Here is a 55,464-nt window from a genome sequence, read left to right on the forward strand (position 1 = left end):
GCGCGGCGACGTGTTGAGCTAACCCATACTAATTACCCGTGAGGCTTAACCATACAACACCCAAGAAGTGTTCGAAGACTTGTAGCAGATACCGAGAACGAAGAATTAAATCAGCTTTTTCAGATTGAAGATTTTTGCCTGGCGGCAATAGCGCAGTGGAACCACCTGACCCCATGCCGAACTCAGAAGTGAAACGCTGTAGCGCCGATGGTAGTGTGGCATTCGCCATGCGAGAGTAGGACACTGCCAGGCACCCAATTGAAGAAGCCCGCTCATCTGAGCGGGCTTTTTTATTGCCTGAAATTCAGCTTGATTCATGTTTGACTGCTGTTCTTCGATGCATGAGCAGTGCCTGTCTCACACCTTATTCCCCACTCGGCTCTCCTCTGCCGAAACCCGGCGTCAGAGCTGCAATTAGGGTTGTATCTGCTTCATAACTCGGTAGAGTAAAGGGCATCTTGGGTTGGCCCGTACTCTCTCATGCTCGTTTCTCTGGTACGGATGCAACTTGGCCTGCTTTTATCAACCTTACGTCAGTGGTATCGATATGGAACAAGTAAACAAGTCCACCTTCAGCGATGTACTGGAATATGTGCGTATGTCCCGTCGTCAGAACAAGCTCAAGCGTGAAATTGCAGACAATGAGAAGAAGATCCGTGACAACCAGAAGCGGGTGCTGCTGCTCGACAACCTGAGCGATTACATCAAGCCTGGCATGAGCATCGATGAGGTTCAGGCCATCATCGCCAACATGCGCGCCGACTATGAAGAGCGCGTTGATGATCACATCATCAAAAACGCCGAGCTCTCCAAGGAGCGTAAAGACCTGAGCTCCAAGCTCAAGGCGATGAGCTCCAGCAAGTAAGCTCGCTCATTATTCTCCCAAAACACCGGCCCATGGCCGGTGTTTTGCTTTCTGCCATCAGCTCGGATCTCTCGCCGCTCTGCAACAATCGGCTCCCCTTTTCATGATCGCCCTGTTACCATCACTACAAAGCGGTCAATAGATTTCAAGCCATTGACTTGAAACGACTAAGCTTGAGTGAAACACAATAAATTGCGCAACCATGGTGGGGCTGATATGGGCGCATCAGAACAGACGGATTTGAACAAAGTGGCATATCAGGATTCATCTGTCCCAAGCGCGGACGGGAAGTACAAGCGCAAGCGTCGTCCCTGGTGGCGCTGGCTGTTCTGCTTTCTCTTTTTGCTGTGCCTGGCCGCCGTGATTGCTCTGGTGGGCTATGAGATGCAGACGTCGCGCCTGCAGTCGCAGGAGATCTCCCGCTATGCCGCCAAGCTGACCTATCAGGTCGAGCCCGGTCTCAGCAAGCAGATTGCCTTCCCCGAGGATGGCCCCTTCGACAAGCGGCTGGGTTATGTGCTGCTGCCCATGATGCAGGAGCGTCTGCTGCAGCGTGGCTATCAGGTCAGCGAGCAGGTGCATTTCTCCGATGCCTTGTATGACTACGCCAGCCGCGGCTTCTTCGTCCCCTATACCGAGAAGGTTCAGGCCGGTCTGACCCTGCATGATTGCCGGGCGGAACCCTTCTATCAGTTCAAGTATCCGACCCACTATTATCCGGACTTTGCCTCCATCCCGCCGCTGGTGATCCAGTCGCTGCTGTTCATCGAGAACCGCGATCTGCTCAGCAATGAGCATCCGCTGGCCAACCCGGCCGTGGACTGGCCCCGTTTTGCCAAGGCGGCCATGTCCCAGGTGGGCAAGGCGCTGGATATGCAGGATCAGTCGGCCGGCGGCAGTACCCTGGCGACCCAGGTCGAGAAGTACCGCCACTCGCCGGATGGCCTGACGCTCTCCCCCACCGAGAAGATCCGCCAAATGGCGTCCGCCAGCGTGCGGGCTTACCGGCTTGGGCCGGAGACCCTGGAGGCACGCAAGCTGGTTGCCTGGGCCTACCTCAACTCGGTGCCACTCTCGGCGGCCCCCGGTTATGGCGAGGTGCACGGTCTGGGTGATGGCCTCTGGGTCTGGTTCGGTGCCAATGTTGACGAGGTGAACCGGCTGCTGGATCCCGCTCGCAACCAGGATGCCTCGCTGGCGGAGCAGGGGCTGGCGCTGCGTCAGGTAGTCTCGTTGATGATTGCCCATCGCCGCCCCTCCTATTACCTGGCTCAGGGACGAGAGGCTCTGGCCACTCTGACCGACAGCTATCTGCGCCTGTTCGTGCAGGAAGGGATGATCACGCCGCCGCTGATGGAGGCTGCGCTGAAGGCCAAGATCACCTTCCGTGATTTCCTGCAGTCCCCCGCGGTGACCAAGGTCAACAACAACAAGGGGTTGCAGGTTGCCCGTACCCGTCTCAGCCGTCAGCTCGGGGTGCAGCTCTACGATCTGGATCGGCTCGATCTGACGGCTGACACTAGCCTCAACATGCCGCTGCAAAACGAGGTTTCCCATTACCTGCAACAGTTGGCTGATCCGACGTTTGCCGCTCAGGTCGGCCTGTTTGGTGAGCGCCTGCTCTCGCCGGAGAAGACGGGGGATGTGAAGTACAGCTTCACCCTGTTCGAGAAATCGCCGCAGGGCTTCAAGGTGCGGGTGCAGACCGACAACACGGATCAGCCGTTCGACATCAACGAGGGCAGCAAGCTGGAGTTGGGCTCTACCGCCAAGCTGCGGGTGCTGACCACCTATCTGGAGATCGTCTCCGAGCTGCACGACAGTTATGCCGGCATGTCGGCCGAGAGCCTGCGCAAGATTGAGGTGTCGGATCAGGACAACATCAGCCGCTGGGCCGTATCTTACCTGATGACTGCCAAGGACAAGAGCCTGCCCCCGATGCTGGAGGCTGCGCTGGATCGCAAGTATTCCGCCAGCCCGAACGAAGGGTTCTTCACCGGTGGCGGCATGCACACCTTCAACAACTTCCGGCGCGAAGACAACGGCCGCATTCCGGCCATTCGCGACGCGCTGCGCGAGTCCATCAACCTGCCGTTCGTACGCTTGATGCGCGATATCGTTCGCTACAGCCTCTACCGGGAGGGCAACCGCGCCCAGCTGCTCAAGGATGACAAGGATCCGCGCCGCACCGAATATCTGGCCAAGTTTGCGGACAAGGAGGGGCAGACCTATCTGCTGCGCTTCTGGCGCAAATACCGTGGCAAGACTCCGGAGGAGCAACTCGACACTTTCCTGGATGGCCTCAAACCCAGCGCCGTGCGCCTTGCCGCCGTGCACCGCTACCTGATGCCGGATGCCTCGCAGGAGACCTTCGCGGCCTTCCTGGCCAAACGTCTGCCGCGGGAGAAGCTGAGTGAGCGGCGCATCGAGCAGCTCTACACCAGCTATGGTCCCGGCAAGTATTCGCTGCCGGATCAGGGCTATATTGCCCGGGTACACCCGCTGGAGCTGTGGCTGCTCTCCTATCTCAAGGAGTTTGACAAGGCCACCTTCGCCGATGCCGTCGAGGCGAGCCGGGACGAACGGCAGGAGGTCTACAGCTGGCTGTTCAAGACCCGGCACCGCAGCGCCCGCGACAGCCGGATCCGCACCATGCTGGAGGTCGAGGCCTTCCTCGATATCCATCAGCGCTGGGCCAGACTGGGCTATCCGTTCGATCACCTGGTGCCGTCGCTGGCGACCGCGCTGGGCAGTTCGGGCGATCGCCCTGCCGCGTTGGCCGAGCTGATGGGGATCATCCAGAATGGCGGCATCCGCGCGCCGACCCTGCGCATCGAGCACCTCTCGTTTGCCAAGGGTACGCCATTCGAGACCGAATTCACGCCAGCGCAGACCGAGGGAACCCGGGTATTGCCGGTCGAAGTGGCCACCGCCCTGCGCAACGCGTTGTCGAAGGTGGTGGAAGGGGGAACCGCCAGGCGCATCGCCGGTGCCTTCGCCCTGCCGGACGGCACAGTGCTGCAGATGGGGGGCAAGACGGGGACCGGTGACAACCGGATCGAGACGGTGGGCCGCTACGGCAACGTGACCAGTTCGCTGGCCCGCAACCGGACCGCCACCTTCGTCTTCTACATCGGGGATGATCACTTCGGCACCCTGACGGCCTATGTGCCCGGCAGCCAGTCTGACAAGTTCCGCTTCACCTCGGCCCTGCCGGTACAGGTGCTCAAGGGGATGGCGCCGCTGCTGATGCCCTATCTGCAACCGGAAACCCACACCCAGTGCGTAGCGGGTAACTGACCCTTCACGCCATGAAAAACGGGGCCGTATAGGCCCCGTTTCATTTTGTGTTGACCGCCGCCTGTCGGCGAACGTGAGTCATCACTTACAGCAGATCTTCGATCTCGCCGCGCAGATACTGGTACATCTCGCGATAGGCCACCGGCGGCTTGTTCAGCTCCCGCTCCTTGTTGGCGGTGCGGATCAGCTGGCGCAGCTTCTGGCGGTCCAGCTCGTGGAACTGGGACATCAGCTCGTTGAGGGCGCTGTCGCCTTCGTTGATCAGCCGCTCGCGCCACTGTTCCAGCCGGTGCAGGCGGGCGTTGACGGTGGAGTGGCGATTCTTGATGATGGAGAGCGCCTCGACGATGGGCTCCACATCGCGGCTGCGCATCAACCGGCCGATGAACTGCAGGTGGCGGCGGAAAGACTCGTCCTTCTTCGGCTTGAGCTTGCGGCCCAGTTCGACCGCTTCGGCCAGCTCTTCATCCAGCGGGATCTTCTCCAGTTCGCTGTGGCTGAGGGAGACGATCTCTTCCCCCATCTTCTGCAGCGCCTCGGCATCACGCTTGAGCTGGCTCTTGCTGGGGCCCCAGTCTTCCCACTCGTTGTCGTCTTGATATTGACTCATCGGTCTCTTGATTCCTGTCATTCACGTTTGGCGGATATGTTACCAGCTTCTCCCGCTGGGCGCAGGGGTCTGATATGCTTAGCCCCTTTCCTTCCTTCATACAGATGTGAGTTATGGATCAGCAAGACCAAATCCGCCAGGATCAAGCCCATCTCGAGGCCGTGGTTGCCGAGGCCCTGGATATCGCCAAGGGACTGGGCGCCTCGCTGGCCGAAGTCTCCATCAGCAAACAGACCGGGTTGTCGGTCAACACCCGCGGTTGTGAACTGGAAAGCATCGAATTCAACAAGGATGGCGCGCTCGGCATCGCCGTCTATCGCGATGGCTGCAAGGGATCCTCGTCCACCACGGATCTGAGCCCGTCAGCCATTCGCGCCGCCGTGGAAGCGGCCATGGAGATTGCTCGCCATACCTCCCCTGATGAGTGCGCCGGTCTGGCAGATGCAGATCTGCTGGCCTGGAACGCCCCGGATCTGCAGCTGTGCCACCCGGTCGCGCTGGATCCCCAATATGGCATCGAGCTGGCCACCGAGTGCGAGCGGTTGGCGCTGGGGCGCGATGCCCGTATCAAACACTCCGACGGCGCTGGTTTCTCCAGTCACCTCGGCATCAAGGTCTATGGCAACAGTCATGGCTTCGTCAAAGGCTATGCCGCCTCGCGCAATTCCCTGAGCTGCGTGTTGATCGGCGAGCAGGACGGCGACATGCAGCGTGATTACGGTTACTCCTCCAGCCGTACCCTGGCGGGCCTCTGGAGCCCGCAGCGCATTGCAGATGAGGCGGTGGAGCGCACCGTCTCCCGCCTCGGTGCCCGCAAGATCGCCACCCGCCATGCACCCGTGCTGTTCCATCCCGATACGGCGGCCGGTCTGTGGGGTCATCTGGTGATGGCCATCAGCGGTGGCAATCTCTATCGCAAGTCGAGCTTTCTGCTGGACAAGCTGGGCAAGCAGATCCTGCCCGAGTGGCTCACCATCCAGGAATTCCCCCACCTGCTGGGAGGGCTCGCCAGCACCCCGTTTGATGGGGAAGGGGTGCTTACCCGCGACATGGACATAGTGCGCAATGGCGAGCTGATGAGCTGGCTGCTCACCTCCTACTCCGCCCGCAAGCTGGGGCTGACCAGCACAGGCCACGCCGGCGGCATCCACAACTGGCAGGTCTCCAGCACCGGTCAGGATTTCAATGGCATGCTCAAGGAGATGGGCACCGGCCTGCTGGTGACCGAGTTGATGGGGCAGGGGGTAAACATCGTCAATGGTGACTACTCCCGCGGCGCCGCCGGTTTCTGGGTCGAGAATGGCGAGATAGCCTATCCGGTCGAGGAGATCACCATCGCCGGCAACCTGGCAGAGATGTTCAGCCACATAGTGGCGGTGGGTAGCGACGAGGATGAGCGCTCCAGCCTCAAGACAGGCTCGGTGCTGGTCGAGAACATGAAGCTGGCGGGACACTGACCCCACCATCCCGCCGATCCGCGCTCATGAAAAAGGCCCCTCGCTATGCGAGGGGCCTTTTTGTATCGGCTTTGCTCAGGGGCAGCAATCAGCCCTTGATGCGCTCGATGCGGCCGCCGAGGCCTTGCAGCTTCTGCTCGATGTCTTCGTAGCCACGGTCGATGTGGTAGATGCGATCGACTATGGTAGAGCCTTCGGCCACGAAGCCGGCCAGCACCAGACTGGCGGAGGCGCGCAGGTCGGTTGCCATCACCTGGGCACCCTTGAGTTGCTCGGTGTCGCGGCAGATGGCCACGTTGCCCTGCAGTTCGATGTCGGCGCCCATCCGTACCAGCTCGGGCACGTGCATGAAGCGGTTCTCGAAGATGGTCTCGGTGACCATGCCGGTGCCCTTGGCCACCGCGTTCAGCACGGTGAACTGGGCCTGCATGTCGGTCGGGAAGGCCGGGTAGGGAGCAGTCTTGATGGTGACCGGCTTGAGGGTACGACCGGTCATGTCGAGGGTAATCCAGTCTTCACCCTTCTCAATCAGGGCACCGGCCTCTTCCAGCTTGACCAGAACCGCTTCCAGCAGGGACGGGTCGGTGTTGCGGCAGGTGATCTTGCCGCCGGTGACCGCGGCGCCCACCAGGAAGGTACCGGTTTCGATACGATCCGGTTGCACGCTGTAGTTGCCGCCGTGCAGACGCTCGACACCGTCGATGATCAGGGTGTCGGTGCCCGCGCCCTGGATCTTGGCGCCCAGCGCGTTGAGGAAGTGGGCCAGATCGACCACTTCCGGCTCGCGCGCAGCGTTTTCGATCACTGTGCGGCCGTCAGCCAGGGTGGCGGCCATCATCAGGTTTTCGGTACCGGTGACGGAGACCATGTCCATCAGGATGTGGGCACCCTTCAGGCGACCGTCGACGCGGGCCTTGATGTAACCCTCCTCGATGACGATCTTGGCGCCCATCAGCTCCAGACCGTGCACGTGCAGGTTGACCGGACGGGCACCGATGGCGCAGCCGCCGGGCAGGGAGACGTCAGCCGCGCCAAAACGGGCGGCCAGCGGGCCCAGCGCCAGGATGGAGGCGCGCATGGTTTTCACCAGCTCGTAGGGGGCGACGTGGTTGTTCACGGCGCCGGTCAGCACGGTCACGTTGCCGTTCACCTTGGTGGTGGCGCCCAGCATCTCCAGCAGCTTGATGGTGGTCCCTACGTCTTTCAGACGCGGCACGTTGGAGAGGTGGATCTCCTCGTCACACAGCAGGGTGGCGAACAGGATCGGCAGAGCGGCGTTCTTGGCGCCAGAGATGGTCACTTCGCCGTTGAGAGTACAACGACCATCGATCTTGAATTTGTCCATTTACGTTTGATACCAAATCAGGAGGGCAGTAGAAATTTACGTTCGCGTTTCCACTCGGCATCGGTAAAGGCCTTGATGGAGAGTGCGTGAATGGCGTTGCTGGCGATCTTGTCCATCAGCGGGGCATAGATGGCCTGCTGCTTCTTGACCCGGCTCATGCCGTCAAACATGTCACCGACGGCGATCACTTGGTAGTGACTGCCATCCCCTTTGACATGGACTTCGGACAATGGCAGAGCCTCGAGGAGTATCGCTTCAATTTCAGAGACTTGCATTATGCGTCCTCAGTTGTGAGCGGGGTTGATTGAAACAATCCGGCCACTCCGTAGAGGTTGGCCAGGGTATAGAAATCAGCGGAGGCGCCCACCAGTTGCGGTGTGGCGCCTCGTGCCAGAGCGGCTTTGGCCCATTTGACCAGCAGGGCCAGCCCGGCGGAATCCAGCGTGGTCACATCGCCGAGCTCGAGCAGATCTTCCTGCCACCAGTCGGCCCGCCGTTGCCACAGCTCAATCACCTGAGCCGCTTGCAGCTCGCCGCTCAGTCTCATGACTTGAGCACCAACGGCTTGGCATTGTGGGCGCGCAGCTGGGCGATCACCGCATCGATGCCGTTCTGGCGAATGAGGCCACCCAGCTCATTCTGTTTGGCAGAGAGCAGGCTGATCCCCTCGGCGACCATGTCGAAGGCTTTCCATTCTCCGGTCTTGTTGTTCTTGCGCAGCTTGAACTCGAGGAAGATGTCCGGCTTGCCGGCCTCTTTCACGCTGACGTTGACGGCGGTGATGTTGCTGTCACCGGCGGCCTTGCCCGGCTCGACCTTGACGGTCTGCTTGTCGAAATGGGCCAGGGCGTCGGCGTAGGAGCTCACCATGTACTCGGTGAACACCTCAACGAAGGCGTCACGCTGGGCCGGGGTGGTCTGCTTGATCTGGTTGCCGAGCACCTTGTAGGCGGCGAAGCGGTTGTCCACGTAGGGCAGCAGCTCTTCGCGGATGATCACCCGCAGGTGATCCGGGTTGCTCTTCACCTGAGCCTGATCGGATTTCAGGCGAGCGAAGGTCTGCTTGGCAGCCTGATCCACCAGGGCGTAGGGGTCGGTGGCGTCGGTGGCTTGCGCGGTCAGGGAAAACAGCATGCTGGTCATCAGGCCCAGCAACAGGGCGATCTTCTTGAACATGGTTACTCCTTACTTGCTGTCTGACTTGGTGTCGGAAGACTGGCTGTAGAGGAATTTGCCAATCAGGTCTTCCAGCACAATGGCGGATTTGGTGTCTTCAATCATGTCGCCATCCTTGAGCATGCTGGTGCCCATCTCCTCATCGGTAAAACCGGGTACCAGGCCGATGTACTGCTCACCCAGCAGGCCTGAGGTCAGGATGGAGAGGGTGCTGGTCTCGGAGAACTCGCCGGCGCTCTTCTGCATCTGCAGGGAGACGACCGGAACCTGGCTCTTGGCGTCCAGGCTGATGTCGCTGACCCGACCGACCACCACGCCGCCCACCTTGACCGGAGAGCGTACTTTCAGGCCGCCGATATTATCGAAATGGGCGCGCAGGGTATAGGTTTCTCCTTCCGGTTTGAAACTCAAACCGGCCACTTGCAGTGCCAATGCCAGAATGGCACCGATGCCGGCCAGCATGAAGGTGCCAACCAGGAATTCTACTTTGCTGAACTTCATCTTTACCTTATCCAAACATGACTGCGGTGAGTATAAAATCCAGGCCGAGCACGGCCAGGGAGGAGTGGACCACGGTACGGGTCGTGGCCTGACTGATCCCGGCCGAGGTCGGCTTGGCATCATAACCGTTAAAGAGCGCAATCCAGGTGACCACCAGGGCGAAGATCAGGCTCTTGATGGCGCCCTGCATGATGTCATCCTGCCAGTCGACGGAGGCCTGCATGGCGGACCAGAAGCCCCCCTCATCGACCCCCAGCCAGTCCACCCCGACCAGCTTGCCGCCAAAGATGCCGATCAGGCTGAACATGAAGGCCAGCAGCGGCATGCTGATGACCCCGGCCCAGAAGCGCGGTGCCACCACCCGACGCAGCGGATCCACCGCCATCATCTCGAGGCTCGAAAGCTGCTCGGTGGCCTTCATCAGACCGATCTCGGCGGTGAGGGCGGAGCCCGCACGACCGGCAAACAGCAGGGCGGTCACCACCGGGCCCAGCTCCCGCAGCAGGGAGAGGGAGACCAGCGGGCCCAGGCTCTGCTCGGCGCCAAAGTCCTTCAGGACGTTGTAGCCCTGCAGCGAGAGCACCATGCCAATGAACAGGCCCGACACCAGAATGATGGCGACTGACTGCACCCCGACCACATAGAGCTGCTGTACCAACAGCGGAAAGTGCTTGCGCGGCGCGGGTTTGCCCGCCAACGCGTGAAACAACATGATGGTGGCGCGGCCGATGGCGCTGATGAACCGCACCCCGCTTCGCCCCAGTTTGCTTACCTGGCTTGTCAACATCAGAGATCCTGTAGCAGCTCGCCTGCCGGAAAATGAAACGGAACAGGACCGTCGGGCAGTCCCTTCAGGAACTGCTCGACCTCGGGATTGTGCTCCTCGCGCAGCTGGGCCGGCGTGCCGTGCGCCACAACCTTGCGGTTGGCGATGATATAGGCGTAGTCGGCGATGCTCAGCACCTCCTTCACGTCGTGGGTGACGATGACGGAGGTGATACCGAGGGCATCGTTCATATCCTTGATGAGCTTCACCAGCACCGCCATGGTGATGGGATCCTGGCCGACGAACGGCTCGTCATACATGATGAGGTCCGGATCCAGCGCGATGGAGCGGGCCAGCGCTGCGCGTCTGGCCATACCGCCGGAGAGCTCGGAGGGCATCAGCTTTGCCGCGCCGCGCAGGCCCACCGCCTGCAGCTTCATCATGACGATGGTGTGGATCAGCTCTTCTGGCAGGCCGGAGTGCTCGCGCAGCGGGAAGGCCACGTTGTCGTACACCGTCATGCCTGTAAACAGGGCGCCGCTCTGGAACAGCATGCTCATCCGCTTGCGCACTTCGTACAGGCGCGAGCGGGAGAGGGTGGGGATATCTTCCCCGTCAAACAGGATATGACCGGACTCGGGCTTGAGCTGGCCGCCGATCAACCGCAGCAAGGTGGTCTTGCCGATGCCGCTGGGGCCCATGACCGCAGTGACCTTGCCACGGGGAATGGTCAGGTTTATCCCGTCGTATAACAGCCGATCTCCGTGACTGAAGGTCAGGTCGGAGATGGTGATCAGGTCATCGTTCAAACAATTGTCCATCCGGTGTAAATGAAGAGCGAATTTTATGGGCTAGTCTAGGTCTAAGCAACAGCAAGGAACAACTATTGAACAGTCTGCCCATCCAGACGCGCGACAGTTTTTTGTAACCAATTGTCTCTCTTTTACGCCCAAGAAGTATCCGATTCGCTTATCTCGACAGACTTTTTTATAATCCCGCAGCAAATTTCAGCCCGGAGCTGTGCCTTTATGTCTGTAAAGTCTGAAAAAGTGTCTGAACTGTTCGATTTTCGTCGCAGCGCCCGTACCGTGCTGGACATCGAGAAACAAGCGATTGATGGACTCTACCAGTACCTGAACGATGCCTTCGATCAGGCGTGCGAGATGATACTGCGTTGCAGTGGCAAGATAGTGGTCACCGGCATGGGCAAGTCAGGTCATGTCGGAAGCAAGATAGCTGCGACCCTGGCCAGCACCGGCACGCCCGCCTTCTTCCTCCATCCGGGTGAAGCCAGCCACGGCGATCTGGGGATGATCTCCGGCGGTGATCTCATTATCGCCATCTCCAACTCCGGTGAGAGCGACGAGATCCTGGCCCTGCTGCCAGTACTCAAGCGCCGCGGCATTCCGCTCATCTGCATGACCGGCAACCCGGCCTCCACCATGGCAAAAGAAGCCAACGTGCACCTGTGCATCAAGGTGGAGAAGGAAGCCTGCCCGCTGGGGCTGGCGCCGACCTCCAGTACCACAGCGACCCTGGTGATGGGCGATGCGCTGGCGGTGGCCCTGCTGGAAGCCCGCGGTTTTACCGCCGACGATTTTGCACTCTCTCACCCGGGCGGGTCGCTCGGCAAGCGCTTGCTGCTGCGAGTCGGCGATCTGATGCACAGCGGCGAGCTGTTGCCCCAGGTGGGGATAGATGCCACCATCAGCCAGGCACTGCTGGAAGTGAGCCGCAAGGGACTCGGCATGACGGCGGTGGTTGATGGCAACGGCGTGCTGGCCGGCCTGTTCACCGATGGCGACCTGCGCCGCATTCTGGATCTGCAGGTGGATATCCATCACACCCCGATCAGCCGCGTCATGACGGTGAACTGTGTTACCGTGGGACCAGAGATGATGGCGGCCGAGGCCGTCAAGCTGATGGAAACCAGAAAGATCAACGGATTACTGGTCGTGGATGGCGACAAGCGCCCGCTGGGGGCCTTCAACATGCACGACCTGCTGAAAGCCGGAGTAATTTGATGCAAAACGTACCGACCCTCTATGGTCCGGTGACGCGCAGCCAGTTTGATCAGGCGGCGCAGATCCGCCTGCTGGTGTGCGATGTGGACGGGGTGCTCTCCAACGGCCTCATCTACATGGGAAATGACGGCGAAGAGCTGAAAACCTTCTGCACTCGCGACGGCGCCGGTATGCGGGCGCTGCTCAATGCCGGCATCGAGATTGCCATCATCACCGGGCGCAACTCCCGCATCGTCAGCGATCGGATGAAGAGCCTGGGGGTGCAGCACCTGGTGCAGGGGGCGGATCAGAAGCTGCCCCACTTCGAGGCGCTGCTGGCCAAGCTGGGGCTGGATGCATCGCAAGCAGCCTATATGGGAGATGACACCATCGATCTGCCGGTGATGCAGGCCTGCGGCCTCGGCATTGCCGTGGCCGACGCCCATCCGCTGGTGCTGGCGCGCGCCGACATGGTGACCCGGCTGGCCGGTGGGGTGGGGGCGGTGCGCGAGGTGTGCGATCTCATCCTGCAGGCTCAGGGGCTGGGTGATTATCAGCCTGAGGCCTCGGTATGAGCAGACAGACCCTGTTGTTTGCCCTGCTGTTTCTAGTGGCGCTGGCGGCCTGGCAGCTCGGCGATATCGAGCTGGCGCCGGAGCCGACTACCAAGGTGGAAAATTATCAGCCGGACTTCACCGCCAAGAATCTGGTGACGACCCGCTTCAATGCCGAGGGGATGCGCACCGAGCGACTGGAGTCCCGCTATGCGGAGTATTACCAGATCCTGGAACAGGCCACCTTCGACAAGCCGGTGGTCTACATGTTCGACAAGCAGGGCGAAGCCGAGTGGAAGGTCAACGCCGAGACCGGGGTGCTCAACACCGATGACAACGTGATCCTGCGGGACAAGGTGCATCTGGACGGTCTGCTGCCGACCTCCTTCATCTCCACGCTGGATACCCCCTATCTGGAGCTGGATCTGGTGACCCAGAACGTGAGAAGCAATCAGCAGGTCAGCATAGTGGGTAAGGACTTCCAGACCGAGGGCGTTGGCCTGAAGGGTCATCTGGAACGCAAATATTTCGAATTACTGGATCAGGGCCATGCCATCTATTTCAATGAAAAACGCTAATCTGGCCCTCGCGGCCCTGCTGCTGTGCGGCACCGTGAGCGCCAAAGAGTCCGACTTTGCCGAGAAGGTCTATGTGGACGCGGTCAAGCAGGTGGCCGAGCTGCAGGACAACCGCATCACCTTCGAACAGGATGTGACCATCACTCAAGGTTCCATCAAGATCAAGGCCGACAAGGTGGTGGTGATCCGCTCCGGCGAGAAGGGGGCCGAGGTGATGACGGCCTATGGCAAGCCAGCCACCTTCTTCCAGATCCTGGACAACGGCAAGCCGGTCAATGCCCACGGCAACAGCATCCGCTATGAGCTCAAGAACCGGCTGGTGACCATCACCGGCGATGGCCAGCTCAAGCAGGAAGACAGCCAGGTCAATGGCGATCTCATTCGCTACGACATCGTCAAACAGAAGATGGTTGCCGAGAGCAAGACCCCGAACCAGCGGGTCAAGACGGTGTTCCTGCCGGATCAGGTCGAGAGTTTCGACAAGCCGGCCGATCAGAAGAAGCAGGGAAAATAAACCATGGCAGTGTTGAAAGCAGCCGGCCTGCAAAAGAGCTACAAGCGCCGCATGGTGGTCAGCGACGTGAGCCTGGAAGTGGGCACCGGTCAGATCGTCGGCCTGCTCGGTCCGAACGGCGCCGGCAAGACCACCTCCTTCTACATGATCGTGGGGCTGGTGCAGAGCGATGCCGGTCTCATCACCATCGATGATCAGGACATCAGCCTGCAACCCATGCATATCCGTGCCCGCAACGGTATCGGCTATCTGCCGCAGGAGGCCTCCATCTTCCGGCGCCTGTCGGTGTTCGACAACCTGATGGGGGTCATGCAGACCCGCAAGGGATTGAGCCGTGAGGAGCGGGAGGACAAGGTTCAGCAACTGCTGGAAGAGTTCAACATCACCCATATCCGCGACAGCCTGGGGCAGAGCCTGTCGGGCGGTGAGCGGCGCCGGGTCGAGATCGCCCGTGCGCTGGCGGCGGAGCCGCGTTTTATCCTGCTGGATGAACCTTTTGCCGGGGTAGACCCCATTTCTGTGATAGACATCAAGAAGATCATCCAGCACCTCAAAGATAGAGGCCTGGGCGTCTTGATCACCGACCATAACGTCAGAGAGACTCTGGACGTATGTGAGAAGGCCTATATCGTCAGCCACGGCAAGATGATTGCCGAAGGGGCGCCGGCGGAAATACTCGCCGATGAGCAGGTCAAGCGCGTCTATTTGGGCGATCAATTCAGTCTATAGTAAGGGGGCATCTCTTCATTTCCTGTGACGACTGCCTCGCTGACCATAAGGATATCCCGACGTAGATGAAGCCGACATTACAGTTGCGTCTCGGTCAGTCCCTGACCATGACGCCGCAATTACAACAAGCGATTCGTCTGCTCCAGCTCTCCACTCTGGAACTCCAGCAGGAAATTCAGCAAGCGCTCGACAACAACCCCTTGCTGGAGCAAGAGGAAAACGACGTTCAGGAGACCAGCCCGGTCGACCAGGTGGACGTCAGCCAGCTCGATTCCAGCGATGCCATGGCCCAGGACCAAATGCCGGACGAACTGCCGGTGGATACCACCTGGGAAGAGGTCTATTCGGCCGGCACGGCCCAGAGCGCAGGCCCCATCCATGACGGGGAAGACAGCATCTATCAGGGTGAGACTACCGAGAACCTGCAGGACTACCTGTTGTGGCAGATGCGCTTGACCCCGTTCAGCGACGTGGATGCCGCCATCGCCCTCGCCATCATAGATGCTATCGACGAATCCGGTTATCTGACGGTGTCGCTTGAGGATATTCAGGCGGCGGTGAGCAGCGAGGATGTCGAGGTGGAACTCGATGAAGTGGAGGCCGTGCTCAAGCGGGTGCAGCATTTCGATCCGGTCGGCATCGCCGCCCGCTCGGTGCAGGAGTGCCTGCTGATCCAGCTGGGCCAGTACTCCCCTGACTTGCCCTGGCTCAACGAAGCCAGGGAGGTGATCCTCGAGCACATGGATCTGCTCGGCAACCGCGATTACCGCACCCTGGCCCGCAAGACCAAGCTGAAGGAGAACGACCTCAAGGAGGTGCTGGATCTCATTCAGCAGCTGGAGCCGCGGCCCGGTAATGGCGTCATCCAGATCGAATCCCAGTACGTGATCCCGGATGTTTCCGTGGTCAAGAAGGGCAACAAGTGGGTGGTCGAGCTCAACCCGGACTCGGCCCCGCGCATCCGGGTCAATGAGACCTATGCCGCCATGGCCAGACAGGCCCGCACCAGTCAGGATACCCAGTTCATCCGCTCCCACCTGCAGGAAGCCAAGTGGTTCATCAAGAGTCTGGAGAGCCGCAACGACACCCTGCTCAAGGTGGCCAGCTGCATCGTCGAGCAGCAGCAGGGCTTCTTCGAATACGGTGAAGAGGCCATGAAACCCATGGTGCTCAACGACATCGCCGAAGCGGTGGAGATGCACGAGTCGACCATCTCGCGGGTGACCACCCAGAAGTACATGCACACGCCGCGCGGCATCTTCGAACTGAAGTTTTTTTTCTCCAGCCATGTGAACACCGAGGGAGGAGGAGAGTGCTCATCGACCGCAATTCGCGCGCTCATCAAGAAGCTGGTCACGGCGGAGAATCCCGCCAAGCCGCTAAGTGATAGCAAGATCGCGGATTTGCTGGCCGAACAGGGTATTATGGTGGCGAGACGCACGATCGCAAAGTACCGTGAATCCTTGTTGATCCCGCCATCCAATCAGCGCAAACGCCTGGTTTAGGCAAAACAAAAGGAAGACGTTATGCAAATCAACCTGACCGGACACCATGTCGAGATCACCGAAGCTCTGCGTGATTATGTGAACAACAAATTTGCCAAACTCGAGCGTCACTTTGACCACATCAACAATGTTCATGTGGTGTTGAGCGTAGAAAAACTGAACCAGATCGCCGAAGCCAAGCTGCATGTCAGCGGGGGTGAGGTGTTCGCCAACTCGCAACATGCTGACATGTATGCGGCGATTGATACCCTGCTGGACAAGCTGGATCGGCAGATCATCAAGCACAAAGATAAGTTAAACCAAAAATAACCATGCAACTTGAACACATACTGAGTCGGGACTGCACCAAAAGTGCGGTCCCTTGTACCAGCAAGAAACGCGCCCTGGAGATCATCAGCGAGTTAGCCGCTGAGCGCCTGGGGACCTCTCGTCAGGTGCTCTTCGAGTGCCTGCTGGCGCGAGAAAAGATGGGCAGTACCGGGATCGGTGCCGGTATCGCCATTCCCCACGGCCGGATCGGCGACGAGTTTCCGCCGACCGCGATCCTGATGACCTTTGCAGAGCCTATCCCCTTCGATTCCATCGACAATCAACCGGTTGACCTGCTGTTTGCCCTGCTGGTGCCGGAAAGCGAGTGCAAGCAGCACCTCAAGACCCTTTCCCTGATGGCATCCAAACTGGGTGACAAGGCGGTATGCCGCCAGTTGCGCCAGGCAACCAGCGATGAAGAACTCTATCAGATCATGACATCGGCCTGAGATGCAGGCCCTTGCAATGACGCCAAGCGGTGAGGGAACAAGATGCAATTAATAGTGGTGAGTGGGCGCTCCGGCTCGGGCAAGACAGTTGCCCTGCGTGTGCTGGAGGATCTCGGTTATTACTGCGTGGATAACCTGCCGGTCAACCTGCTGCCCCAGTTGATCGTGTCGGTCGAGAGCCAGTATGACAAGCTGGCGGTCAGCATCGACGTGCGCAACCTGCCGGCGAGTTCAGACAAGCTGGAAACCCTGCTGGCTCAGGTACGCAACGAGGGTCGAGTGGAGTTCACTAGCTTCTTCTTCGATGCGGAAAACTCCACCCTGCTCAAGCGCTACGGCGAGAGCCGCCGGCTGCACCCCTTGTCGCGCAACAAGCTGTCGCTCGACGAGGCGATCCGGGAAGAGACCCACCTGCTGGCGCCGCTCTCCTCGACGGCCGACCTGCGCATCGACACCACCAACCTCAGCATTCACGACCTGAGCGAGCTCATCAAGACCCGGGTGCTCGGTAAGAAGGAGAACGAGCTGGTGCTGGTGTTCGAGTCGTTCGGCTTCAAGTACGGTATCCCCAAGGATGCCGACTTCGTGTTCGACGCCCGCTTCCTGCCCAATCCGCACTGGATCCCGGAGCTCAAGCCTTTCACCGGCAAGGATGAGCCGGTGGCCCGCTACCTCTCCAGCCAGCCCGACGTGATGCAGTTCATCCTGCAGATCGAGAACATGCTGGCGACCTGGCTGCCCCACCTGGAGCGCAACAATCGCAGCTATGTGACGGTCGGCATCGGCTGTACCGGTGGCCAGCACAGATCGGTATTCATTGCCGAGCAGCTGGCCGGCGCCTTCCGCCTGCTGGGCAAGAACGTCCAGATCCGCCACCGCACCCTCGACAAGAGTGCGCCGCAATTTTGATGGACCAATAGGAAGATCAGATGACCGTCTCAGCCTCGGTGGAAGTGAAAAACAAACTGGGCATGCATGCCAGACCGGCCATGATGCTGTTCGAGCTGGTGCAGGGGTTCGATGCCCACGTGTTGCTGCGCAACGAAGAGGGGGTCGAGGCCGACGCGGACAGCGTGATCGGCCTGCTGATGCTGGACTCCGCCCAAGGCAAGCAGGTGGAGGTTCAGGTGGAGGGGCCCGAGGAAGTGGAGGCACTGGCCGCCGTGGTGGCGCTGTTCACCTCGGGCTTCAACGAGGAGTAGCAGACTCCTGGATGCTCAAGGTGCGCAGCGTGCCAGCGTCTTGAAGGCGGCAAAGTCCCGATAAGCCAGCAGATTCCTGCTGGCTTTTTCGTTCATCAACGCCAGGAACAGGTCGTAGAGCCCCATCGCCTCCTCATAGTCGGCCTTGGCGATGGCCAGCACGAAGATGAGGGTCGCGCTCTCGCCGTTGCCCCAGTCAATCCCCTGCGGGGCCAGCACGGTATAGACCAGGGTGCGGCGCGCCAGCAGACCGAGGGAGTGGGGCAGGGCGATGCCGTCTCCCAGCAGGGTGGAGACGATCCGCTCCCGCTCCTGCAAGGAGCCCCGAAAGCCGCTCTCCACCAGATCCTCCGCCTCCAGCTGGCTGCAGATGCGATCAAACAGCGCCCCCTGGCTGAGCGGTTCGCTGACCACCATGAAGTGGTCGGCATCGAAGTACTTGTCGAGCAGGTAGGGGCGGGTGCGATCGATCAGCACCAGCTTGCCGAGCTGCTCCAGCTGGTACTGGGTCGGGAAGGGGGCGACCTGCACCACGGGCACGTTCTTGTCGCTCACTTTGACGGTACTGATGACGAAATCCTGCTCGACTCGCACCAGCCCTTCGTAATCCCGCACCGATTCCAGCGTGGTCAACTGCAGCTGGGGATATTCCCGCTTGATGCGGGCCTCCAGTACCCGGAAGGTGGCGTTGCCCGCATCGCACAACAGCAGCGCCTGGGGACGGCGGGTGTAACCGATGTCGTAGTGACGCTCCAGTCCGACCCCGATATGGATCACCAGATAGCCTATCTCGTGGTGGGTCAGCCGGTAAGGGGTCTGCTTGATCCACTCCGAGATGGCCGCCAGCGTGATGTCGTAGGCGAGGGGGTAATACTGCTTGATGTGGTCTGCCAGCGGATTGTGGCTGCCAATCTGGTATTTGACCCGCAGCAGCATGGCACTGATATGGGTCTGCAGGTCGGCCCGCAGTTGCAGGTCGCCGCGCAGGTCATAGGGGTAGTGCTGGTGGATGTAGGCCAGCAGATGATCCACCAGCTGCTCGCTCTCGGCCGCCATGGCCGGGCTGAGCTGGGGGGCATCGGCGGTGAGGCGGGCCTGGATCTGGATGGCGAGGCAGGCTATCTCCTCTTCCCCCGGCGGGGTCAGGGTCGGCAGCTCGCCATAGATGTCGCGGGCGACCGCCAGCAGCGGCGCCGTGAGATCTTCGCCGGTGAATTGGCGCAGTTCGTGGCCTGCCGCCTGGCGCAGCAGGGCGACGGCGCAGTAGATGGCGAGCTGCTGCAGGCTCTCGTCGGCCAGGCGCAGCTGGTGGTGGCCGAGCTGCTCGTGGATGTGATTGCCCACTACCTCCAGCGTCTTGCTGGGACAGAGGTTGGGCAGCAGGCTCTGCAGCGGGTTGCTGTGCAGCAGCTCCTGATAGAGCAGCTGGGTGAGGCAGGCGCGGATGGCCGTCTCTCCCCCCTGGATCCGCATCCCCTGCCTGGGTTTGCTGTCGATGGCGAGGTCGAAGTGGGCGAGCCGATCCCGCACCTCCGCCATGTCCCCCTGCAGCGCCGCCCGGCTCAGATACCAGGTGTCCGCCAGCTCGTCGAGCTTGATGCCCTGCTCCGCCGTCAACAACAGGATCTGCAGGTGCAGCACCCGCTCGCGGCTGGTGCGAGGCAATCCGCTCTCCTGCTCCTGGGCCGCCAGCAGCGCCTCGAACAGCTCCTGATTGTAGATCTTGAGCTGATAGCCGCTGCCGCGCTGGTGGATCAGGTGGGCGCCCCGGGTGGCGATGATCTCGTTGAGGGTCGCCACGTCGGTGCGCACGGTGCGGGTGGAGACGTTGAGGCGGCGGGCCAGCTCCTCCTGCGGCAGCGGTTCGGCGTGGAGCAGGGTGAGCAGTTGCTGGAGTCTGGGGTGGGACAGCTTGGTCATGAGGGGGATCGGACTCCTGTCGCAGAATAAAAAATCGATGTTAACAAGCGAGTCAATGACAAGCCAGGCACCGGCCAGTGATCGGACCGGTGCCTGAGGGCTGTCAGGCCAGCAGTCGCTTCACCTTGGCCAGCAGGGTGCGTACGTCCTCGGGACGGGTCTGACCGCTTGCGCTGTCGATGATGGAACTGTAGACGTGGGGGATCACCTTCTCGACCCCGGCATCCAGCGCAATTCGCACTATCTCCTCGAAGTTGTCCAGATCGATGCCGCCGGTGGGCTCCAGCCAGAAGCCGTGGCGTGCACAGGCCTCGGCCACCGCCTGATACTCGGCGCGGCAGGCCAGCCCGCCCATGGGAAAGAACTTGACCGAGCTGCCGCCCATGTCCTTGAGCAGGGCGATGGCGGTGTCGATGGGTACTATGCCGTCGGGCTGCTGGCTACTCAGGGGGCCGGTGGAGATCTTCACCATCCCCGGTGTGCCGCTGGGGGAGACAAGGCCATTGACGAGGGTGTCAGACTGGCCGAGCAGCGCCCGGCTGGCGCCGACCCCGGTGAACACCTGGTTGACGTGCTGGGGCTGCAGCTGGCGAGCCAGCTCGGCCACCATGGCGGACTGGCGCGGATCGCCGGCCCCCAGCCCGATGGAGAGAGCGTTGTCGATTAGCTTGGCGTAGGCCTGCATGTCAGCGACGGCGGAGGGCACATCCGGGTAGTTCTTGGAGAGCACACCGACCAGCACGTGCCCCTCGGCGGCCTCATAAATGTCGACGGCATTCTGTCGGGAGCCGGCCAGCACGTTGAGGCAGACCCGATCGAGGTAGTAATTGGGAGTCAAAGACATCAGTTGTTCTCCGGAACGAGGTGGGCAATAGCGGCATGGATCTGGTCGAGCTGGGGCAGGGTGACGCTGCGCACGTCGATCTCGATGTGCCCCTCGTTGGCCTTGTAGCCGCGGCAGTAGATGGCAGGCGTGCCCTGCTGCAGACGGGCGACGACCTGCACTGTGGTCATGCCGATCTGCTGGTGGTCGAAGGCGATATCGGTGCGGGCGATGTCGCGCCCAGCGCTGTCCCACACCACCTTGGCGCTGACGCCGGGCAGCTGGTTGAGCCGCTCGATGAAGGGGGTCATCTTGGCGACCATGGCGGCGCCGCTCTCCTTCTCTTTGACCAGGTAGCGCTCGATGGCGTGGGTGAGGCCGAGGATCCCCTCCTTGCCCACCTTCATGGCACGGCCGATGCCGTTGGCCTGCTGCTTGACCCACTCCACGTACTGACGCTTGCCGAGTACCAGCCCGCTGGTGGGCCCTTCGATGGCCTTGGCGCCGCTGTAGATGACCAGGTCGGCCCCCAGGTTGTAGTAGAGACGCAGATCCTCCTCGGCCGCCGCATCGACGATGAGCGGGAGCCCGTGGGCCTTGGCCACCTCGGCTGCCTCGGCCACCGACAGAATGCTCTTTTGCACGCAGTGGTGAGACTTGATGTAGAGGATGGCTGCGGTATTGGCATTGATGGCGGCGGCCAGCTGGGCGGCAGAACACTCGTTGGCGTAGCCGGCCTCCACCACCTTGCCGCCCCCCAGGTTGACCATGGTGCCGACCGGGGCGCCGAAGTTGACGTTGTGTCCCTTGGGCAGCACGATTTCGCTCGGCACATTGTGGGCATGAGCATGCAACTGCTCGAGGCGGTAGGGGTCGCCGCGCACGATCACGGCGGCCACCGACTGGGCGATGCCGGCGCTGGCGCAGGAGACCACCACCGCATCTTCCACACCCAGCAAGCCGGCCAGGTAGGCGCCGGTCTTGTTGACCAGATCCTTCACCTCGAAGTAGTGGCCAAGGCCGAAGTTGACCGCATCGACCACCTCCTGCTCGGGGGTGGAGACGCCGAGAATGGTCATGCGCCCGGAGGCGTTGATCACCGGTTTGAGCTGATATTTCTCATACACAGAAGGCATGGTGTGATTTCCCATAGTGAGTCAGAACCAGTTCGCCACCGACCAGGGCGGCGAGGGGCAGCAACTTCTGGTCGCCATTGCGGGCGCCGGCTTCGGTATCGGTAAAGAGGGTGGGGCCGTTCATCACCTCGAACAGGGTCAGATCGGCATCGGCGCCCACCTCGAGTCGCCCCTTGCCGGACAGGCGCAGGGCATCGGCGGCATGGTGGGTGACGCAGGCCAGTACCTGCTCCAGGGTCATGCCGATGGTGAGAAACTTCGACATCACGTGGGCCAGGCTGTAGACAGGCCCCTTGATGCGGTTCTTGCAGTAGATGTCGGAGCTGATGGTGCGGGGCAGGATCCCCTGGGCAATGGCCAATTCCGCGACCTCGAAGCTGAAGCTGGCGCCGCCGTGGCCGATGTCGAGCAAGAGACCCCGCTGCATCGCCTCACGCACCGCCTGGCGCAGCTCGCCGGCCGGGGTCAGGATGCGATTGGGCTTGCCGTTGAAGCAGTGGGTCAGCAGATCGCCATCCCCCAGCAGGGCGACGATCTCGTCCAGATCCGGCGGCGTGTTGCCCACGTGTACCATCAGCGGCAGCCGACCGTGGGCCTGTTGCAGTGCCTTGGCCATGCGCAGCGGCTGCAGGCCGTTCTCACCCACCACGCTGCCGCTCATCCGCGCCTTGATGCCGACGATGAAGCCGGGGTGGCGGGCAATGGCCGCCGAGGCGAGATCCATATCGAGGTCCCGGCTGTCGGCCAGCTCGTTCTGGCGCAGCAGGCCGATGCGAGAGACGTTGAGCAGGGCGTGCACCCGGGTCTTGCAGCCGGCGGCGAGACGCTGGAAGTCATCCACGTCGTCGGCCCCGGTGCTGCCGGCGTCGATGACGGTGGTGACGCCGGACTCAACGCCCACCTTGTCCGGTTCATCGTGATAGAGGGGGGAGGCGGGGTAGCAGTGGGTGTGGCCGTCGATCCAGCCGGCGCTCACATGCACCCGGCCGCCGAGATCCAGGGTCTGCTGCGCCATGGCCGTCTCTGGCAGGGAGCCGAGGGCGGCGATTTTGCCCTGCTGGATGGCGATATCGACGAGCTGGCCATCTCCCTGGCGCCCCGCTCTGATGATGATGTCGTACATGCTGATGGCCTCTAGCGTGCCGCCCCGCAGGGCGGCGGATGGTTATGCAAGCGCAACCGGGAAGAAGGTACCCAGCAGCATGGCCCCCAGGATGGCGCCACCAGTGATGGGTTTGCCCCACACGTAGAACAGCAGCGCACCCAGCAGGGAGCCGATGCCGATGGGGATGGAGGCGCCCATGGCGGAGAGGATGATGAGGGGGCCGAGGAAGCGGCCCGAGCTGTTGCCAGCCCCCATCATCACATCCGCCCCGTAGGTGGAGTTGCTCTGGTTGATGGTGAACTTGCGCGCCAGGATGATCACATAGCCGATGGCCAGACCAATCACCATGCCGGTCACCAGCGAAGCGGGGAAGTTCTCCACCGGATAGATGATGCCGGCCCCCAGCAGCAGGGCGGGCACGCCGAGGCCGACCCCGGTCTGGATGGCACCGCCGATGTCCAGGATCCCCACCAGAGAGCCCTCGATGATGCGGGCGAACAGGAAGCTGGCGCCGAAGGCCGCCACCGCGCCGTAGGCGCCGGTGTCCATCCCGGCCTTGAGCATGGCGACGAAGGCCACCTCGTTGAAGGCGCCGACCCCGTACAGGTAGAACATGTGGGTACCGGCAAAGACCCCGGCCGAGAGCAGGCCGACGAAGATGGGGAAAGACCAGTCGGCATACCAGAAGTTGTTTTTCAGTTTCTCATCCACGGTGTGACCCCTTATTTGCCGCTCAGCAGGTTATGGACGTTTTCCAGCCACAGGGGAATGCCCAGATGGAAGGACTCGATGAGTTTCATGTCGAAGCCGCGGAAGAAGCCGCTCAGCACGAACAGCAGGACGATGGCGGCCATCATCACCTTGGTGACGTGGTTCCAGCCACTCTCTTCCACCCCCTTGCCGATCAGGATGCCGAGCACCAGACCCGGTACCGCGTTGCCCATGATGAGCTGGGCCAGACCGCCGAAGATAGTGGCCCAGAAGCCGGACTTCTTGCCCGCCTCGATGGCGGCCAGCCAGAAGATCACCGGCATGACGGTGTTGACCAGCAGGTTGGCGGCCGGCACCAGTACCTTGACCGCGGTGACCTGCAGGGCGGCCGGCACGGCGGCGGCGGTACTGTTGAGGAAGGCGACCACGATGGCACCTATGATGCCGCAAGCGATGGCCATCTTCTTCGGGTCATGCAGGGTGGTGGCGAGATCCCGGTTCTTGATCATCAGGGCTGCCGCGCCCCAGTTCGGCAAGATGCGGTGATCCACGTCCTGGGTGAAGGCGCCGGCTGCGACCGTGGAGGCCCAGGCGTTGAAGTAGAAGCCCAGACCAAACGAGAAATGGGAGGCGGGATCCCCTTCGCAGGAGTTGAGCTCGCCCAGGGTACGGAAGGCGCCCATCCCCTGCACGGTCGGGGCGTGGAACATCCGTGCAGCGCCGGCCCCCACCCCGACGCCAACCAGGCCGCCAATGATGAGTGACTTGATAAATATGATTAGAAACATCCCATGTATCCTTCTTGTGGCGGTGTTGCCGCGGGCGGTGTCACACCCGGGTAAAGGTCACCTTGTCGGTGTCCAGGCTGGTGACCCTGACCGTGATGGCGAGCCGAACCCGGTATTCGTGGCGCTGGCGCGGCAGGAAGAAGAACAGGAACTTCTCCACCCGGACCGACTCCTCGGCCTCGATCACCTCGATCTCGACCGGTTCGATGCGCAGCAGCACCCGCGGGTTGTCCTTGAGCAGCGTGGATTGCACCTGGCTGAGGGCGGCGGCGAACGCCTGCTGACGGGTCGCGCCCTTGCCGTTGACGGTGACCTGGGTGGTGAAGTCCTCTTTCATCAGGCGCGTCCGTGTTTCTTGGCAAACGCCTCGACCAGCTTCTGGCCCAGCTCTTCCTTGTCCATGAAGCCGAAGCCGAGCACCACGCACCCCTCGTTGATGGCGGTCACGCCCTCTTCGATGGAGCGCATGCCGTAGCGGCACTTGTAGCCGTACTTGGTCTGGGCCGTGATGGCGCCGGCGCCGCCGCTGCCGCAGAAGGAGATGCCGAGATCCGCCTGCTCCTTGTTCATCACGTCGCCGAGCTTCATGTCGGCGGCCATGCCGGGGATGACGGTCACGCTGGCACCGGCGGCTTCCGCGCCTGCACCGACTTTCTGGCCCTTGCCGAGGCGATCACCGATCACGAGTTTGATGGCTGTCATTTAGCATTCTCCTTTGACTGAACTGAGTTCGTTTTCTTTGGCTACTTCGAAATGGACGGACAAGAGGTGCGCCTCTTCATAGGCGAGCCGCTCCAGCCAGCTGACGACCTGCTCGGCCAGACGCAGGGAGAGGGGGGAGATCTCCTCGAACAGGCTGAGGTCGACCTCCGGCAGCGGCTCGCCACTGTGGGAGCGCCACACCATGGCTTTGACGTGAGAGGCCAGCATCTGCTGCTGTACCTCGTTGGGGCGGATGCCCTGTTCGGCCAGCAGGATATGGATGCGCGCCAGGATCTGGTCGGTTTGGCGCAACAGGGCAGGGCTGTCCGGGGTCAGGGGCTGGTCATGGGTCTCTGTGTGCAATGTCTGCTCTCCAAGGCTGGCAGAAGGGATAGCGTTACCCTAAGCCGGTCATGTTCGGGAGAGGAGGCACCGTTTTTCCGATTCGAAGCGGAAATTCGCGCGTCAGTTGGCCAATTGAAGCCGCTTTTGCGGCATCAAGCGGAAAAGAGAGCTCATTGGCGCCTATTTTGTGTGATCAGGGGCGCACTTGGCGTTGGATGAGGGGCTGGTGGCCCTTGGCTGAAACTGTGAGTCGCCTCACGGCCGGGAGGGGAAAAGGGAGGAGAAGGGGCGACTCGTCGCCCCGACCGTGGAGATGTCAGCTGGCGGTGGCCGCGCTGGCGCTGGCCCGGTTCTGGTAGCGCAGATCCTCTTCGATGGTGACCTCCACCTCCAGCGGTTTGCCGTCGCGGATCACCGAGATGGTGAGTTTGGTGCCGGGCCGGCTCTCGACGATCTTGTCCATGGCGGCCCGCACGCCGCTGATGGCCTCGCCGTTGATCTTGAGCAGCACGTCGCCCCGTCGCAGCCCGCCCTTGGTGGCCGGCCCGTTGGGATCCAGGCTCTCCACCACCAGGCCGCGCAGGTCACCCAGATTCATCATGCGGGCGACGATGGGATTGATCTCGACGCTGGAGATGCCGAGGTAGCCGCGGATGACCCGACCGTTGGCGATCAGCTCGTCCATGATGCGCTTGGCCAGCTTGTAGGGAATGGCGAAGCTGATGCCGTAGCTCTCCTGATTGCCGTTGAGGTGGTAGGCGGCGGTGTTGATGCCCACCAGATCGCCGCGGGCATTGACCAGGGCGCCCCCCGAGTTGCCCTCGTTGATGGCGGCGTCGGTCTGCAGCAGATCCTGCCGGCCGTTGCTGTCCGGCCCCATGCTGGAGAGGCCGATGCGGCCGGTGGCGCTGATGATGCCCTGGGTGATGGTCTGGCCGACGTTGTAGGGGTTGCCGATGGCGAGCACCACGTCACCCACGTCGGGCAACCGCTCCGGATCCTGCGGGATCACCGGCAGGTTGTCCGACTCGATGTAGAGCACCGCCAGGTCGGTGAGCTGGTCGGTGCCGACCAGTTCGGCGCTGAACACCCGTCCGTCCTGCAGCGCGACTATGATCTGGTCCGCATCGGCGATGACGTGGTAGTTGGTCAGCACGTGGCCGCGCTGGTTCATGATGACGCCGGAGCCCAGCCCCTGGGGCCTGAGTTCGGTCTGGTTGCCCTGATTGCGGGCGAAGCTGCGGGTATAGATGTTGACGACGGCAGGGCCGGCGCGGTGCGCCGCGTAGGAGAAGCTCAGTTCACGGGCATTGGTGATGAGGCCGGGCAGTTGGGCCCCGCCTCGAAAATTGGGAAACAGCAGCAACAGTAGCGCCGCCACGGTGAGACCGAAGCCGACAGACTTGCCCAAGTAACTGACTATAGGGGGGATTTTCATGTCATTCTCATCCGTACATAGAGCGGGCAGAGAATAACACTATCGGTGGATAAAAATCACCCGCGGCAGGCGCCGCGGGTGAGAGGAGATTAACGAATTACCAGGTAGAGCGAAGAGTCGCCGCGCTGGATGTTGAGGGCCAGCACATCCGGCTTGTTCTTCAGTGCCTTGCTCAGCTCTTCCAGCGAGTTGATGCGCAGGCGGTTGACGCCGATGATGACGTCGCCCTTCTGCAGACCGGAGGCGGCGGCAGGGGAGCGCGGATCGATCTCGGAGACGGCCACGCCGCTCACCGGCTCGCTGGTGGTGCTCAGCTTGGCCCCTTCCAGTGCCGGGTGCAGCGCGCTGGCCAGGATTTCGCTGTCATCCGCCTTCTTCAGGGTGACCTTGACGGTCTGCTCCTTGCCATCGCGGATCAGGCCCAGTGCCACCTGCTTGTCGGCACCCATGGTGGCAATCTTGGCCCGCAGCTCGCCGAAGGAGCGGATGGCCTTGCCGTCGATGCTGACGATGATGTCGCCCGGCTTGATGCCGGCCTTGGCGGCCGCAGAGTCAGGCATCACCTGGTTGACGAAGGCGCCGTCCTTCTTGTTGTAGCCGAAGGTCTTGGCCACTTCGGAGGTGAGCTCGGTCCCTATGATGCCCAGCTGGCCACGGCGGACTTCACCGTATTTCACGATCTGTTCGGACAGGTCGCGCACCATGTTGGACGGAATGGCAAAGCCGATACCGATGTTGCCGCCGTTGGGGCCCAGGATGGCGGTGTTGATGCCGATCAGCTCGCCACGCAGGTTGAGCAGGGCGCCACCCGAGTTGCCCGAGTTGATGGCCGCATCGGTCTGGATGAAGTTTTCCAGGTTCTCGATGTTGAGGCCGCTGCGGCCGAGCGCACTGACGATGCCGGAGGTGACGGTCTGGCCGAGGCCGAACGGGTTGCCGATGGCCAGCGCATAGTCACCGACCCGTAGCTCGTCAGAGTCGGCGAATTTGATTTGAACCAGATCCTCGGCCTTGATTTGCAGCAGAGCGATGTCGGACTGCTTGTCTTCGCCGATCTTCTTGGCGGCGTATTCACGGCCATCCTTCAGGTTAACCTTGATCTCGTCCGCCTCGTGCACCACGTGGGCGTTGGTGATCACGTAGCCCTTCTTGGCATCGATGATGACGCCGGAACCGAGCGCCTGGAAGGGCTGCTCGCTCACCTGTTCGTCAGGCATGTTGGGGCCGAAGAAGAAGCGGAACTGTTCCGGCAGACGCTGGCGGGTGATCTTCTTGCCGGAGACGGAAATGTTGACCACGGCAGGGGTGACTTGTTCGAGCACCGGCGCCAGGCTCGGCATCTCCTGATTGTTCGCCAAAAGGGAGGGCAGTGCAGCCTGCACGGGGGCCGCAGACATGGCGATACCGACACTGAGGGCTAACACACTGAGCACAGAAAGAGGTTTACGCATATGAAAAACAGCTCCCAGAAAAAGTTGCAATGCAATCGTGAAGGTCTGACCACGATACAGCGCAATTAGTTCCGCGGGGAACTAACTGGACTGCTTGAGCAGACCGGAGGCCCCTGCATAGTCACGGGGCGGTACACCCGGTTCTTCATTGGCCGGGACATCGCTGCTCTCGTCGAGCAGGGTTTCACGGAACAGCGGCTCCTGGGCTTTGGCCAGGAATTTGCTCTGCTCCGCCATATGGCGATAAAGGGTCTGGTACTGCTCGGCCAACTGCTCCATCAGGGCGGCACTGTCGGCGAAGTGGGTATTGATCTGACCCTGGTAGCTTTCCAGTTCCTTGTGAGCCTTCTTCAGTTCTTGTTCCAGACGGCCGGCATCCCGGCTGCGCACTGTGAAGCGACCGATGATGATACCGATAATCAAGGCGGCGACAGCCAGCAGGATCCCGTTTAACAGACTCATAGATGCTCCTTGTTACAGCTAAACCAATGTATGTTAATGCGGCCTGAACGGCCGCTACGCCTTGATGGCACTATACCGTGCACCCCGAGGGCGTGATACCATTTTGTCCTTCATTCAGGGACTTGAAGGCAATTGACAGGATGACCCCGCAGCAAAAATACCAGCAGGATTTGCAGCGCCCCGGCTTCGTGGCCGACCCCGCTCAGGCGATGGCCGTGGCCCGTCTGGAGCGACTCTATCAGGATTTGTGCCAAACCCCGACTCCGACCAGATCCCGCGGTCTGCTGGGCTGGCTGCAAAAGCCGAAGCCCCGTACGCCCATCCTGGGGTTATATATGTGGGGTGGCGTGGGCAGAGGCAAGACCTGGCTGATGGATACTTTTTTCGACAGCCTGCCCGGGGAGCGCAAACTGCGTATCCACTTCCACCGTTTCATGCACCGGGTGCACGATGAGCTCAAGGGGCTGACCGGCCAGGCCGATCCGCTCAAGCTGATCGCCCGCAAGCTGGCCGACGAGACCGACGTCATCTGCTTCGACGAATTTTTCGTCTCCGACATTACCGATGCCATGCTGCTGGGGACCCTGTTCCAGGAGCTGTTCGGCCATGGGATCGTGCTGGTGGCGACCTCGAACATACCGCCGCAGGATTTGTATCGAAATGGTTTGCAACGTGCCCGTTTTCTACCGGCCATTGCCCTCATAGAGCGTCATTGCGAGATACTTAACGTGGATGGCGGTACCGATTATCGCCTGCGCACGCTGGAGCAGGCGGAGATATATCACTTCCCGCTGGATCGGCAGGCAAAATCCAATCTCGAGCTCTATTTTCAACAATTAACCGGGCTGCAACAGGCCCTGCCGGGCCAGGTCGAGATCAATCACCGTCAGCTGGCGTCGCTGGGGATGGGGGAAGGTGTGCTCTATATGGAGTTCGAGCAACTTTGCTGCACACCCCGTTCCCAGAGCGACTATATCGAGCTGGCGCGGCTGTTCCACACCGTGCTGCTGGCCAATGTGCAGCCCATGGGGGCTGGCACGGATGACGCGGCGCGCCGCTTCATCGCCATGGTGGACGAGTTCTATGAGCGGCACGTCAAGCTCATCATGTCGGCGGCGGTGCCCATGCAGGAACTCTATGGTCACGGGCTGCTGGATTTCGAATTCCAACGTTGTCTTTCACGGCTTCAGGAAATGCAATCGCACGAATACCTTGCCAGAGTGCACCTTCCTTAGTCACAATACCGTGCCTGCCAGTCGGATGGGCATCTGCGGCAGGTAGGGCCGGGCGACATTTGCTAGCTTCATGGCAGTGAAATTAGCAGGTGATATTTAAGGCAACTTCACTTATAATCGCCCGGCCCACGTTACAGCTGTCGATAAGACAGCAACACTTTAAGCTTTACTTGTATTCGAAGGGGTACAGGTAGGCCATCGTTTGTTGTTTGTGGGAGAGCCCCCATAAGCAATTGGGTCTGTAACAGGTAATTGGGTTTAACTTAATGAAAACTTTCGTTGCCAAGCCAGAAACCGTAAAACGTGACTGGTACATTGTGGACGCAGAAGGTAAAACTCTGGGTCGTATCGCAACCGAGATCGCTGCTCGTCTGCGTGGTAAGCACAAAGCCGAGTACACTCCGCACGTTGACACCGGTGATTACATCATCGTTGTAAACGCCGAGAAGGTACACGTAACCGGTAAGAAATCTACCGACAAAATGTACCACGCTCACTCCGGTTTCCCGGGTGGTATCAAGTCCATCAGCTTCGACAAGCTGATTCAGCGTAAACCGGAAATGGTAATCGAAGCTGCCGTCAAAGGCATGCTGCCGAAGGGGCCGCTGGGCCGTGCCATGTTCCGTAAACTGAAAGTTTACGCAGGCGCCGAGCACGCTCATGCTGCTCAGCAACCTCAAGTACTGGATATCTAATCGGGAACTGGCAACATGGCAGAAAATCAATACTACGGTACTGGCCGTCGCAAAAGCTCCACTGCTCGCGTATTCATCAAAGCGGGTAGCGGTAAAATCGTAATCAACCAGCGCTCCCTGGAGCAGTACTTCGGCCGTCCGACTGCCCGCATGGTAGTTCGTCAGCCGCTGGAACTGGTTGAGATGACCGAGAAACTGGATCTGTTCATCACCGTTAACGGTGGCGGCATCTCCGGTCAAGCTGGTGCGATCCGTCACGGTATCACTCGTGCTCTGATGCAGTACGATGAAACCCTGCGTTCCGAACTGCGTAAAGCTGGCTTTGTTACTCGTGATGCCCGTAAGGTTGAGCGTAAGAAAGTCGGTCTGCACAAAGCTCGTAAGCGTCCGCAGTACTCCAAGCGTTAATTCGTTTTTTGTACGCACTCTCGCGAGTGTCAAAAAAGCCTGGCCATGTGCCAGGCTTTTTTTATTGGTAATATTACGAACGGTATTGCTAACACCACGTCACAAAAGACAAAAAATTGTGTATTTATTGTTTTTGACCTTCGCTTCTCTTTCTTGTCAAGTTGTTATCTTTTCTTTAAAATTCCCTCGGTTTTTCTGTGACAATTGTAACTCCGCTTCCGCCGCTGTTGTCACGGAAGAAAGGGGAACAGGGACACAATAAGAATGTGCGGAGTCCACATGGGAGAGTTTTTGGATGAGCAATGCGCCAGTTGATACCGGTCGCCGCAGATTTCTTACCTGGTCAACGGTCGCCGTTGGTGGGGTAGGAGCTGCTTTTACCGCAGTGCCGTTTATTAAGTCATGGAACCCGAGTGCCAAAGCCAAAGCGGCGGGTGCTCCGGTTGAAGTGGATATCAGTAAGTTGGAACCAGGCCAGCTCATCCGTGTTGAGTGGCGAGGCAAGCCGGTCTGGGTGGTGAAGCGCACCAAACAGACGCTGGATGCCCTGGCCGCGCATGACGACAAGCTGCGCGACCCGGCTTCTGACGAGCCCCAACAACCCGACTATGCCCACAATGGCTACAGATCCATCAAGCCGGAGATCTTCGTGGCCGTCGGTATCTGTACTCACCTGGGTTGCTCTCCCTCCTACTTGCCGGACAACTTCGGCGAACAGGTGCAGGGGGTGACTTCCGGTTTCTTCTGCCCGTGCCATGGCTCCAAGTTCGACATGGCTGGTCGAGTGTTCCAGGGGGTGCCTGCGCCCTTGAACCTGGTCATTCCGCCGTACCAATATCTTAGCGACACCACCATCCTGGTCGGTGCCGATGGCAAGGAGGCCTGACCATGTTTGCCAAACTGATGGGCTGGATTGACTATCGCTTTCCGCTCACCGCCATGTACAACGACCACATGGCCAAGTATCCGGCGCCCAAGAACCTGAACTTCTGGTACTTCTTCGGCTCGCTCGCCATGCTGGTGCTGGTCAACCAGATCATCACGGGCATCTGGCTGACCATGAACTACAACCCCTCCGCCGAAGGTGCCTTCGCCTCCGTCGAGTACATCATGCGGGATGTGGATTACGGCTGGCTGCTGCGCTACATGCACTCCACCGGCGCGTCCGCCTTCTTCATCGTGGTCTACCTGCACATGTTCCGCGGCATGATCTACGGCTCCTACCAGAAGCCGCGCGAGCTGCTGTGGATCTTCGGCATGCTGATCTTCCTCTGCCTGATGGCGGAAGCCTTCATGGGCTACCTGCTGCCGTGGGGCCAGATGTCCTTCTGGGGCGCGCAGGTCATCATCTCGCTGTTCGGTGCCATTCCGGTCATCGGCGACGATCTGACCCTGTGGATCCGGGGTGACTACGTCATCTCCGGCGCTACCCTCAACCGCTTCTTCGCGCTGCACGTCATCGCCCTGCCGCTGGTGCTGGTGATGCTGGTTGCCATGCACATCCTGGCGCTGCACGAAGTGGGTTCGAACAACCCGGACGGCATCGACATCAAGAAGCACAAGGATGAGAACGGCTGGCCGCTGGATGCGGTGGCATTCCACCCCTACTTCACCGTCAAGGACATGATTGGCGTAGCCGGTTTCCTGTTCTTCTTCTGCGCCATCATCTTCTTCAAGCCGGACATGTGGGGTTACTTCCTCGAGAAGCCGAACTTTGAAGTGGCCAACGGCCTGAAGACCCCGGCACACATCGCGCCTGTATGGTACTTCACCCCCTTCTACGCCATTCTGCGGGCGGTACCGGACAAGCTGCTGGGCGTCATCATGATGGGCCTCTCCATCGTGGTGTTGTTCCTGCTGCCCTGGCTGGATCGCTGCAAGGTACGTTCGGTGCGCTATCGCAGTACCCTGCACAAGCTGAACATCGCCCAGTTCGTGGTCTGCTTCATCATTCTCGGGGTGCTTGGCGTGCTGCCCTCGACCCCGACTCTGACGCTGATCGCCCAGATCTGTACCCTGGGTTATTTCGGGTTCTTCGTCCTGTTGTTCTTCTACAGCAAGAATGAAAGCACTAAGCCGCTGCCGGAAAGGGTGACATTCAAATGAAAAAAGTAATATTTGCAGTGCTGACCCTGCTGCCGTCACTGGTGTTTGCCAACACCGGGGCCGTGCATCTGGACAAGGCTCACTATGATCTGAACGACAAGGCGTCCCTGCAGCGTGGTGCCGCCACCTTCATGAACTACTGCTTTGGCTGTCACAGCACCCAGTACCAGCGTTACAACCGGGTAGCGGCAGACATCGGTATCCCGGAAGACCTGATGGCAGCCAACCTGATCGTCAATGGCGCCAAGATCGGTGATCTGATGGAAAACTCGGTGCCGGACAAGGATGCGGCCAAGTGGTTCGGTGCGCCGCCCCCCGATCTGACGCTGGTCGCCCGGGTGCGTGGTGCGGACTGGATCTACACCTACCTGCGTTCCTTCTACGTGGACGAGACCCGTCCATTCGGGGTGAACAACGCCGTGTTCCCGTCCGTGGGCATGCCTCACGTGCTGGAGCCGCTGCAGGGGACGCCCCGCGCCGAGTTTGCGACCCACCAGGTCGATGGTGTCGACGTTCAGCAGGTTGTCAGCATCAAATCTGACGGCAACGGTGAAATGAATAACGAAGAGTATGATCAGACGGTGCTGGATCTGGTAAACTTCTTGGTCTACTCGGCTGAACCGGTACAACAGGAGCGCGAACGCATGGGCTTCTGGGTGCTGGGTTTCATCGTGATCTTCTTCATCTTCACTGTGCTGTTGAAGAAGGAATTCTGGCGCGACGTTCACTAAGCGACCAGATCCGGGTAATATAATGCACGGCAATGAAGTCCAAGATGCTTCATTGCCGTTTCTGCTTTTTAATGACGGGAGGGTTCAATGGCTGTAGCTGCCAATAAGCGTTCGGTAATGACGCTGTTTTCCGGTGCCAACGACATGTTCAGCCATCAGGTGCGCATTGTCCTGGCGGAGAAGGGTGTTAGCGTAGATATTTGCCAGGTAGACCCTGCCAACCTGCCGGATGAGCTGGCCGAGCTGAACCCGTACAACACTGTACCGACCCTGGTTGATCGGGAGCTGGCGCTCTACACCTCGCGCATCATCATGGAATATCTGGACGAGCGTTTCCCGCACCCGCCCCTGATGCCGGTCTACCCGGTGGCGCGCGGCAACAGCCGTCTGATGATGCATCGCATCGAGCTGGACTGGTACTCCCTGGCCGACAAGATCATGGCGGGTACCGACGTGGATGCGGCGCGTGCCGAGCTGCGGGACAACCTGCTGGCCATCGCCCCCATCTTCGGTGAGATGCCCTATTTCATGAGCGAAGAGTTCGGTCTGGTCGACTGCTACATGGCCCCGCTGCTGTGGCGTCTGCCAAGCCTGGGCATCGACTTCACCGGTCGTGGTGCCAAAGAGCTGAAGGCCTACATGGTTCGTCTGTTCGAACGTGAATCCTTCCAGGCTTCCCTGACCGAAGCCGAGCGCGAGATCCGCGCCGGCGTATGAGCATGGAACCGACGATGACGCCCAGTCGCCCGTATCTGTTGCGGGCGTTCTTTGACTGGTTGCTGGACAATGACCTGACCCCTCACCTGGTGGTCAACGTCAACATCCCCCATGTGATGGTGCCGATGCAGTTCGTCCAGGATGGACAGATAGTGCTGAACATCGCACCTCGTGCGGTTGGGCAGTTCCACATGGACAATGATGCCATCAGCTTCAGCGCCCGCTTTGGTGGAGTTTCCCAGCAGGTCTACATCCCGATGGCGGCCGTGCTGGCCATTCATGCCCGGGAAAATGGCGTGGGCACCATGTTCCCACCCGAGCCTGGCTATGATCTCTGGCTGGAGCAGGCCGAAGCGCCGGTAGAGCCTGAGCCGGAACCGCCGCGCCCGAGCGGTCGTCCGACCCTGAAGGTCATCAAATAAAAAAACGCAGCCAATTGGCTGCGTTTTTTTATGGCGATCAACAGGGTCAGTTCTGGGCAAACTCGAAGGCCTTGATCACGCGCTTCACACCGCTGACGTGGCGGGCTATCTCTACGGCCTGATCCCCCTCCTGGCGGGTCACCAGGCCGATCAGGAACACTTCGCCATTCTCGGTGACCACCTTGACCTTGGCGCTGTCGAAGTTCTTGGCGCCCAGCATGTCAGCCCGCACCTTGGAGGTGATCCAGGTGTCGTTGCTGCGTACCCCTATGCTGACCGGCTGGCCGAGGCGCAGCTCGTTGTAGACGTGGCGCACTCCCTCGATACGGGCCACTATCTTGCCAGCCTCGAGCTTGTAAGCGTCAGAAGGTGTCTGACCGACCAGCAGTACCCGGCCGTTGTTGCTGTAGACGCTGATCTTGCTGGCCGCGCTCAGCGGCTTGTTGTCGGCCAGCAGGTTGGCCGCTTTCAGTTCGATGGCCTGATCGTCCCATTGGGCGCCCAGGGTGCGGCGATCGCCGGAAGCCTTGGCAGTACCGGCGGCACCACCGACCACCACGGCCGCACAACCTTGCAGCAGCAGGGTGCCGGCCAGCAGGCCGAGCAGGAGCGTTTGCTTCTTCATGGTTTCAATCTTCCTGTTGCGGGAAAAGAGTCTGGTCGATGAGATCACACAGGCAGTGCAGGGTCAACAGGTTCACTTCCAGAATGCGGGGGCGACGGGCAGACGGCACCCGGATCTCCACATCGTTGGGACCGAGCAGACCAGCGATCTCGCCGCCATCACCGCCACCCAGCACCACTATGGTCATATCGCGAGAGAGGGCAGCCTCGGCGGCCTTGATCAGGCTGCGGCTGTTACCCGTGGTGGTGATGACCACCAGGATGTCGCCGGGCTGACCGAGTGCACGGATCTGCTTGGCATACACCTCTTCAAAGCCGTGATCGGTGGCGATGGCACTGATGGTCGCCATGTCCGGGGTCAGCGCCATGCCGGGCAGGGAGGGGCGCTCGGTTTCGTAGCAGTTGACCAGCTCAGAGATGAACAGCTGGGCCAGTGCTGCGGAGGGACCATTGCCGCATGCCATCACCTTGTGGCCATTGAGCAGACAGATGGTCAGCATCTGGGCTGCAGTATGGATGGCATCCGGCAGCGCCTCGGCGGCAGCTATCTTGGTCTGGATGCTCTCGGTGTAGTTTTCTTTGATGCGGTCAGTCATGGGGTCCTCTTAAAATGCGTTCTGGATCCAGTCCGGCTGGTCGCCTTCGAACGCGATCACATCGAATCGGCAGGCCTGGTTGGCCTCGTTGATGGCATGTTGCTTGAAATAGTGGCGTGCCGCCAGCACGATCTTGTGCTGTTTGCGTCGGGTGACGGAGCTGGCGGCGCCGCCGTGGCTGGCCTGGGCGCGATAGCGGACTTCAACAAACACCAGGATCTCCCCCTGGCGCATGATGAGATCGATCTCGCCGCCCCGACAGCGATAGTTGCGGGTCACGGGTTGCAGGCCGCGGGCCTGCAACCAGCGCTCCGCTACCTGCTCAAAGTGCTGTCCCTTGCTCGTTGGTGACGGGAACAGGTTCTGTAACTGCCGGCGCATCCGTGCCAGAAGTACCTTCATGGGGGACTCCCTCGAGCTGGGGCATGGCGCTGTCACTGACCAGCTTGCCATTCTGGTAGGTGGCCCAGTCCAGTACCCGTACTATGTTGCCGCCGGCATCCACGCTCAGCTGACCGCTCATGCCGGGCTGCTGCATGGCGTTGACCTTGCGCATCTGCTGCAGGTTCTCAGCCAGGCTGACGGCGTCATAGCCCAGCGCAAACAGACGCAGCAGGTCGCCCTGGGTCTGCGGCCAGAGCAGGGCGATCTGCTCGCGCTGCTTCTCGTAACCACCAAGCAGCAGCGGCATGTCGGAGATGTGCATGCCGTTGAGCTCGGAGGCCACCTCTGTGGTGGCGCTGTCGTAGCTGCGCGAACTGCTGTAGATCGGCAGGCTGCCCATCGGATTGACCGAGATGTCGACGTAGGGCTTGATCATCCGGGTCTCCAGGCTGTTGGCGACCACATAGACCACGTCGATGCTGCGCGGGGCGGCAGCGGAGAGCTGAACCACTTCGCCAGCCCGGGCGGTGGAGCGGCCGCTCAACGCATTCTTGACCATACCCTGGACTTCGTTGCGGGCACCGAAAGTGGCCACGACCGGTTTGTCCTGGCTTACGGTCGCCCAGGCCTGTTCAAACGCCTTGATGCTGCTGTAGCCGATCCGTCCCTGTGCCGCGATGAGCAGCGGTTTGCGATAACCCTGGCCATAGAGGTACTGGGCAGCCTGCGTTGCATCGGCGGCGGCTGAGAGGGAGAAGTAATAGGTGGTGTCGTTGACGATCGGCTTGTCCAGCTCATTAAGTGCCAGTACAGGCACGGTCGGATTGGCCTTGAGCAGCTCCTCGACCCTGTCTTTGAGCAGCGGGCCGATGATCATGTTGGCCCCTTCCTGAATGGCCTGCTTGTAGAGATCCGCCGTCGACTTGGTCTGGGTATCGTAGAAGTTCAGGGTAAACTGGCTCTGATTTTCCTTGTAAGACATCAGCATGCCGTTGCGGATTGCCGCACCCTGCGGTTCCAGGTTGCCGGACAGCGGCAGGAAGACGGCGATCTGCTGCAGGGCATTGATGTTGCTGGTGGCCAGATCACCGAGTCCGGCCGGCATGTCTTTCTGGGCCGGGTGGTTCGGGAAGGCCTGTTTCCAGCCGGCCAGCTGGCGAGCCAGCTGATTGGGCTGGGCACCGAATTCATTCACCAGCGCTGCCAGCCGCAGCCAGCCGGTGGTGACATCGGGAGCCGGTGCCTCTTCCAGCGCCTGCAGGGTGGAAGGGGTCATGCTCTTGAGCAGGGACCAGATCTGCTGATGATTGGTGGCCAGCTCATTCTGGGCCAGGTAGGGCTCCAGCAGGATCAGCGACTTGGCAGCACCAAACTTGTTGTTGATGTCGAGCTGCAGCACCACGCGCTGGCGGTACCAGTCCTTCTGGGTATCAGCATCCAGCGCCACATCGGGCTTGCCTTCCAGCAGGATCAGCGCCTGGTTGGCGTTGCCCTGGGCGAGCAGCAGGTGAGCCTGCAGCAGTTGCAGCTGGGCCTTCTGCTCGGCGCTCTGGGCCTGCTTCTGCAATTGCTGGAACAGGGCCGCGGCCGGCTTGGCCTGACCGAGCGCCAGATAGCTGCGCGCCGCCATCACTTGCCAGGTGAAGGCTTCGGCCGGTTTAGCCGGGTCCACCTGGGCCAGATACCACTGGGCATTCTTGGTAAGATCCGAGAAGGCCGACGGCATGCCGGACTGGCCGGCGGGTTGATTGGGCTCCGACGCACAGGCGGCGAGCAGGACTGCCGCGAGTAGGATGCCGAAGAGTCGTGATACACTTAGCTGCTTTATAACCCGGTTCAAGTTCATTCCCCGACCAGTGTTGAAATTCTCCATAGTGTAAACGGGCCAATATGGCGACACAATTGTCGGGACACTCGGAGCTCCCATGAGTGACATCCCAACCCTGTATATAGTCCCCACTCCGATCGGCAATCTGGCCGACATCACCCAGCGAGCACTGGATGTGCTGCGCAGCGTCGATCTGGTGGCCGCCGAGGATACCCGCCATACCGGCATCCTGCTCAGCCACTACCAGATCTCGGTGCAGACCTTTGCGCTGCATGATCACAATGAACAGCAGAAAGCCGACGTGTTGATCGGCCGTATCAAGGAGGGCAAGAGCGTGGCCCTGGTCTCCGACGCGGGCACGCCGCTCATCAGCGACCCCGGTTATCACCTGGTCACCCGTTGTCGCGAAGCCGGGGTCAAGGTAGTGCCGCTACCCGGTCCCTGCGCCGCCATCACGGCGCTCTCCGCCGCCGGGTTGCCTACCGACCGTTTCGCCTTCGAGGGTTTTCTGCCGGCCAAAGCCAAGGGACGCGATGATCGCCTGCAGGCCGTGATTGAGGACACCCGCTCGCTGGTGTTCTATGAATCGCCGCGCCGGGTGCAGGAGACGGTGGAAGCGATCGCCCGCATTCTGGGTGAGCGCCAGGTGGTGGTCTGCCGCGAGCTGACCAAGACCTTCGAGTCGATCCACGGTCTGCCAGCCTCCGAGATGCTGACCTGGCTCGGCGAAGATGAAAACCGCTGCCGCGGCGAGATCGTGCTGGTGGTGGCGGGGGCGAGCAAGGACGAAGAGACCTTGCCGGCTGAGGCGATCCGCACCCTGGGGCTGCTGGTGGCCGAGCTGCCGCTGAAAAAAGCGGCGGCGCTGACCGCCGAGATCCACGGCGTGAAGAAGAATGCCCTCTACAAATACGGCCTCGAGCACTATTAATTGCCGTAAACGGGAATTGCCGGTTTACCCCGCCGGCATCACGAGGCTATAATCCGCGCCTCGGAGTTGGCTGGGCAATCGCTGCTTCGTCGTTGTGTCCCTCGGGACAGACGGGCGGAGGGGAGGAAAGTCCGGGCTTCACAGGGCAGGGTGCCAGGTAACGCCTGGGGGGCGCGAGCCTACGACCAGTGCAACAGAGAGCAGACCGCCGATGGCCCGCAAGGGATCAGGTAAGGGTGAAAGGGTGCGGTAAGAGCGCACCGCGCGACTGGCAACAGTTCGTGGCACGGTAAACTCCACCCGAAGCAAGACCAAATAGGCCCCTATTGGCGCGGCCCGCGTTGGGGGCGGGTAGGTTGCTTGAGCCAGCGAGCGATTGCTGGCCTAGAGGAATGATTGCTACCCGGGGCAACCCGGTACAGAACCCGGCTTACAGGCCGACTCCGACCTCTTTCCTGAAGAGCCTTGCGATTTATCGCAAGGCTCTTTTTATTAACTGTAAAATACTGTCTCGGTTGACTCGGAATATTTACTATCGGGCTGGCCCTGCTTAACAAATGTGCTTTATATCAATCTGTTATGTGGTTTTTGTCCATGATGTCAGTATTGTGATGGCGCTGGAGAAACGTGACCTGCATGGCTGATGTTTATTCGCGTAATTCGTCAGTTTTTTAATTGCCGAAAATTAATCGAATTGCGGGTAACACAAATAACTTGTGGAAAATCAACTCATTTAATCCTCGCAGCGAAAATGCTGCGTCAATATGTTCCCCATGCCCGAGATCCTCGCTTGAAAAGCCCTCAGCACGTCCTTAAACTTCAAGGTGGGGAAAAGTGGATCAAAGTGGTTTTTATCGGGCGGTTTGCCCCCTTTAACTCATTTTCAGGGACTGCAATTTGTTGCGTGGTGCGCATGCCATCAGCCTGGACAGCAAGGGGCGATTGGCGATTCCGACCAAGTACCGTGATTGGCTGCGCGACGAGAGCGAGGGCCAGCTGGTCTGCACCATCGATATTGCCCACCCCTGTCTGCTGCTTTACCCCCTAAACGAATGGGAAGAGATCGAGCGCAAGCTCAAGACCCTCTCCAGCATGAATCCCCTTGAGCGCCGCCTGCAGCGGCTGTTGCTCGGGCATGCGACCGAATGCGAGCTGGACGGCAATGGCCGTCTGCTGCTCAGCCAGCCACTGCGCAGCCACGCGGGGCTGGACAAGAAAATCATGCTGGTGGGCCAGCTCAACAAATTTGAGCTATGGGATGAAGCCCGCTGGCAACAACAGGTCAATGACGACATTCAGGGCCTGCCCGAGGATGACTGGGCAAGCTCGCCACGACTACAGGATTTCTCTTTATAAATGACCCAAGCCGCTGAACACATTACAGTGCTGCTGCACGAAGCCGTCGAAGGGCTGGCCATCAAGCCGGACGGCATCTACGTCGACGGTACGTTTGGCCGGGGCGGTCACTCGCGCCTTATCCTGCAGCAGCTGGGCCCCAATGGCCGTCTGATTGCCATCGATCGGGATCCCCAGGCCATCGCCGAAGCGGCCAAGATCCAGGATCCGCGCTTCGAGATCGTGCACGGCCCGTTTTCCGGCATCACCACCTACCTGAGTGAGCGCGGCCTGCTGGGCAAGGTCGACGGTTTCCTGCTGGATCTGGGTGTATCTTCCCCCCAGCTGGACGATGCCGAGCGCGGTTTCAGCTTCATGAAGGACGGTCCGCTCGACATGCGGATGGATCCCACTTCCGGTCAGAGCGCCGCCGAATGGCTGGCCAGGGCCGATGTGGACGACATCGCCTGGGTACTGAAGACCTTCGGTGAGGAGCGCTTTGCCAAGAAGATTGCCCGCGCCATCGTGCATGACCGGGTCACCGAGCCCTATGTTCGCACCCGCCAGCTGGCGGAGATGATCGCCCGGGTCAATCCGAGCAAGGAAAAGGGCAAGCACGCTGCCACCCGCAGCTTCCAGGCCATCCGCATCTACATCAACAGCGAACTGGACGAGATCGAGACCGCACTCAACGGGGCCCTGGAAGTGCTGGCCCCCCACGGCCGCCTCTCCGTCATCAGCTTCCATTCGCTGGAAGATCGGCTGGTGAAGCACTTCATCCGCAAGCACGAGAAAGGCCCGGAAGTGCCGCACGGCATTCCGCTGACCGAGGCCCAGCTGGCCGGCGGTCGCAAACTGAAATCGGTCGGCAAGGCGCTCAAGCCTTCCGAGCATGAAGTCAACGAAAACAGCCGGTCACGCAGCTCGGTGCTGCGGGTGGCCCAGCGGCTGGCGGAGTAAGCCATGAGCGAGGTGCGTGTTCATCTGGCCAGAGAGATCCTCGGCGATCTCTGGCGGCACAAGCTGCAGGTGGTGCTGGCCATCGCCGTGCTGATCACCGCCTTTGCGGTGATCCTGGTGACCAACATGACTCGCGGCCTCACCGCCAAGCAGAATGACCTGATGGCGGAGGAGGATCGGCTCAACATCGAGTGGCGCCACCTGCTGCTGGAGCAGGGCACGCTGGCAGAGCATTCCCGGGTCGCGAGTCTGGCCATGGACAAGTTGCAGATGGCTCGCCCGCTGGTGACCACCGAGAAGGTAATTACACAACCATGAAACGCAAGGCATCCGCCAAGGCCCAACCCAAGGTCAAAGCCCCGTCACTCTATCCGTGGCGCTTTCGCACGCTGGTGTTTTTCATCGGCATTGCGTTTGCCGGCTTGATCCTGCGGCTGGCCTGGATCCAGGTGATCGACCCGGACAGGCTGCGTCAGGAGGGGGACATGCGCTCGCTGCGCACTACCTCCACCCAGGCGGTGCGTGGCATGATCACCGATCGCAACGGTGAACAGATGGCGGTATCGGTACCGGTCGAAGCGGTGTGGGCCGATCCCAAGACGGTGCATGAATCCGGTGCCATCCACAACGAACGCGCCTGGATGGCGCTCTCCGCCGTGCTCAAGCTCGACATCAACACCCTCAAGCACCGTATCTCCAACCCGAGCAAGCGCTTCGTCTACCTGCAGCGGCAGGTGACGCCGGCGGTGTCCGAGTACATCAAGGGGCTCAAGCTGGGCGGCATCTACCTGCGTCCGGAGTCGCGCCGTTTCTATCCGACCGGCGAGATCAGCGCCCATCTGGTGGGGGTGACCAACATCGATGGGCACGGCATCGAGGGGATCGAGCGCAGCTATGACGAATGGCTGACCGCGACCCCGGGCGAGATGCGGGTGCGCAAGGACCGGCAGGGTCGGGTCATCGAGCGGCTCGGGCTGGTGAAAGAGGGCAAGAACGCCAACGATCTGCAGCTGAGCATCGATCAGCGGGTACAGGCGCTGGCTTACCGGGCACTCAAGCGGGCCACCGACGAGAACAAGGCGACTTCCGGCTCCATGGTGATGCTGGACGTCAAGACTGGTGAGGTGCTCGCCATGGTCAACACCCCCTCCTACAACCCTAACAACCGCGGCCAGTACCAGAGTTTCCGGGTGCGCAACCGAGTGGTGACCGACACCTATGAACCGGGTTCGACCGTCAAACCCCTGATCCTGCTGAGTGCCCTGCAGGCCGGCGTCACCAGCTGGAAGGACACCATCCAGGGCGGCCCTCTGTTCATCGGGGCCAAGCAGATCCGCGACGTGAGTATTCACAAGGCGACCAACCTGTACGACATCCTGCGCTACTCCTCCAACATCGGCATGTCGCGTATCGCACTGCGGATGCCGGCCCAGGAGATGATCAACACCCTCAGCATGGTGGGTTTCGGGATGGATACCGGCAGCGGCCTGATGGGCGAGAGCAGCGGCATGCTGCCTCAACGTCGGCGCTGGTCCGATATCGAACGGGCTACTCTGTCATTCGGCTATGGCCTGCGGGTGACCCCGCTGCAGCTGGCCTCTGCCTATGCCACTCTGGCCAACAAGGGCAAGCGGGTGCCCATCTCCATCGTCAAGGTGAGCGAGCCGCCCAAGGGCGAGCAGGTCATCGATCACAACAACGCCACCGCCATGCTGCAGGCGCTGGAGTACGTGGTCGACAACGCCATTCCGAAAGCCAAAATCCCTGGCTACCGGGTTGGCGGCAAGAGTGGTACCGCCAAGGTCGCCGTGGCCGGCGGCTACGGCAAGGATTACATGGCCTGGTTCGCCGGCTTCGCCCCGGCCAGCAACCCGCGCTTCGTCATGGTGGTGGTGATCAACGAGCCCAAGGGCGATGCCTACTACGGTGGCGCCGTGGCGACCCCGCCGTTTGCCGAAGCCATGGGCGGGGTGCTGCAACTCTTCAATATTCGTCCCGACGCGGTGCCGCCTGCGGTACCCACCAAACTTGCCCGTACGGAGGCTTCCAATGTTGTCCCGCGCACTTGATCAGCTGATGCGCCCCTTCGGCATTACTGCCCCGGCGCTCGCACTCACCGACATCCAGCTGGACAGTCGGCGCGTCGGGCCCGGTTGTCTCTTCGTGGCGATTCGCGGACATCAGGTGGATGGCAGACGGTTTATCGAACAGGCGGTGGCTCAGGGAGCGACCGCCGTACTGTTTGAAGAGGACGGGGAATTCGTGGCACCAACGCTGGCCGTGCCCTGCATCGGCGTGCCCAATCTGCCGGCCCGCCTCTCCGAGCTGGCCGGCTATTTCTACGACCAGCCGGCCAGCAAGCTGGCGCTGGTGGGCATCACTGGCACCAATGGCAAGAGCACCACGGCACTGCTGGTCGCCAACTGGCGCACCCTGCTGGGGGGCAAGGCCGGGGTGATGGGCACTATCGGCAACGGCCTGTTCGGCGATCTCATCGAAGCTGAAAACACCACCGGCAGCGCGCTGCAGGTACAGGCCAATCTGGCCGCCCTGCAGGCGCAGGGGGCGGATCTGGTGGCGATGGAGGTTTCCAGCCACGGTCTGGTGCAGCATCGCGTGGCAGCCCTGCCGTTTGCCGCTGCCGTGTTCACCAACCTGAGCCGGGATCACCTGGACTATCACGGCACCATGGAGGCCTATGGCGCCGCCAAGGAAGAGCTGCTGAAACTGGTGGCCGAACCTTGCGCCGTGCTCAATGCCGATGACCGCCTGGGTCGCCAGTGGCTGGCCGCTTATCCGACCGCGGTGGCGTTCAGCGTACACGGCCCGGTGGCCAATCACCCGGGGCGACAGCTGACGGCGCAAGACCCCCATTTCCACCAGCAAGGTTTTCGCACGCAGATTAACTCCAGTTGGGGGAATGGTGTATTATCCGCCCCCTTGCTCGGGCGCTTCAACGTCAGCAATGTGCTGGCCGCGATGGGCGCCATGCTGGTGCTCGGCTATGACTTCGACGAGTTGCTGGCCAGCGCACCACAACTGCAGCCGGTGACCGGTCGTATGGAGTGTTTCGGTGGCGGCAAGGCGCCGCTCGCCGTGGTCGATTATGCCCACACGCCGGATGCGCTGGAGAAGGCGCTGCAGGCCCTGCGGGTGCACTGTGAAGGACGGCTCTGGTGCCTGGTGGGATGTGGTGGCGACAGGGATCGCGGCAAGCGTCCCATGATGGCCGCCATGGCCGAGCTGCATGCGGATCGCGTGATCCTGACCGACGACAACCCCCGTACCGAGGAGCCGGCCCGGATCATGGCCGACATGGTGGCGGGTCTTCGCGATCCTGGCGCCGTGCAGATCGAGCACGACAGAGTCAAGGCGATCCAGCTGGCGCTGAGCCAGGCAAACAAACAGGACATCATCCTGGTGGCCGGTAAAGGCCACGAGGATTATCAGATCATTGGAACCGACAAGCGGCACTACAGCGACCGGGAAACCGTCGCGGCCGCCTTGCACACATTATTGGAGTCATTCGCATGATGACCCTCAGGCTTGCCGAGCTGGCACAGGTACTCGATGCCCGTCTGATTGGTGAAGACGAAGCGATCACGGCTGTCAGCACCGACACCCGTACCCTGGGCGCCGGCGCGCTGTTCGTGGCGCTGCGCGGCGAGCGTTTCGATGCCCACGATTTCTGCGACCAGGCCGTGGCCGCCGGTGCCTCCGCCCTGCTGGTGGAGCGTGAACTGCCGCTGGCGATCCCCCAGCTGGTGGTGGCTGATACCCTCAAGGGATTGGGCCGCCTCGGTCGGCTGGTGCGCGAGCGCATCAACCCGAAAGTGCTGGCAATCACCGGTAGCTGTGGCAAGACCACGGTGAAGGAGATGGCGACTGCCATTCTGCGCCAGGAAGGGGAAGTGCTGGCCACCGCCGGCAACTTCAACAACGAGGTGGGGGTGCCGCTCACCCTGCTGCGCCTCGAGCCGCAACACCAGTTCGCGGTGATGGAGCTGGGGGCCAACCACCCGGGCGAGATCGCCTGGACTACTTCGCTGGCCAAACCCGATGCCGCCATCATCAACAACGTGGCGGCCGCCCATCTGGAGGGCTTCGGCTCGCTGGAAGGGGTGTTCCACGCCAAGAGCGAGATTTTTGAGGGCCTGTGCGAAGGTGGCACTGCCATCGTCAACGCCGACAACGAGTTCTGGCCCAAATGGCAGGCCCGCGGCATTCACTGCGCCTTCTCCATCGAGGATCAGCGTCAGCCGTTCCACGCCAGAAACGTGGTGATCAATCAGCAGGGTTGTGCCGAGTTCGTCATGGTGACCCCGCAGGGTGAAGTGAGCCTGACTCTGGCCATTCCGGGCCGCCACAACGTGGCCAACGCCCTGGCCGCCGCCGCTGGCACGCTGGCGCTCGGCGCTTCGCTCGCCTCGGTCAAGACCGGGCTCGAGCAGATGGCGCCGGTCAAGGGTCGCTTCTGCGTCCAGCGCTGGGGTGGTCTCACCCTGGTGGACGACACCTACAACGCCAGCGTGGAGTCCGTGCTGGCGGGTATCGATACCCTGACTGCCATGAACGGCTACAAGGTGCTGGTGTTTGGTGACATGAAGGAGTTGGGTGAGGAGTCCGCCGAGCAGCATGCCCGGGTCGGTCGCCACGCCCGTGAGCGCGGTCTGGATGCCGTGCTGACCGTAGGAGAACAGAGTCGCCACACCGCAGATGCCGCGGCTGGCCGACATTTCGATAACAAGGCGTCGTTGTTTGAAGTGCTTGCGCAAATGATAAAAACACATCAAGAAATTTCGATTCTGGTCAAGGGGGCCCGCGGCTCCCGCATGGAAGATATCGTCGAGATGGTCAAAGACCATCAGGAGTCGGCCACATGCTAGTCTGGCTGGCGGAACTGCTCACCCCGCATTTCACCTTCTTCAACGTCTTCTCCTACCTGACGTTTCGCGCCATCTTGTCGATCATCACCGGTCTGGTGGTGGCGCTCTGGATGGGGCCGCGCCTCATCCGTCGCCTGCAGATCCTCAAGTTCGGCCAGGTGATCCGCAATGACGGTCCCGAGTCACACCTGAGCAAGAAAGGCACCCCGACCATGGGCGGCCTGATGATCATCGCCGCCATCTTCATCTCTGTGCTGCTCTGGTGCCGTCTCGACAACCCGTATGTGTGGCTGGTGCTGTTCGTGCTGGGTGCCTACGGCGCCATCGGCTTCGCCGATGACTACCTCAAGGTGGTGCGCAAGAACACCGACGGCCTGATCGCCCGCTGGAAGTACTTCTGGCAGTCCTCCGTTGCGCTGGGGGTGGCTGTGTTCCTCTACGCCACCGCCACCCACGACGGTCAGACCCAGCTGGTGGTGCCCTTCCTCAAGGACGTGATGCCGCAGCTCGGTCTGATGTTCATCGTACTGACCTACTTCGTCATCGTCGGCACCTCCAACGCGGTCAACCTGACCGACGGCCTCGACGGTCTGGCCATCATGCCGACCGTGATGGTGGCGGGGGGCTTCGCCTTCATCGCCTGGGCCACCGGCAACGTCAATTTTGCCAGCTACCTGCACATTCCCTACGTGCCCTATACCTCCGAGCTGGTGATCGTCTGTACCGCCATCGTCGGCGCCGGTCTGGGGTTCCTTTGGTTCAACACCTATCCGGCCCAGGTGTTCATGGGGGACGTGGGTTCCCTGGCGCTGGGCGGCGCGCTCGGCACCATCGCCGTGCTGGTGCGTCAGGAGTTCCTGCTGGTGATCATGGGCGGGGTCTTCGTGATGGAGACCGTCTCCGTGATCCTGCAGGTAGGTTCCTACAAGCTGCGCGGCGTGCGCATCTTCCGCATGGCGCCGATCCATCACCACTATGAGAAGAAGGGCTGGCCTGAGCCGCGCGTCATCGTGCGCTTCTGGATCATCACCCTCATGCTGGTGCTGCTCGGCCTTGCCACCCTGAAGGTGAGGTAAGCCATGGTCATCATCATCGGACTCGGCAAAACCGGACTCTCCTGCGTCGACTACTTCCTCGGCCGTGGCGTCACGCCGCTGGTGATGGACACCCGCGCCAACCCGCCCGGCAAGGATCAGCTGCCGCCCGAGGTGGAGCTCATTCACGGGCTGGACGGCGAGCGCCTCAAGCAGGCGCACATGATAGTGGCGAGCCCGGGCATCGCCTTGGCCACCCCCGAGCTGAAAGCCGCCGCCGAGTGCGGGGTGCAGATCGTCGGTGACATCGAGCTGTTTGTGCGCGACACCGAAGTGCCGGTCATCGCCATCACCGGCTCCAACGGCAAGAGCACTGTGACTACCCTGGTGGGCGAGATGATCGCCGAAGCCGGCCTCAAGGTGGGCGTTGGTGGCAACATAGGCACGCCGGCGCTTGAGCTGCTCAAGCAGCCGATGGATCTCTGCGTGCTGGAGCTCTCCAGCTTCCAGCTGGAGACCACCCACAGCCTGCGCGCCGCCGCTTCCGTGGTATTGAACCTCAGTGAAGATCATATGGATCGCTATCAAGGCATGGCCGACTACCGCGCCGCCAAGATGGAGATCCATCAGCACTCCCAGCACATTCTGGTCAATCGTGACGATGCCCAGACCCTGCCCGACGTGGGTCAGGTGTGGCAGAGCTTCGGTCTCGATTGCAACGGTTACGGCCGCTGTGAATTGGAGGGACGCCAGTGGCTGACCCTGCACGGCGAGCCGTTGCTGGCGGTGGACGAGATGAAGATCGTCGGCGCCCACAACCAAGCCAACGCACTGGCCGCCATGGCCCTGTGCGATGCGGTCGGCATCCCGCGCGAGCCGCAGTTGCGAGTGCTGCGTCGGTTCGAGGGGCTGCCCCACCGTGCCCGCTTCGTGCGCGAGGTGAACGGGGTGCGCTGGATCAACGACTCCAAGGCTACCAACGTGGGGGCTACCCTGGCCGCCGTGGCCGGGGTGCGTGAATCGGTGAAAGGCCGTCTGCTGCTGCTGGCCGGCGGTCAGGGCAAGGGCCAAGATTTCGGCCCGGTGCAGGCGCTGCTCGGCAGCCAGATCGATCACATGTACTGTTTCGGCCAGGATGCCGAGGTGCTGCTGGCGCTGGGTGAGCAGACCGAGCGGGTTGCCGATCTCGATGCCGCGGTCACCAAGGCGGCTGCCGATGCCAGGCCCGGCGACTGGGTGCTGCTGGCACCCGCCTGCGCCAGCCTGGACCAGTTCAAGTCTTTCGAAGCGCGCGGTGATCGTTTCACCGAGCTGGTGATGGCCTTATGAACGCCCTGCGCACAGTAGCGGGCTTCCTGCAGCGCTGGTTGTTGCCGGCACGCCCTGCCGGTCTTTACGACCGGCAGTTGGTGGTGCTGGCGCTGGCGCTGATGGCGGTGGGTCTGGTGATAGTTGCGTCCGCCTCGATCCCGGAGGGGATCGCCATCAACAACGATCCCTTCATGTTCGTGAAGCGCCATGGCCTGTTTCTGCTGATGGCGCTCGGCATCTCCTGGTTCGTGCTGCAGGTGCCGATGGCACGCTGGCAGCACTACAACGGCCCCATGCTGCTGCTGGCCATCGTCATGCTGGTGCTGGTGCTGCTGGTGGGGCGCAGCGTCAACGGCTCGGTGCGCTGGTTGCCGCTCGGCCCCTTCAACCTGCAGCCTGCCGAGTTTGGCAAGCTGGCATTGTTTGTCTATCTGGCCGGCTACCTGGTACGCCGCCAGAGCGAGGTACGCGAGCGCTTCATCGGCTTCATGAAGCCGATGGCGGTGCTGTTCGTGGTAGCCATCCTACTGCTGGCACAGCCTGACCTGGGTTCTGTGGTGGTGATGTTCGTGACGTCGCTGGGCATGCTGTTCCTGGCCGGCGCTCGCCTGGTGCAGTTCATCGGCCTCATCCTGGTGGGGGTGAGCGCGGTAGTGACCCTGATCATCGCCGAGCCCTACCGGATGCGGCGGGTCACCTCCTTCCTCGACCCCTGGGCCGATCCGTTCGGCAGCGGCTACCAGCTGACCCAGTCGCTGATGGCCTTTGGTCGTGGCAGCTGGTTTGGCGAGGGGCTCGGCAACTCCATCCAGAAGATGGAGTACCTGCCGGAAGCTCACACCGACTTCGTGTTTGCGATCCTGGGTGAAGAGCTGGGGTATGTGGGCGTGCTGGGCGCGCTCTTCCTCATCTTCGCGCTCTCGGTCAAGGCGCTCAAGCTGGGCCATCAGGCGCTGGTGGCGGAGCGGTTATATGAAGGCTATCTGGCCATCGGCATCGGCATCTGGTTCAGCTTCCAGACCTTCGTCAACGTCGGCGCCGCCAGCGGCATGATGCCGACCAAGGGTCTGACCCTGCCGCTGGTCAGTTATGGTGGTTCGAGCCTCATCATCATGATGGTGGCGGTGAGCATGTTGATTCGTATCGATTTCGAGTTGCGTCAGGCCAGTGCCCAGGCGCGCGTGCGGGAGGTTTAGTGAGCAAGACGCTGTTGGTGATGGCAGGCGGTACCGGGGGCCACGTGTTCCCCGGTCTGGCCGTGGCCGATCGCCTCAAGGCCCAGGGCTGGACCATTCACTGGCTCGGCACCGCCGACCGGATGGAGGCGGAGCTGGTGCCTGCCCATGGTTATCCCATCTCCTTCATCGATATCCAGGGGGTGCGTGGCAATGGCATCAAGCGGCTGCTGGCGGCCCCCTATCGCATCGTCAAATCCGTGCTGCAGGCGCGCCGGGTGCTCAAGACCATTCGCCCCGACGTGGTGCTCGGCATGGGCGGCTTTGCCTCCGGTCCGGGTGGCGTGGCCGCCTGGCTGTCCGGCATCCCGTTGCTGCTGCACGAACAGAATGCTGCGGCCGGCATGACCAACAAGCTGCTGGCCCGTCTCGCCAAGCGGGTGCTGATGGCCTTCCCGGGCGCCTTTGCCCCGAGCCGTCGCACCGCCGTGGTGGGCAACCCGGTGCGCCCCGAGGTGGTGGCCCTGCCGGATCCGCAACTGCGCAGCAGTGCAGAGCCGCTGCGGCTGCTGATCGTCGGTGGCAGCCTGGGGGCCCGGGTGCTCAACGAGCAGGTGCCGCCGGCGGTGGCGGCGGCCGGTGTGCCCATCGAGGTGCGTCACCAGTGCGGCAAGGGCAATCGCGATGCCGTGGCCGAGGCCTACGCCAAGCAGGGCGTGGCGGCCGAGGTGAGTGAATTTATCAAGGACATGGCCGGTGCCTATGCCTGGGCAGACCTGGTGGTGTGCCGGGCCGGGGCGCTGACCGTCTCCGAAGTCGCCGCCGCCGGGGTTGCCGCCATTTTTGTGCCGCTGCCCCACGCGGTGGATGATCACCAGACCCGCAACGCCCTGACTCTGGTCGACGGCGGTGCGGCTGAATTCCTGCCCCAATCCGAGCTGACCACGGCCTCGCTGGCTGCGCGTCTCTCCTGGCTTGCCGGGCGCAGGGAAACCCTATTGAACATGGCCCAGGCCGCCCGTCGCGTCGCCATCATCGATGCCGCCGAGCGGGTCGCCGATGAGTGCAAACGCCTGGCGACCGGGCAGAGCGAGAGATGATTATGACCAAGGTTGAACTGGCAAAACTGCGTACCGTTATCCCTGAAATGCGCCGGGTGCGTCGCATTCACTTCATCGGCATCGGTGGGGCCGGGATGGGCGGTATCGCAGAAGTCCTTGCCAACGAAGGCTATCAGGTGACCGGCTCGGATCTGGCCCGCAATGCGGTGACCGAACGGCTCGAGTCCCTCGGTGCCCACATCTTCGTGGGCCACAGTGCCGAGCACGTGAACGAGGCGAGCGTGGTGGTGGTCTCTACCGCCATCAAGCAGGACAACCCCGAGCTGCTGGCTGCCCGCGAGCTGCGCATTCCTGTGGTGCGCCGCGCCGAGATGCTGGCCGAGCTGATGCGTTTCCGCCATGGCATCGCCATCGCCGGCACCCACGGCAAGACCACCACCACCAGTCTGGTGGCGAGCATTTATGCCGAAGCGGACCGGGATCCGACCTTCGTCATCGGGGGCCTGCTCAACAGCGCCGGCACCAATGCCCGTCTGGGCAGCAGCCGCTATCTGATCGCCGAAGCGGACGAGAGCGACGCCTCCTTCCTGCATCTGCAGCCGATGGTCTCCATCGTGACCAACATCGAAGCGGATCACATGGATACCTATGGTGGCGACTTCTCCAAGCTGAAGGCCACCTTCATCGACTTTTTGCACAATCTGCCGTTCTACGGGCTGGCCGTGGTGTGCGTGGATGACCCTGTGATCCGCGGCATGCTGCCGGAGATCGCGCGTCCCACCATCACCTATGGCCTGAGTGATGATGCCGACGTGCAGGTGCTGGACTTCGTGCAGACCAGCAACCGCAGCCGTTTCCGGGTCCGTCGCAAGGATGCCGGCGAGCTGGAGGTAACCCTCAATCTGCCCGGCATCCACAATGCCCTCAATGCCGCCGCGGCGATTGCGGTCGCCACCGAGGACGGGATCGGCGATGATGCCATCATCCGGGCGCTGGCCAAGTTTGAAGGGGTGGGTCGCCGCTTCCAGCAATATGGCGAGTTCGAGACCGGCCGCGGCAAGGCCATGCTGGTGGACGACTACGGTCACCACCCGAGCGAGGTCAAGGTCACCATCAACGCCGCCCGCGCCGGCTGGCCCGAGAAGCGACTGGTGATGGTGTTCCAGCCGCACCGCTACACCCGCACCCGCGATCTCTATGAAGATTTCGCTGACGTGCTCTCCAAGGTGGACGTGCTGGTGATGCTGGAGGTCTATGCCGCCGGTGAAGAGCCTATTCCGGGCGCCGATGGCCGCGCCCTGTGCCGCTCCATCCGCTCCCGCGGCAGTCTGGAACCCATCTTTGTCGCGACGCCGGACGATGTGCCGGCGGTACTGGCCGGGCTGGTCGGCGAGGGCGATCTGGTGCTGACCCAGGGGGCAGGGAACGTCGGGGCGCTGGCACGGCGTCTCGGCGAGATGAAATTGAGCATCGAGAGCATGAAATCCGGCGCCTGAGGGCCCAATGAGTATTTTGACCGCCAAGCCGGGGCCTATATAATGGCGAACCGGCCTGCAAAGGGCCGGCATGGCGCGTTAAACGGGGATCGATCGGGTGGAGGCAAGGGCACAAGGGCGCACCAAGGGAGGCTTCATCGCCGGGGTGGGATTTTTCCTCCTGGTCATGTGGGGCCTCTACCAGACCGCGCTGGATGTTAAAGATTGGCTGACGGATGCCAATCGGTTGCCCATGAGCGAGCTGTTGCTGCAGGGGCAACACCAGTATTTGCAAACCGATGAACTGCGCAGCGCCGTGCTGGATGGCGCCGAACTGCGCAACTTCTTCGAGTTGGACGTGAACGAATTGCAGGCGCGGTTGAACGCCTTGCCTTGGGTGGCCCAGGTCTCGGTACGCAAGAAGTGGCCCAACAAGATCAAGGTCTACCTCACCGAACAGGCGGTAGCGGCACGCTGGAACGGCAACCGCTTCGTCAACACCAAGGGTGAGGTGTTCAGTGCGCCGGACAGGGTGAAGACCCCTCTGATGCAGCTGTCCGGGCCTGAGGATCAGGCCGTCAAGGTGCTGGAGGCCAGCCGTCAGTACGAGGCGCAGCTGGCGGCCAGAGGATACAAGCTGCTGGGGGTGAATCTGACCCCTCGCCATGCCTGGGAACTGACCCTGGATGGCAACATTCAGCTGTTTTTGGGGCGCTCGGATATCGCGCTTCGACTGCAGCGGTTTATCGATGCCTTTCCGGTCATCGAGCCCCGTGAGCGGGTTGCTTACGTGGATCTTCGATACGACACCGGGATGGCAGTTGGCTGGAAGAAGAACGAAGAGAAAGTGAATGACCAAAACCGCAGATAGAAATCTGATTGTCGGACTGGATATCGGCACAACCAAGGTGGCGGTTCTGGTTGGCGAAGTGCTGCCAGACGGTGAGCTCAATGTCATCGGCATGGGCAGTCACGCCTCTCGTGGCATGGACAAGGGGGGGGTCAACGATCTCGATTCCGTGGTCAAGTCCCTGCGCCGTGCGGTGGAAGAGGCCGAGATGATGGCCGACTGCCAGATCAGCTCCGTCTATCTGGGGTTGTCCGGCAAGCATATCGACTGTCGCAACGAAACCGGCATGGTGCCCATCTCCGATGAAGAGGTGACCCAGGAAGACGTGGACAACGTCATCCACACCGCCAAGTCGGTGCGGTTGTCCGATGAGCTGCGGGTGCTGCACGTGCTGCCCCAGGAGTTCGCCATCGACTACCAGGAAGGGATCAAGAACCCGGTCGGTCTGTCCGGCGTGCGGATGGCCGCCAAGGTGCACCTGATCACCTGCCACAACGACATGGCTCGCAACATCGAGAAGTGCGTTGAGAAGGTGGGTCTGCGGGTGGATCAGCTGATCTTCTCCGCGCTGGCGTCCAGCTACGCCGTGCTGACCGAAGACGAGAAAGAGCTGGGTGTCTGCGTGGTGGACATAGGTGGTGGCACCATGGACATGTCGCTGTTTACCGGCGGCGCCCTGCGTCACACCAAGGTGATCCCGTACGCCGGCAGCACGGTGACCAGCGACATCGCCTACGCCTTCGGCACTCCGCCGCTGGATGCGGAGGCGATCAAGGTGCGCTACGGTTGCGCCCTGGGCCGGCTGGTCAGCAAGGAAGACAATATTGAAGTACCCAGTGTCGGCGGTCGTCCGGCGCGCAGCCTGCAGCGGCAGACACTGGCCGAAGTGATCGAGCCCCGTTACACCGAGTTGCTCTCCATGGTGAATGATGAGCTGGTGCGGGTACAAAGCGAATTGAAAGCGCAGGGGGTCAAGCATCAGCTTGCAGCCGGTGTGGTCTTGACCGGCGGCGCTGCCCAGATCGAAGGCATTGTGGAGTGCGCAGAGCAGATCTTCCAGAGCCAGGTCCGGGTAGGGGAGCCCATGAATATCCGGGGATTGAGTGATTACGTGCAGGCGCCTGTGTACTCGACTGCGGTCGGGTTGCTGCAGTATGGCCGCACCCATCAATCCACCGGCAGTAGCAAGGAATATGCCGCCAAGGCAAGCGTAGGTGGGCTGGTCAAACGGGTCAGCAACTGGTTGCGTGGCGAGTTCTAAAAGATTTTGCTGAGTCAGGCAAATAAAGCGGAGAGACAACATGTTTGAATTTATGGATAGCCACACTGACGAAGCCGTCATCAAAGTGATTGGTGTGGGTGGCGGCGGCGGCAACGCGGTCGAACACATGGTTCGTCAAAACATCGAAGGTGTCGAGTTCATTACCGTCAACACCGACGCCCAGGCGCTGCGCAACTCCAGTGCCAACACAACCCTGCAGATCGGTGGTGGCATCACCAAGGGTCTGGGGGCCGGGGCCAACCCGGAAGTGGGTCGTGACGCGGCCATGGAAGATCGGGAAGCGCTGCGCGAGCTGCTGACCGGCTCCGACATGGTGTTCATCGCCGCCGGCATGGGTGGTGGTACCGGTACCGGCGCTGCCCCGATCGTGGCCGAAGTGGCCCGCGAGATGGGTATCCTGACAGTTGCTGTCGTAACCAAGCCGTTCTCCTTCGAAGGGAAAAAACGGATGGGCTTCGCCGCTCACGGTATCGAAGAGCTGTCCAAGAACGTCGACTCCCTGATCACCATCCCCAACGACAAGTTGCTGAAGGTGCTGGGTCGTGGCATCTCCCTGCTGGACGCCTTCAAGGCGGCCAACGATGTACTGCTGGGTGCGGTACAGGGCATTGCCGAACTGATCACCCGTCCGGGTCTGATCAACGTCGACTTCGCGGACGTGCGTACCGTGATGC

At 61.4% G+C, this 55,464-nt stretch carries 60 protein-coding genes, 1 rRNA gene and 1 other RNA gene (1 of these 62 only partly in view); 38 read left to right on the plus strand and 24 right to left on the minus strand.

Going from position 1 to position 55,464, the window contains the following annotated elements; genetic code table 11:
* The first annotated feature begins 137 nt into the window (after positions 1-137).
* The 3 genes from rrf to PG897_RS03755 all read left to right on the plus strand — a co-directional run bounded on the left by rrf (position 138) and on the right by PG897_RS03755 (position 4,165).
* Positions 138-252 (plus strand): 5S ribosomal RNA (gene rrf, locus PG897_RS03745).
* A 295-nt stretch (positions 253-547) separates the two neighbouring features.
* On the plus strand, positions 548-865 hold the full coding sequence (tmaR, locus tag PG897_RS03750) for a PTS system regulator TmaR (RefSeq protein ID WP_005306016.1): 318 nt from the start codon (positions 548-550) through the stop codon (positions 863-865).
* Between the two features lie 216 nt (positions 866-1,081).
* A complete protein-coding gene (locus PG897_RS03755; protein ID WP_201879755.1) occupies positions 1,082-4,165 on the plus strand; it encodes a transglycosylase domain-containing protein in 3,084 nt (1,027 codons plus the stop codon).
* 85 nt (positions 4,166-4,250) lie between these two features.
* Here the strand turns inward: PG897_RS03755 and yjgA are convergent, their stop codons facing one another.
* Positions 4,251-4,775, minus strand: coding sequence for a ribosome biogenesis factor YjgA (yjgA, locus tag PG897_RS03760; RefSeq protein ID WP_010635921.1), 525 nt, complete (start codon positions 4,773-4,775; stop codon positions 4,251-4,253).
* A gap of 113 nt (positions 4,776-4,888) precedes the next feature.
* Between yjgA and pmbA the strand changes: the two genes are divergently transcribed.
* Complete coding sequence (gene pmbA / locus PG897_RS03765) at positions 4,889-6,232, plus strand: metalloprotease PmbA (RefSeq protein ID WP_201880117.1); 1,344 nt, start codon at positions 4,889-4,891, stop codon at positions 6,230-6,232.
* A gap of 88 nt (positions 6,233-6,320) precedes the next feature.
* On the opposite strand, the gene murA is transcribed toward pmbA, so the two are convergent.
* The 7 genes from murA to mlaF are packed head-to-tail and all read right to left on the minus strand — an operon-like array spanning position 6,321 to position 10,841.
* Positions 6,321-7,577 carry a UDP-N-acetylglucosamine 1-carboxyvinyltransferase gene (murA, locus tag PG897_RS03770; protein WP_201879795.1) on the minus strand — a complete coding sequence of 419 codons (1,257 nt, stop codon included), beginning with the start codon at positions 7,575-7,577 and terminating at the stop codon, positions 6,321-6,323.
* Positions 7,578-7,594: 17 nt separating this feature from the next.
* The gene (gene ibaG, locus PG897_RS03775) at positions 7,595-7,852 is read right to left on the minus strand and encodes a BolA family iron metabolism protein IbaG (protein ID WP_005306001.1); all 258 of its coding nucleotides are present in this window, start codon (positions 7,850-7,852) and stop codon (positions 7,595-7,597) included.
* Positions 7,852-8,124: an STAS domain-containing protein gene (locus PG897_RS03780; protein WP_005305991.1), complete on the minus strand. Its 273-nt coding sequence runs from the start codon at positions 8,122-8,124 to the stop codon at positions 7,852-7,854. The genes ibaG and PG897_RS03780 overlap by 1 nt, the downstream gene beginning before the upstream one ends.
* Positions 8,121-8,753 (minus strand): phospholipid-binding protein MlaC, encoded by a 633-nt coding sequence (gene mlaC, locus PG897_RS03785; protein WP_005305988.1) that lies wholly within the window; start codon positions 8,751-8,753, stop codon positions 8,121-8,123. The genes PG897_RS03780 and mlaC overlap by 4 nt, the downstream gene beginning before the upstream one ends.
* A 9-nt stretch (positions 8,754-8,762) precedes the next feature.
* Positions 8,763-9,254, minus strand: a complete 492-nt coding sequence (gene mlaD, locus PG897_RS03790; protein ID WP_005305985.1) for an outer membrane lipid asymmetry maintenance protein MlaD — start codon at positions 9,252-9,254, stop codon at positions 8,763-8,765.
* Between the two features lie 7 nt (positions 9,255-9,261).
* A complete protein-coding gene (gene mlaE / locus PG897_RS03795; protein ID WP_005305981.1) occupies positions 9,262-10,041 on the minus strand; it encodes a lipid asymmetry maintenance ABC transporter permease subunit MlaE in 780 nt (259 codons plus the stop codon).
* Positions 10,041-10,841, minus strand: coding sequence for a phospholipid ABC transporter ATP-binding protein MlaF (mlaF, locus tag PG897_RS03800; RefSeq protein WP_005305979.1), 801 nt, complete (start codon positions 10,839-10,841; stop codon positions 10,041-10,043). Before mlaF ends, mlaE begins: the two co-directional genes overlap by 1 nt.
* 207 nt (positions 10,842-11,048) lie before the next feature.
* Between mlaF and PG897_RS03805 the strand changes: the two genes are divergently transcribed.
* The 10 genes from PG897_RS03805 to npr all read left to right on the plus strand — a co-directional run bounded on the left by PG897_RS03805 (position 11,049) and on the right by npr (position 17,863).
* A complete protein-coding gene (locus PG897_RS03805) occupies positions 11,049-12,044 on the plus strand; it encodes a KpsF/GutQ family sugar-phosphate isomerase (RefSeq protein WP_005305976.1) in 996 nt (331 codons plus the stop codon).
* Positions 12,044-12,598: a 3-deoxy-manno-octulosonate-8-phosphatase KdsC gene (gene kdsC / locus PG897_RS03810; protein WP_017766397.1), complete on the plus strand. Its 555-nt coding sequence runs from the start codon at positions 12,044-12,046 to the stop codon at positions 12,596-12,598. Before PG897_RS03805 ends, kdsC begins: the two co-directional genes overlap by 1 nt.
* Positions 12,595-13,155 (plus strand): LPS export ABC transporter periplasmic protein LptC, encoded by a 561-nt coding sequence (gene lptC / locus PG897_RS03815; protein ID WP_054543610.1) that lies wholly within the window; start codon positions 12,595-12,597, stop codon positions 13,153-13,155. The genes kdsC and lptC overlap by 4 nt, the downstream gene beginning before the upstream one ends.
* On the plus strand, positions 13,142-13,669 hold the full coding sequence (gene lptA, locus PG897_RS03820; RefSeq protein ID WP_010635928.1) for a lipopolysaccharide transport periplasmic protein LptA: 528 nt from the start codon (positions 13,142-13,144) through the stop codon (positions 13,667-13,669). The genes lptC and lptA overlap by 14 nt, the downstream gene beginning before the upstream one ends.
* A gap of 3 nt (positions 13,670-13,672) precedes the next feature.
* Entirely contained in the window at positions 13,673-14,398 is a 726-nt protein-coding gene (gene lptB / locus PG897_RS03825; protein WP_005305964.1) for an LPS export ABC transporter ATP-binding protein, read from the plus strand.
* 65 nt (positions 14,399-14,463) lie between these two features.
* On the plus strand, positions 14,464-15,903 hold the full coding sequence (locus tag PG897_RS03830) for an RNA polymerase factor sigma-54 (protein ID WP_201879798.1): 1,440 nt from the start codon (positions 14,464-14,466) through the stop codon (positions 15,901-15,903).
* 21 nt (positions 15,904-15,924) lie between these two features.
* Positions 15,925-16,212 carry a ribosome hibernation promoting factor gene (gene hpf, locus PG897_RS03835; RefSeq protein WP_005305957.1) on the plus strand — a complete coding sequence of 96 codons (288 nt, stop codon included), beginning with the start codon at positions 15,925-15,927 and terminating at the stop codon, positions 16,210-16,212.
* A gap of 2 nt (positions 16,213-16,214) precedes the next feature.
* Positions 16,215-16,661, plus strand: coding sequence for a PTS IIA-like nitrogen regulatory protein PtsN (gene ptsN / locus PG897_RS03840; RefSeq protein ID WP_005305951.1), 447 nt, complete (start codon positions 16,215-16,217; stop codon positions 16,659-16,661).
* A gap of 42 nt (positions 16,662-16,703) precedes the next feature.
* Complete coding sequence (gene rapZ / locus PG897_RS03845; protein WP_005305946.1) at positions 16,704-17,570, plus strand: RNase adapter RapZ; 867 nt, start codon at positions 16,704-16,706, stop codon at positions 17,568-17,570.
* Between the two features lie 20 nt (positions 17,571-17,590).
* Entirely contained in the window at positions 17,591-17,863 is a 273-nt protein-coding gene (gene npr, locus PG897_RS03850; RefSeq protein ID WP_005305943.1) for a PTS phosphocarrier protein NPr, read from the plus strand.
* A 15-nt stretch (positions 17,864-17,878) separates the two neighbouring features.
* Here npr and PG897_RS03855 read toward each other — a convergent pair whose 3' ends face one another.
* From PG897_RS03855 to PG897_RS03910, 12 genes are all read right to left on the minus strand, one after another.
* Positions 17,879-19,783 (minus strand): BglG family transcription antiterminator, encoded by a 1,905-nt coding sequence (locus tag PG897_RS03855; protein WP_201879801.1) that lies wholly within the window; start codon positions 19,781-19,783, stop codon positions 17,879-17,881.
* Between the two features lie 103 nt (positions 19,784-19,886).
* Positions 19,887-20,627 (minus strand): 2-dehydro-3-deoxy-phosphogluconate aldolase, encoded by a 741-nt coding sequence (gene dagF / locus PG897_RS03860; protein WP_201879804.1) that lies wholly within the window; start codon positions 20,625-20,627, stop codon positions 19,887-19,889.
* Complete coding sequence (locus PG897_RS03865; protein WP_201879806.1) at positions 20,627-21,742, minus strand: DgaE family pyridoxal phosphate-dependent ammonia lyase; 1,116 nt, start codon at positions 21,740-21,742, stop codon at positions 20,627-20,629. The genes dagF and PG897_RS03865 overlap by 1 nt, the downstream gene beginning before the upstream one ends.
* The gene (locus PG897_RS03870; RefSeq protein WP_201879809.1) at positions 21,726-22,865 is read right to left on the minus strand and encodes an amidohydrolase/deacetylase family metallohydrolase; all 1,140 of its coding nucleotides are present in this window, start codon (positions 22,863-22,865) and stop codon (positions 21,726-21,728) included. Before PG897_RS03870 ends, PG897_RS03865 begins: the two co-directional genes overlap by 17 nt.
* A 42-nt stretch (positions 22,866-22,907) precedes the next feature.
* Positions 22,908-23,558 (minus strand): DUF4310 family protein, encoded by a 651-nt coding sequence (locus PG897_RS03875; protein ID WP_017766404.1) that lies wholly within the window; start codon positions 23,556-23,558, stop codon positions 22,908-22,910.
* An 11-nt stretch (positions 23,559-23,569) separates the two neighbouring features.
* Entirely contained in the window at positions 23,570-24,346 is a 777-nt protein-coding gene (locus PG897_RS03880) for a DUF4311 domain-containing protein (protein ID WP_043171631.1), read from the minus strand.
* A 40-nt stretch (positions 24,347-24,386) separates the two neighbouring features.
* Positions 24,387-24,683: a DUF4312 family protein gene (locus tag PG897_RS03885; protein WP_017782409.1), complete on the minus strand. Its 297-nt coding sequence runs from the start codon at positions 24,681-24,683 to the stop codon at positions 24,387-24,389.
* Positions 24,683-25,048 carry an SFCGS family glycine-rich protein gene (locus tag PG897_RS03890; RefSeq protein WP_005305917.1) on the minus strand — a complete coding sequence of 122 codons (366 nt, stop codon included), beginning with the start codon at positions 25,046-25,048 and terminating at the stop codon, positions 24,683-24,685. The genes PG897_RS03885 and PG897_RS03890 overlap by 1 nt, the downstream gene beginning before the upstream one ends.
* Positions 25,049-25,411: a PRD domain-containing protein gene (locus PG897_RS03895; protein ID WP_005305914.1), complete on the minus strand. Its 363-nt coding sequence runs from the start codon at positions 25,409-25,411 to the stop codon at positions 25,049-25,051. It abuts the gene before it with no gap.
* Positions 25,412-25,709: 298 nt separating this feature from the next.
* A complete protein-coding gene (gene degS, locus PG897_RS03900; RefSeq protein WP_017779755.1) occupies positions 25,710-26,831 on the minus strand; it encodes an outer membrane-stress sensor serine endopeptidase DegS in 1,122 nt (373 codons plus the stop codon).
* Positions 26,832-26,920: 89 nt separating this feature from the next.
* Positions 26,921-28,282 (minus strand): Do family serine endopeptidase, encoded by a 1,362-nt coding sequence (locus PG897_RS03905; protein WP_005305907.1) that lies wholly within the window; start codon positions 28,280-28,282, stop codon positions 26,921-26,923.
* A gap of 81 nt (positions 28,283-28,363) precedes the next feature.
* Positions 28,364-28,744: a YhcB family protein gene (locus tag PG897_RS03910; protein ID WP_005305902.1), complete on the minus strand. Its 381-nt coding sequence runs from the start codon at positions 28,742-28,744 to the stop codon at positions 28,364-28,366.
* Between the two features lie 140 nt (positions 28,745-28,884).
* Between PG897_RS03910 and zapE the strand changes: the two genes are divergently transcribed.
* The 8 genes from zapE to PG897_RS03950 all read left to right on the plus strand — a co-directional run bounded on the left by zapE (position 28,885) and on the right by PG897_RS03950 (position 35,058).
* Positions 28,885-29,979 (plus strand): cell division protein ZapE, encoded by a 1,095-nt coding sequence (zapE, locus tag PG897_RS03915; RefSeq protein ID WP_054543606.1) that lies wholly within the window; start codon positions 28,885-28,887, stop codon positions 29,977-29,979.
* Positions 29,980-30,245: 266 nt separating this feature from the next.
* Positions 30,246-30,674: a 50S ribosomal protein L13 gene (gene rplM / locus PG897_RS03920; protein ID WP_005305895.1), complete on the plus strand. Its 429-nt coding sequence runs from the start codon at positions 30,246-30,248 to the stop codon at positions 30,672-30,674.
* 15 nt (positions 30,675-30,689) lie between these two features.
* Complete coding sequence (gene rpsI, locus PG897_RS03925; protein ID WP_005305893.1) at positions 30,690-31,082, plus strand: 30S ribosomal protein S9; 393 nt, start codon at positions 30,690-30,692, stop codon at positions 31,080-31,082.
* Between the two features lie 295 nt (positions 31,083-31,377).
* Entirely contained in the window at positions 31,378-31,968 is a 591-nt protein-coding gene (petA, locus tag PG897_RS03930) for a ubiquinol-cytochrome c reductase iron-sulfur subunit (RefSeq protein ID WP_005305890.1), read from the plus strand.
* A gap of 2 nt (positions 31,969-31,970) precedes the next feature.
* Positions 31,971-33,188, plus strand: coding sequence for a cytochrome b (locus PG897_RS03935; protein WP_005305888.1), 1,218 nt, complete (start codon positions 31,971-31,973; stop codon positions 33,186-33,188).
* On the plus strand, positions 33,185-33,919 hold the full coding sequence (locus tag PG897_RS03940; RefSeq protein ID WP_005305884.1) for a cytochrome c1: 735 nt from the start codon (positions 33,185-33,187) through the stop codon (positions 33,917-33,919). Before PG897_RS03935 ends, PG897_RS03940 begins: the two co-directional genes overlap by 4 nt.
* 87 nt (positions 33,920-34,006) lie before the next feature.
* Positions 34,007-34,636 carry a stringent starvation protein SspA gene (sspA, locus tag PG897_RS03945; RefSeq protein ID WP_010635939.1) on the plus strand — a complete coding sequence of 210 codons (630 nt, stop codon included), beginning with the start codon at positions 34,007-34,009 and terminating at the stop codon, positions 34,634-34,636.
* On the plus strand, positions 34,633-35,058 hold the full coding sequence (locus PG897_RS03950; protein WP_005305878.1) for a ClpXP protease specificity-enhancing factor: 426 nt from the start codon (positions 34,633-34,635) through the stop codon (positions 35,056-35,058). Before sspA ends, PG897_RS03950 begins: the two co-directional genes overlap by 4 nt.
* Positions 35,059-35,104: 46 nt before the next feature.
* Here the strand turns inward: PG897_RS03950 and dolP are convergent, their stop codons facing one another.
* From dolP to PG897_RS03970, 4 genes are read right to left on the minus strand one after another with little or no spacing between them, the layout of a single operon-like run.
* Complete coding sequence (gene dolP, locus PG897_RS03955; RefSeq protein ID WP_005305875.1) at positions 35,105-35,683, minus strand: division/outer membrane stress-associated lipid-binding lipoprotein; 579 nt, start codon at positions 35,681-35,683, stop codon at positions 35,105-35,107.
* Between the two features lie 4 nt (positions 35,684-35,687).
* The gene (locus PG897_RS03960) at positions 35,688-36,278 is read right to left on the minus strand and encodes a D-sedoheptulose-7-phosphate isomerase (RefSeq protein ID WP_005305871.1); all 591 of its coding nucleotides are present in this window, start codon (positions 36,276-36,278) and stop codon (positions 35,688-35,690) included.
* 9 nt (positions 36,279-36,287) lie between these two features.
* Positions 36,288-36,659 (minus strand): YraN family protein, encoded by a 372-nt coding sequence (locus tag PG897_RS03965; protein WP_026458929.1) that lies wholly within the window; start codon positions 36,657-36,659, stop codon positions 36,288-36,290.
* Complete coding sequence (locus PG897_RS03970; protein ID WP_081013004.1) at positions 36,601-38,508, minus strand: penicillin-binding protein activator; 1,908 nt, start codon at positions 38,506-38,508, stop codon at positions 36,601-36,603. The genes PG897_RS03965 and PG897_RS03970 overlap by 59 nt, the downstream gene beginning before the upstream one ends.
* A 79-nt stretch (positions 38,509-38,587) precedes the next feature.
* Here PG897_RS03970 and rsmI point away from each other — a divergent pair, with 79 nt between their 5' ends.
* The 16 genes from rsmI to ftsZ all read left to right on the plus strand — a co-directional run.
* On the plus strand, positions 38,588-39,421 hold the full coding sequence (rsmI, locus tag PG897_RS03975) for a 16S rRNA (cytidine(1402)-2'-O)-methyltransferase (protein ID WP_054543604.1): 834 nt from the start codon (positions 38,588-38,590) through the stop codon (positions 39,419-39,421).
* 62 nt (positions 39,422-39,483) lie between these two features.
* Positions 39,484-39,870, plus strand: an RNA gene (rnpB, locus tag PG897_RS03980) — RNase P RNA component class A.
* A gap of 448 nt (positions 39,871-40,318) precedes the next feature.
* Entirely contained in the window at positions 40,319-40,777 is a 459-nt protein-coding gene (mraZ, locus tag PG897_RS03985; protein ID WP_005305730.1) for a division/cell wall cluster transcriptional repressor MraZ, read from the plus strand.
* Positions 40,778-41,716, plus strand: coding sequence for a 16S rRNA (cytosine(1402)-N(4))-methyltransferase RsmH (gene rsmH / locus PG897_RS03990; RefSeq protein WP_019839161.1), 939 nt, complete (start codon positions 40,778-40,780; stop codon positions 41,714-41,716). It abuts the gene before it with no gap.
* Between the two features lie 3 nt (positions 41,717-41,719).
* A complete protein-coding gene (gene ftsL / locus PG897_RS03995; protein WP_005305726.1) occupies positions 41,720-42,034 on the plus strand; it encodes a cell division protein FtsL in 315 nt (104 codons plus the stop codon).
* The gene (locus PG897_RS04000; protein ID WP_270828744.1) at positions 42,031-43,785 is read left to right on the plus strand and encodes a penicillin-binding transpeptidase domain-containing protein; all 1,755 of its coding nucleotides are present in this window, start codon (positions 42,031-42,033) and stop codon (positions 43,783-43,785) included. Before ftsL ends, PG897_RS04000 begins: the two co-directional genes overlap by 4 nt.
* Positions 43,766-45,250 carry a UDP-N-acetylmuramoyl-L-alanyl-D-glutamate--2,6-diaminopimelate ligase gene (gene murE / locus PG897_RS04005; RefSeq protein ID WP_201879813.1) on the plus strand — a complete coding sequence of 495 codons (1,485 nt, stop codon included), beginning with the start codon at positions 43,766-43,768 and terminating at the stop codon, positions 45,248-45,250. The genes PG897_RS04000 and murE overlap by 20 nt, the downstream gene beginning before the upstream one ends.
* Positions 45,247-46,602: a UDP-N-acetylmuramoyl-tripeptide--D-alanyl-D-alanine ligase gene (gene murF / locus PG897_RS04010; protein WP_201885238.1), complete on the plus strand. Its 1,356-nt coding sequence runs from the start codon at positions 45,247-45,249 to the stop codon at positions 46,600-46,602. The genes murE and murF overlap by 4 nt, the downstream gene beginning before the upstream one ends.
* Complete coding sequence (gene mraY / locus PG897_RS04015) at positions 46,596-47,678, plus strand: phospho-N-acetylmuramoyl-pentapeptide-transferase (protein WP_201879838.1); 1,083 nt, start codon at positions 46,596-46,598, stop codon at positions 47,676-47,678. The genes murF and mraY overlap by 7 nt, the downstream gene beginning before the upstream one ends.
* Before the next feature lie 3 nt (positions 47,679-47,681).
* Positions 47,682-48,965 (plus strand): UDP-N-acetylmuramoyl-L-alanine--D-glutamate ligase, encoded by a 1,284-nt coding sequence (gene murD, locus PG897_RS04020; RefSeq protein WP_201879841.1) that lies wholly within the window; start codon positions 47,682-47,684, stop codon positions 48,963-48,965.
* A complete protein-coding gene (ftsW, locus tag PG897_RS04025) occupies positions 48,962-50,143 on the plus strand; it encodes a cell division protein FtsW (RefSeq protein ID WP_201879844.1) in 1,182 nt (393 codons plus the stop codon). The genes murD and ftsW overlap by 4 nt, the downstream gene beginning before the upstream one ends.
* Entirely contained in the window at positions 50,143-51,222 is a 1,080-nt protein-coding gene (murG, locus tag PG897_RS04030; protein ID WP_010635949.1) for an undecaprenyldiphospho-muramoylpentapeptide beta-N-acetylglucosaminyltransferase, read from the plus strand. The genes ftsW and murG overlap by 1 nt, the downstream gene beginning before the upstream one ends.
* Before the next feature lie 2 nt (positions 51,223-51,224).
* A complete protein-coding gene (gene murC / locus PG897_RS04035) occupies positions 51,225-52,679 on the plus strand; it encodes a UDP-N-acetylmuramate--L-alanine ligase (protein ID WP_010635950.1) in 1,455 nt (484 codons plus the stop codon).
* A gap of 97 nt (positions 52,680-52,776) precedes the next feature.
* On the plus strand, positions 52,777-53,529 hold the full coding sequence (locus PG897_RS04040) for a cell division protein FtsQ/DivIB (RefSeq protein ID WP_005305694.1): 753 nt from the start codon (positions 52,777-52,779) through the stop codon (positions 53,527-53,529).
* Complete coding sequence (gene ftsA, locus PG897_RS04045; protein WP_005305690.1) at positions 53,510-54,769, plus strand: cell division protein FtsA; 1,260 nt, start codon at positions 53,510-53,512, stop codon at positions 54,767-54,769. Before PG897_RS04040 ends, ftsA begins: the two co-directional genes overlap by 20 nt.
* 40 nt (positions 54,770-54,809) lie before the next feature.
* Positions 54,810-55,464, plus strand: partial view of a cell division protein FtsZ gene (gene ftsZ / locus PG897_RS04050; protein WP_005305686.1) — the 5' portion only. The gene runs 497 nt beyond the window's last position; 655 of the gene's 1,152 nt are visible here — the first part of the coding sequence; it begins with the start codon at positions 54,810-54,812; its stop codon lies beyond the right edge, outside the window.

Origin of the sequence: Aeromonas sp. QDB20, assembly GCF_027707805.1 — a bacterium.
GTDB lineage: Bacteria > Pseudomonadota > Gammaproteobacteria > Enterobacterales > Aeromonadaceae > Aeromonas > Aeromonas dhakensis.

Coding starts and splice junctions, on each gene's coding strand:
- PG897_RS03890 (WP_005305917.1), bottom strand. CDS start 25,048: ATGACAGCCATCAAACTCGTGATCGGTGATCGCCTCGGCAAGGGCCAG.
- PG897_RS03880 (WP_043171631.1), bottom strand. CDS start 24,346: ATGTTTCTAATCATATTTATCAAGTCACTCATCATTGGCGGCCTGGTT.
- rapZ (WP_005305946.1), top strand. CDS start 16,704: ATGCAATTAATAGTGGTGAGTGGGCGCTCCGGCTCGGGCAAGACAGTT.
- mlaE (WP_005305981.1), bottom strand. CDS start 10,041: ATGTTGACAAGCCAGGTAAGCAAACTGGGGCGAAGCGGGGTGCGGTTC.
- lptA (WP_010635928.1), top strand. CDS start 13,142: ATGAAAAACGCTAATCTGGCCCTCGCGGCCCTGCTGCTGTGCGGCACC.
- PG897_RS03855 (WP_201879801.1), bottom strand. CDS start 19,783: ATGACCAAGCTGTCCCACCCCAGACTCCAGCAACTGCTCACCCTGCTC.
- PG897_RS03805 (WP_005305976.1), top strand. CDS start 11,049: ATGTCTGTAAAGTCTGAAAAAGTGTCTGAACTGTTCGATTTTCGTCGC.
- PG897_RS03935 (WP_005305888.1), top strand. CDS start 31,971: ATGTTTGCCAAACTGATGGGCTGGATTGACTATCGCTTTCCGCTCACC.
- PG897_RS03780 (WP_005305991.1), bottom strand. CDS start 8,124: ATGAGACTGAGCGGCGAGCTGCAAGCGGCTCAGGTGATTGAGCTGTGG.
- hpf (WP_005305957.1), top strand. CDS start 15,925: ATGCAAATCAACCTGACCGGACACCATGTCGAGATCACCGAAGCTCTG.
- PG897_RS03940 (WP_005305884.1), top strand. CDS start 33,185: ATGAAAAAAGTAATATTTGCAGTGCTGACCCTGCTGCCGTCACTGGTG.
- dolP (WP_005305875.1), bottom strand. CDS start 35,683: ATGAAGAAGCAAACGCTCCTGCTCGGCCTGCTGGCCGGCACCCTGCTG.
- PG897_RS03755 (WP_201879755.1), top strand. CDS start 1,082: ATGGGCGCATCAGAACAGACGGATTTGAACAAAGTGGCATATCAGGAT.
- petA (WP_005305890.1), top strand. CDS start 31,378: ATGAGCAATGCGCCAGTTGATACCGGTCGCCGCAGATTTCTTACCTGG.
- dagF (WP_201879804.1), bottom strand. CDS start 20,627: ATGTCTTTGACTCCCAATTACTACCTCGATCGGGTCTGCCTCAACGTG.
- yjgA (WP_010635921.1), bottom strand. CDS start 4,775: ATGAGTCAATATCAAGACGACAACGAGTGGGAAGACTGGGGCCCCAGC.
- murF (WP_201885238.1), top strand. CDS start 45,247: ATGATGACCCTCAGGCTTGCCGAGCTGGCACAGGTACTCGATGCCCGT.
- murE (WP_201879813.1), top strand. CDS start 43,766: ATGTTGTCCCGCGCACTTGATCAGCTGATGCGCCCCTTCGGCATTACT.
- murA (WP_201879795.1), bottom strand. CDS start 7,577: ATGGACAAATTCAAGATCGATGGTCGTTGTACTCTCAACGGCGAAGTG.
- ftsL (WP_005305726.1), top strand. CDS start 41,720: ATGAGCGAGGTGCGTGTTCATCTGGCCAGAGAGATCCTCGGCGATCTC.
- PG897_RS03865 (WP_201879806.1), bottom strand. CDS start 21,742: ATGCCTTCTGTGTATGAGAAATATCAGCTCAAACCGGTGATCAACGCC.
- mlaF (WP_005305979.1), bottom strand. CDS start 10,841: ATGGACAATTGTTTGAACGATGACCTGATCACCATCTCCGACCTGACC.
- mlaD (WP_005305985.1), bottom strand. CDS start 9,254: ATGAAGTTCAGCAAAGTAGAATTCCTGGTTGGCACCTTCATGCTGGCC.
- PG897_RS03965 (WP_026458929.1), bottom strand. CDS start 36,659: ATGCGCCGGCAGTTACAGAACCTGTTCCCGTCACCAACGAGCAAGGGA.
- rsmI (WP_054543604.1), top strand. CDS start 38,588: ATGAGTGACATCCCAACCCTGTATATAGTCCCCACTCCGATCGGCAAT.
- PG897_RS03970 (WP_081013004.1), bottom strand. CDS start 38,508: ATGAACTTGAACCGGGTTATAAAGCAGCTAAGTGTATCACGACTCTTC.
- mlaC (WP_005305988.1), bottom strand. CDS start 8,753: ATGTTCAAGAAGATCGCCCTGTTGCTGGGCCTGATGACCAGCATGCTG.
- PG897_RS03870 (WP_201879809.1), bottom strand. CDS start 22,865: ATGTACGACATCATCATCAGAGCGGGGCGCCAGGGAGATGGCCAGCTC.
- ftsA (WP_005305690.1), top strand. CDS start 53,510: ATGACCAAAACCGCAGATAGAAATCTGATTGTCGGACTGGATATCGGC.
- rsmH (WP_019839161.1), top strand. CDS start 40,778: ATGACCCAAGCCGCTGAACACATTACAGTGCTGCTGCACGAAGCCGTC.
- pmbA (WP_201880117.1), top strand. CDS start 4,889: ATGGATCAGCAAGACCAAATCCGCCAGGATCAAGCCCATCTCGAGGCC.
- ibaG (WP_005306001.1), bottom strand. CDS start 7,852: ATGCAAGTCTCTGAAATTGAAGCGATACTCCTCGAGGCTCTGCCATTG.
- kdsC (WP_017766397.1), top strand. CDS start 12,044: ATGCAAAACGTACCGACCCTCTATGGTCCGGTGACGCGCAGCCAGTTT.
- degS (WP_017779755.1), bottom strand. CDS start 26,831: ATGAAAATCCCCCCTATAGTCAGTTACTTGGGCAAGTCTGTCGGCTTC.
- PG897_RS03960 (WP_005305871.1), bottom strand. CDS start 36,278: ATGACTGACCGCATCAAAGAAAACTACACCGAGAGCATCCAGACCAAG.
- PG897_RS03830 (WP_201879798.1), top strand. CDS start 14,464: ATGAAGCCGACATTACAGTTGCGTCTCGGTCAGTCCCTGACCATGACG.
- lptC (WP_054543610.1), top strand. CDS start 12,595: ATGAGCAGACAGACCCTGTTGTTTGCCCTGCTGTTTCTAGTGGCGCTG.
- sspA (WP_010635939.1), top strand. CDS start 34,007: ATGGCTGTAGCTGCCAATAAGCGTTCGGTAATGACGCTGTTTTCCGGT.
- PG897_RS03905 (WP_005305907.1), bottom strand. CDS start 28,282: ATGCGTAAACCTCTTTCTGTGCTCAGTGTGTTAGCCCTCAGTGTCGGT.
- npr (WP_005305943.1), top strand. CDS start 17,591: ATGACCGTCTCAGCCTCGGTGGAAGTGAAAAACAAACTGGGCATGCAT.
- ptsN (WP_005305951.1), top strand. CDS start 16,215: ATGCAACTTGAACACATACTGAGTCGGGACTGCACCAAAAGTGCGGTC.
- mraY (WP_201879838.1), top strand. CDS start 46,596: ATGCTAGTCTGGCTGGCGGAACTGCTCACCCCGCATTTCACCTTCTTC.
- rplM (WP_005305895.1), top strand. CDS start 30,246: ATGAAAACTTTCGTTGCCAAGCCAGAAACCGTAAAACGTGACTGGTAC.
- tmaR (WP_005306016.1), top strand. CDS start 548: ATGGAACAAGTAAACAAGTCCACCTTCAGCGATGTACTGGAATATGTG.
- ftsW (WP_201879844.1), top strand. CDS start 48,962: ATGAACGCCCTGCGCACAGTAGCGGGCTTCCTGCAGCGCTGGTTGTTG.
- murD (WP_201879841.1), top strand. CDS start 47,682: ATGGTCATCATCATCGGACTCGGCAAAACCGGACTCTCCTGCGTCGAC.
- murC (WP_010635950.1), top strand. CDS start 51,225: ATGACCAAGGTTGAACTGGCAAAACTGCGTACCGTTATCCCTGAAATG.
- rpsI (WP_005305893.1), top strand. CDS start 30,690: ATGGCAGAAAATCAATACTACGGTACTGGCCGTCGCAAAAGCTCCACT.
- PG897_RS04000 (WP_270828744.1), top strand. CDS start 42,031: ATGAAACGCAAGGCATCCGCCAAGGCCCAACCCAAGGTCAAAGCCCCG.
- zapE (WP_054543606.1), top strand. CDS start 28,885: ATGACCCCGCAGCAAAAATACCAGCAGGATTTGCAGCGCCCCGGCTTC.
- lptB (WP_005305964.1), top strand. CDS start 13,673: ATGGCAGTGTTGAAAGCAGCCGGCCTGCAAAAGAGCTACAAGCGCCGC.
- PG897_RS03885 (WP_017782409.1), bottom strand. CDS start 24,683: ATGAAAGAGGACTTCACCACCCAGGTCACCGTCAACGGCAAGGGCGCG.
- PG897_RS03950 (WP_005305878.1), top strand. CDS start 34,633: ATGAGCATGGAACCGACGATGACGCCCAGTCGCCCGTATCTGTTGCGG.
- PG897_RS03910 (WP_005305902.1), bottom strand. CDS start 28,744: ATGAGTCTGTTAAACGGGATCCTGCTGGCTGTCGCCGCCTTGATTATC.